The organism is Shewanella sp. N2AIL, from assembly GCF_022690845.1.
Taxonomy (GTDB): Bacteria; Pseudomonadota; Gammaproteobacteria; order Enterobacterales; family Shewanellaceae; genus Shewanella; species Shewanella baltica.
Genome location: NZ_JALBYT010000013.1, coordinates 57,672 through 114,779, shown reverse-complemented (window position 1 = coordinate 114,779; position 57,108 = coordinate 57,672). Strand labels below are relative to the sequence as shown.

The following is a 57,108-nucleotide window of genomic DNA, read 5'->3' as shown; positions in this document are numbered from 1 at the left end:
CGGATATTTTAGCCGAACTGGATAAGCCAGGACGCGATCCCCGCGGTGAGTTCAAAACCGCCAAGTTTAAAGATGGTGTTGAAGAACTTAAACATCTGAAACCTGAAATGGTACTCGAAGGCGTAGTGACCAACGTGACTAATTTTGGTGCCTTCGTCGATATTGGCGTACATCAAGATGGACTCGTGCATATCTCTTCTCTAACCGACAAGTTCATCAGCGACCCGCACACTGTGGTGAAAGCGGGAGATGTGGTGAAAGTCAAAGTAATGGAAGTTGACGTTGAGCGCCGCCGCATCGGTTTGAGCATGCGTTTGGATGAAGCTATTGACCAAAGCAAGCCGCAGCAAAGACCGCACAATCCTGCCAGAACTAATCATGGTAAAACACCGCAGTCAGCGAAACCGGCTGCCCGTCCGGCGCAAAAACAAGCACCTAAAGCGCCGGCAAATGCGGCCATGGGCAATGCCTTTGCCGATGCCTTCGCTAAGCTGAAAAAGTAAGCGTTAACCGTTAAGACTCGGACTTAAACCTTGTCCGAGTCGACTTTTTTACATGTTACTCACAAAATTGTTGCATAAATGTCGTCTTAGGGAATATAAAGTCGGCATTTAATGCAACGTTAAGCAAAATCGGTTGTCATAGCACAGCTTATTCACCGATTTTTTCAAATTGACACTCCAAAGCAGAGTGGCTCTTTTTACACGTTTTGGGGTAACACATGCAATCTGGTTTATCACCTCGCGGGCGAAACAATGCCCATGGGCCTTTTCGCGCCATCTTTATTTTCTCGCTATTAGTGCTTTTCATTGCCACCGCGAGCCGTATCGCTTTAGGGCTGTGGCAAGCGGATCGCGTTGCCGCTGTGGATGGTTGGTCGCATCTATTAATCCAAGGTTTACGCGTCGATATCGCTACCCTGTGCTGGTTATGGGGTATTGCCGCCTTAGGGACTGCATTATTTTCAGGTGATCATTTTATTGGGCGTCTATGGCAGCCGATTTTACGGGTGTGGTTAACCGTCGGCTTGTGGATCATGCTGTTTTTAGAAGCATCGACCCCCGCCTTTATTGAAGAATACGGTTTTCGTCCGAATCGTTTGTATGTGGAATATCTGATCTACCCGAAAGAAGTGCTTTCTATGCTGTGGGCGGGTCGTAAGCTTGAGCTTATTTTCTCAATATTATTAACCATAGGTACACTCTGGGGCGGTTGGGTTCTCAGCGGTAAACTGACGAGAAACCTGCGCTTTCCACGCTGGTATTGGCGTCCAGTATTAGCGTTAATCGTTATCGCAATTACGATATTAGGTGCCCGTTCAACCTTGGGTCATCGTCCGCTTAACCCCGCTCTGGTGGCCTTTGCTGACGATCCATTAGTGAACTCGTTAGTCATCAACTCAGCCTATTCATTAGTGTTTGCCATCAAGCAGATGGATAGTGAAGAAGATGCTTCTAAAGTGTATGGCAAGCTAGATAACGCGGAGGTTATTGCAACGATTAGGCTGGAAAGTGGTCGCCCTGAAAGTGCCTTTACTTCAACGGATATCCCATCACTGAGCTTTAACCAAGCCAGTTATACTGGTAAGCCAAAGAACTTAGTGATCCTACTGCAAGAGAGCTTAGGCGCACGTTTTGTCGGCAGTTTAGGTGGGTTACCCCTGACACCGAATATCGATGCCTTGTCTAAAGAAGGTTGGTACTTCGATAACTTGTACGCTACTGGTACACGATCTGTTCGCGGAATCGAAGCCGTGACAACAGGTTTTACGCCAACGCCAGCTCGTGCTGTGGTGAAGCTAGGTAAGAGCCAAGTTGGCTTTTTCAGTATTGCTGAATTACTTAAAAATCATGGTTATACAACGCAGTTTATTTATGGTGGTGAGAGCCATTTCGATAATATGCGTAGCTTCTTCTTGGGCAACGGCTTTAGTGACATCATAGATCAGAAAGATTACAAATCTCCGGCCTTCGTGGGTTCGTGGGGCGCGTCAGACGAAGATTTAATGCGCAAGGCGAACAGTGAGTTTGAGCGTCTGCATAGTGAAGGTAAGCCTTTCTTTAGTTTAGTGTTTAGTTCGAGCAACCATGATCCATTTGAATTCCCAGATGATCGTATCGAACTTTATGAACAACCTAAGCAAACTCGTAATAATGCGGCTAAATATGCCGACTATGCGGTTGGTGAGTTTTTCAAATTGGCGAAAAACGCAGACTATTGGAAAGATACGATTTTTATCGTGGTTGCCGACCATGACAGTCGAGTGGGTGGTGCGGATCTGGTGCCAGTATCGCGTTTTCGTATTCCGGGATTAATTCTTGGGGATAATGTTGCGCCAAAACGCGATCATCGTATCGTGAGTCAAATTGACTTGCCGCCGACTTTGTTATCCTTGATTGGAATATCTGACTCTTACCCTATGCTGGGCCGTGACTTAACTCAGGTCAGCGATGATTGGCCAGGGCGTGCTCTGATGCAATACGATAAAAACTTTGCGCTGATGGAAGGTAAAGATGTGGTCATTCTGCAACCAGAGAAAGAGGCACAGGGTTTCGAATATAATGAAAAAAACGAGCAGTTAACGCCTCATCCACCCGCTGCTGCCGCGCTAGAGAAGAAAGCCTTAAGTTGGGCATTGTGGGGCAGTTTGGCCTACCAGCAAGAGCTGTATCGTTTGCCTAAATAAGCGTTAAACAGAATGGAAAATGCCGCTATTTTTAGCGGCATTTTTGTTTATCACTCATGTTAATTTTGTGCGCAAACGGATTCATACGATTGGAATAGGTTAGATCCACGTCGACATGGCTGATTCTTGTTCTGGTTGAGTCTGTTGCTGATAAAACTGACCAATACGCTGTCCAAGTTGTTGATAAAATTGACTCGATTCGCCTTGAAGCGATTGCCTTGCCGTACTGCTGGTATTCGCTTTGGCGTTACTGCTGGTATTCGCTTTGGCGTTACTGCTGGCATAATTTGCCGCACCTTGACTGACCTTTAAGCGTATATCTTTACGTTGCAGTGCCGCTTGGCCTCTTGCTGCAATTTTTAGCGTTTTAGGTAAAACACGCTCGGCCACGACAAGGGGCGCTTTTTTCTCTTGCTGTTGTTGGTTCTGTTGCTGTGAGGATTGCTGTTGCTGCTGTTTTTCTTGAACTTGCTGCTGATTATGCTCGAGCGTTTTTGCCTGTTGTTGAGCTTGATCCGCAGTACGTTCATTCTGTGGATTAAAGGCGCGTTCTTCGTGACCTTTAGTTGCCGCTTGTGGTGGGATGACTACAGGTTTCAGTTGGTTGTCGACCCGAGCCGAGTCCGTCGCGACATTACTGGTCGCTAGCGGGACTTGGGGGTAGTTACTGACAACTAACATGGAAAATTCCTTGGCACATTAATGGTTAAATACTAGTCATTAATCGCTCAAAGATAAAGCGTTAACGTGTCTGTAACGTTAACCAAGGCATAAATACCTGCAAAAACTCCTGCTGATGGGAAATAAAGGGCGCGTGAGAGGCTTTGGCGAGCATCACATCCTCACTTTGAGCTGTGACGGGCATTTTAGGTGGTACGCGTTTGGGCACTAGCCCGTCGAGTCGGCCCCAGATCCTTAGCCAAGGTTGTTGCAACTCTATCAGTTGCTGCCTTAAGTCGACGTCGGTTAGCATATTTAGGCCTTGAGTTAAGGCTCTGGTATTGGGTAAAGGACGTGCGAGGACAAGATCGCGCAGTTGTTTGATATCTTCTTTGGCGGTTTCGCTACCCATGGCTTGAATCGCCAGAAATCTCTCTATAGTTTTAGGTAAATTTTGGCCGAGTTGTTCTCTAAATTGATTGAGGACTTGTGGCAGAATGCCCGGCCATGCTTCGTCCTCCCTTGCCATAAAGCAAGGGGATGAGGCAATAGTAATCAAGCCTTTGATTTTTTGTGGATAACTTAACGCTGTCTGAGTCGCAACGAGCCCACCGAGTGACCAGCCGGCCCAAATAGCGTGTTCTGGTAATGCGGTGACTAAGGCATCGACCCAAGTGGATAGGCCACCCTCCACCATTTGGCTATGGCCAAAGCCCGGCAAGTCGACATAGTGCACCCTATACTGAGACAGTGACTCATGTAATGGCGTAAACACAGCGCTATTGACTCCCCAACCGTGAAGCATCACCAGATCTGGCCCTTGGCCGCTGATTTCAATATGCAAATTTGCGTGGTTTGTGGATGTCACTTGGCTCACTTGAGTGCCTCAAAAATGGATTAGGTGAAGGTATGCCGTACTTTGTCAAAAGGATTTGGCCGCCATCCGCTTGGCGGATAATGCGTTTAGGCTATCAACTCGGCACAAGCTGGTTGGCGAGCAGTTTACCTAACCGTTGCCTGCTGTGCCACCAATCCATACCTATCCCCGAGACGGGTATTTGCGCCGTTTGTCTTCAATCTGGCTTATACCATGGACCTATTTGCTTAGGTTGCGGTAAGTCGATGCAAATAGAAGTCGATTATTGCGGGGAATGCCAAAAGCGTCAGCCACGTAAAGTCATTGCGCCTTGTAGTTATCATCAAGGTTTGGGTGCTTGGGTTGGTGCGATTAAATATCAAGGTCAACTTGCCGCTTTGCCCGTGCTGTGTCGCGCCTTAGTGGCACGACTTAAGGTATTAGAACAGCAAGGATTAATCTCGCTGCCTCAAGCGATAGTGCCAGTTCCATTGCATCCAAAACGTTTGCAACAACGGGGATTTAATCAGGCGTGGTTAATTGCCCATGAGTTATCGCAGCTCTTGCAACTGCCATTAGTGAGCGAAGGGTTAACGCGTCAACAAGACACTCGACCGCAGGCGGGGCTTTCGGGGGCGCAGCGACGACGCAACTTACATGATGCCTTTATGTTAGCGGATGATTTTGCGTTCCAGCGTATTGCATTGGTGGATGATGTGGTCACCACTGGCACTACAGTCTCTGAAATTGCTCGCTTATTCGAAGCGCGTTATGTGCATGTTCAAGTATGGTGTTTGGCAAGGGCTGAGGCGCCAGGCTTGTTGGATGATCTCGATAATGAATGAGAAGCATGTATAGAACATCTTGGAATGTCTGCTTAAGTGACTGTCTTAGGCGCATTATTCGATTTTAATACGTTAAGATCATATCGTTTGAACAGCTCAAATGGCTCAGTCAAACCGTGATCGCTTTGGCAAAAATCCATCAAGTTGCCGCCCAAGGGGCTACAAAGCTAAGGTGAGTCGGAGTATCATACGGCTAATTCTTACTAAAACACTCAGGTATACCCTGACGGAGCAGGTTTTGATGATTACCATTTCCGATGCGGCTCAAATTCATTTTGTTAAGTTGTTAGCAGATCAGCCCGAAGGCACGCATATTCGCGTATTCGTGATAAGCCCTGGCACTTCACAAGCCGAGTGTGGCGTGTCTTATTGTCCACCGGATGCAGTAGAAAGTGATGATATTGAAATCGAGTTCACTGGCTTCAATGCTATGGTCGATGAGAAGAGTGCACCTTTCCTTGAAGATGCCACTATCGATTTTGTGACTGACCAATTAGGTTCACAACTCACGCTCAAAGCGCCTAACGCAAAAATGCGTAAAGTGTCTGGTGATGCACCCCTAGTTGAGCGTATCGAGTATGTTATTCAATCTGAAATCAATCCTCAGCTTGCTAGCCACGGCGGTAATATCATGCTGGTGGAGATCACCAAAGAAGGCGTAGCCGTACTGCAGTTCGGCGGTGGTTGTAACGGTTGTTCTCAAGTAGATATCACTTTAAAGGATGGTATTGAAAAACAACTGTTAGACATGTTCCCAGGTGAGTTGACTGGCGTACGTGACGTGACAGATCACCAACACGGTGAGCATTCTTACGCTTAATCTTGTTGGTTGAGCTGAATAAAAAACGCGATCTTAGAGTCGCGTTTTTTATATTTGGCTTTAGCTTAAACTGCTGTTGTTCAGTTATAACTTTGGGTTGAGATTATCAGCTAAGAACTTATCTAAAGCTTTAAACGTCGCTAGTCTGTTGTCGTTATTGCTCAGGTAATGATCGCCATTTTCCAGCTCAATATACTCCACCGGTTTTTTCAGTGATTTGAGTTCGTCATACATTTCTCGGCTATGTTGAACCTTAACGACTCTGTCTTTATCGCCATGAAGCAGTAATACTGGGATGTTAATTTTATCTGCTTTACTGATAGGTGATCGCTCATAGAGGGCATCGAGATCATCTCCTATTTGCTCTTTAACCACTTCATAGTTGGTATGTCTGCGGCTTGATTTTACTAGGTAGGCCACATCGGTCACACCAGCTACACTGATGGCGCAACGGTAAAGATCGGGAGTCATGGCAGCCCCCATTAAGGCCGCATAACCCCCATAGCTAGCCCCGACAATACAAATACGTTTAGGATCGCTAATCCCTTGATCTATTAGGTAGCGAGTTCCATCTTCGACGTCGTTTTGCATTTCGAGTCCCCAGCTTTTCAGGCCAGCTTTCATAAACTCATAGCCGTAACCCGCCGAGCCCCTGAAGTTCATCCGAAATACCGCATAACCACGATTAGCGAAGAACTGTGCCCAGTAGTCGAAGTCGTTGCTGTCGTAACTGATGGGGCCGCCATGGGGGAAGATAATCGTCGGCAGTTGCTTGGCTTCAAGCCCTTTTGGCACTGTTAGGTAAGCATCGATTTTGAGCTTATCCCTTGCCTCATAAGTTAAATATTGGGTATCGGCGAGGAGTTCACTCTTGAGCCTGCCATATCGGTTAGCGATGGGATAAAGCGTTTTTTCGTCCCTATCGCCAAAATAGTAAGTACCGGGCTCGGTCGAGCTAGTGGAATACACTATATAGCGGCGTTCATCTGCACTGAACTGAGTAATATAGTTGTGTGCATTGGGTAACACGGCTTTTAGGCCATTTTGTAGGCCCACATATTCTTTTTCCCAAAAGGTGAATTCTTCGCCGTCACCCTCACTGATACCAATGACTTTTTTCTTCAGTTTCGAATAGAGTAAATTACCTTCAACGTCAGTATCTTCATTGGCGTAGACTAATTCTTTTGTGAGCTTAGGATCGGTCAGATTGACTTTAAATATGGCTTCGAAACCATTGTGATAGGCGCGAACGTAAAGAATGTTAGGATCAGCATCGAAACCTAAGGGCCAAACACTGTCTTCTGAAAAGGCTTTAAAGGTCCAAAGTAAGCGTGAATCACTCTTCTGTTCTGGCTGTTCATAAATACGGTACTCAGTCTCATCGTTATAGATAGAAATACGGACCTTGTGTTGTCTGTCGGTAATCCAACTGATGATCTTCTTTTTAGCATTTTGGCTGTAACTGGACTTACTCTGCGCCAAATTGACTTTCAGTACACTATCTTCGCCTACGTTTTCGCCCATTCCGTCTAATGACAGTAAAATATTGTCGGGATCATCTGGCATAAGATCGATAATTTGCCCCTGATGTTGCGGGATCCAATTGAGACGATCTAAGACACTGCGCGGAATGACACTTGAGGTCTTTTTTGTGGTCAAATCATACTTAACAAGGCGGGTTTCGGTTGTCGGTGTACCGTAACGGTTAGCCGGAAACTTAGCATTGATCAGTAAGATATTATCGTTTGCCCACTGCAGAGACAGAATGACAAATTTTTGATTATCTGTGTGCAGTGGAATACTCTTTTCGCCCGTTTCTATATCTTGGATACTAACGACAGTACCTTTGAGTTTGGCTTGATCGACGCGGACAACAGAAGCGATTTTTTTGCCATTAGGTGAGAGTTGTACAGAGCTCACATCTGGGATGCTGGCAAAGGCTTCAACGGGTAATTGTGGCGCGGTGTCGGCAACGGCATGGTTGCATAGCCACAGGAAAAACAGCGGTAAAATCCTTTTCATTATCGATTCACATCATTGTTACAATTGTAAAATCAATATCATAGTGATTTTGATATTTGTAAGCTACTGTCTTTACAGATTTAATTATTCAAAAAGTCTTTGCTGAAATAATAGTGCCCCGCAAGCGTTAGGCTTCTGGCGATCATAAAGACACTCATGGCGGCCCAAAGGGCGTGGTTACCTTGCTCAGGCAATAATAGTTGCTGCAGCAAATACCAGGTCGGGAAAAATGCACCGAAGGTGGCGAGTATCATGCTATTGCGCATCACTTTGCCTTTAGCGGCACCAATATAAACCCCGTCGAATAAATACGAGCTAAAAGACCATAAAGGCAAAAATATCAGCCAGATAAGATAGGTCTGTGCTGTGGCTCTGACCTCATTAATGCTGGTCAATAACGCGATAATATTGCTACCAAAAAGACTGAATACAGCGCAGAACCCTAACGCAGTAATGGCCGACCAGCTCCAGGCTAAGATCACTGCTTCCCGTAATTGCTCCGCCTGTTTTTGGCCATAGGCTCGGCCGACTTCTGCCTCGGCATAATAGGCAATGCCATCGAGTGCATAGGAGATTAACAGCAGTAAATTCAGTAACACGGCATTGGCGGCAACGGTATAATCACCCAGACCCGCACCATGAAAAGTCATAAAGGCAAAGGCCGCTTGCAGGCAGAGGCTGCGGATAAAAATATCTGTGTTGAGCCTCAGTAATTTGCCATAACCGGTCAGAGTGACATGGGGTAATAGCTGGGATAAGTGAAAATCGGCTTCGCGCTTGAGTTGCTGTAACACCATAGTGAGTGCGACTGAGAAAGCGGTGATATCGGCAAAGACTGAGGCGAGGGCGGCGCCTTTAACGCCCCAGCCTAAGCCGAGGACAAACACCACATCGAGAATAATATTGGCAAGGTTGGCTAATATCAGCTGCCACATGGCGGCTTTAGGTTGCTGACGTCCCAATAGCCAGCCAAGCATTACTAGGTTTAGTAGGGCGAAGGGCGTTGACCAAATTCGTACCTGAAAATACTCGCGGCAATAGCGCTCGACTTCGCTACTCGCTTCGGATAATCCTAGCGCTAAATTTAATATCGGGACTTGCAGCGCGATAACGCCAGCGCCCAATAACATCGCTAGCATAGCGCCTTGGACTAAGAGTTTATGCTGGGCGTGAAGATCATTTGCACCATAGGCCTGCGCGACTAAACCTGTGGTCGCCATACGCAAAAATCCCAATAACCAAATGATTAATGTGATAATCGTTGACCCGACAGCGACTCCCCCTAAATAATAGGCTTCACTCAGATGACCTATGACAGCCGTATCGACTAAGCCCAAAAGTGGGATAGTGATATTGGAGAGTATCATCGGCAGGGCAAGCGCCAGTAATTGACGATTTTTCGCGCCGTTAAGCATTAGGTCGAGCCAAGTTGATTTAGCAGTATTCATTAATTTCAGAGGTGTTCACATTATGGTTAAACGTGTGCTGTTGGCACTCATAGGGCTAATGACGTTTTCTGCCCATGCCGTGGTCATTCTGCAATATCACCATGTGTCAGAAACCACTCCGGCGGCCACAAGCGTGACGCCCGCGCAATTTCGTGAGCAAATGCAGTTTCTAGCCGATGATGGCTTTAAGGTGATCCCGCTTTCTCAGGTGGTTGAAGCGATAAAGCAAAAACAAGATTTACCGGCGAAAACTGTCGCAATTACCTTCGACGATGGTTATCGCAGCATAGCCACTACGGCGCATCCTATCCTAAAGGAATTTGGATTTCCCTACACCTTGTTTGTGGCAATTGAGCCGATTAAACAAAAGTTTACCGAGATGATGACTTGGGATGAGCTGATAACGCTATCCAAGGAAGGCGCCGATATTGCTAACCACAGTTGGGCGCACGAACATTTGATCCGCGCCTTAGAAAATGAATCACAGGCGCAGTGGCTAGCGCGGGTAAAGGCCAATATTTTAGACACAGAAAAAGCCATTTTGGATGCCACAGGGCACAATTTCAAAATGCTGGCTTATCCCTACGGTGAGTACAATCAAGCCTTGCAGGATATGTTAACCGAGAACGGCTTTGTCGCCTTGGGGCAACAATCGGGTGCCGCTGGGCCCTATTCGCCATTAACGGCGCTGCCGCGTTTCCCTGTTGCAGGACAATATGCTGATTTAAAAAGCCTTAAGGCCAAGCTATACAGTTTAAATATGCCTGTGATTGCGCAGAGTCCTAGTGATCCTGAGTTAAAGGGCGGCCATTGGCGCCCAGAGCTTAAAGTCACCCTAGATATGAGCGATATCTCGGCTAAGCAAGTGATGTGTTATATCCAAGGTCAAGGTTCAAAACAGCCGACTTGGTTGAGTGAGAACGAGTTTAGTGTTCAAGCGGATTTAGCCTTACCTGCGGGTCGTTCGCGTTACAACTGCACTGCGCCGAGTAAGGCGCGCAATGGCTACTATTGGTTTTCTCAGCCTTGGGTGAGGCCAAAGGACGATGGTTCTTGGGTCAAAGAGTGATCAACGACTAGGTTTGTATTGCGCCACTATTTTTCTAAAATCGCTAATCATTTCATCATTTAACACCTGCGGCGGTTTGCCTAACGCTGCCGTAGGCTTAAACACTGCGACTCGCGTTCCCTGCGGCGACACCAGCACATAACCCGCACTATGGTCGACTTGGTAGTTTTCCCCTTCACCGACCATGGCATAGGTCAGTCCTAAGCTGCGGGTGAGCGGGAAGATTTGTGTCTGCTCGCCCGTGACCGCTTTAAATTCTGGATTGAAAAAATTCACATAGGTCAGGAGTTTATCCGGTGTGTCCCGTTTGGGGTCGACGGATAAAAACACCACCTGCAATGGCGCAATTTTGTTTAGATCGGGATAAGCCGCCGCGAGTTTATTTAAGGTCGTCGGGCAAACATCGGGGCAAAAGGTAAAACCGATAAAGAATAAGCTCCATTTTCCCTGCAAACTGGCGTTGGTAAAAGCCTGCTGATGTTGATCAACCAATTCAAAGGGCGCTAATTCATAGGCCTGCGGAAACAAAAAACCACTCTCTAGCTCGATAGGTTTCGGGGGATTAAATTTCACCGCAAATAGGCCGCCAAGGCCGATCAATAATATGGCGATGACTAAAATTCTTTTCTGCATTATTGGCTCCATAACGACAGGTTAGCGCGACAAACGAGTTGCATACACTAGTTCCACAAATAGTGGTCGAGCAGTAATGCCATGAATAACAACATCAAATGATAGATAGAGAAGCGGAACACTTGCATCGCCAAGCCATCATGATCCCGATATTTAAGTTGCCATGCTTTATAGATAAATCCGCTACTGAGTAAACTAGAGCAGACGAAATACACGGGCCCACACATGCCAACCAGCACAGGTAATAGGCAAGCAATCGCCAGCAATACTGTGTAAAGCAGAATACAGGTTTTAGTAAACTCGACACCGTGGGTAACCGGCAGCATAGGAATATCCACTTTGGCATATTCGGCGCGTCTGTGAATGGCCAGAGCCCAAAAATGTGGCGGCGTCCACGTAAAAATGATGATCACTAACAGCAGCGCATGACCATGAAATTCGTTCGTCACTGCCGTCCATCCCAGCAAGGGAGGCATGGCTCCCGCAAGGCCGCCGATCACAATATTTTGTGATGTCGCGCGTTTCAAATAGGCAGTATAAACCAAGGCATAACCAATCAAGCTGGCAAAGGTCAGCCAAGCCGTGAGTGGATTCACCAAGGAATATAAGACGATAAAGCCAAGGCTACCTAAGCTGGCAGCGAAAATTAACGCGCGCGTAGCCGAAATGCGTCCCTTAGGCAGCGGGCGATTGTAGGTGCGCGCCATTAAGCCATCGATACGGCGATCGATCAGATGATTTAACGCCGCCGCTGAACCCGCCATCATGGCAATGCCCAGCATACCAGCGAGTAAAGGTTGAACGGGCACCGCATGGGGCACGGCCAGACACATGCCGACTAAGACAGTGAGCAGCATCAGTGCGACCACTTTAGGTTTGGTCATTTCAAAATAGGCGCGCCATGTCACGCTGAAAGTGGGTAGGCTACTGGTGATTGAGAGTGGTTTTGCCATCTTGGATCCCTCGCTTATGCTTTGCGCCATAAAAAATAGTTGATTGCGACTAAGGTCAGCAGCAGTAATGCCGCCCCGCCGTTGTGAGACACGGCAATACCGAGTGGTAAATGCATCACTACGTTAGAAATACCTAAGCTCACTTGCAGGATCACTAACCCTACCAATAAGAGGCTTAAGGCCCTCATCCCAGCTGCGCCAACAAATAATCGATAGGCGAGCACGAGTAATAAACTCGCGGTAACGATAGCGCCAATTCGGTGGGCGATGTGGATAGTCATACGTGCTGGGTAATCGAGCACTCCAAATTCGAAACTGTGGTGTTGGCCTTGGAATGGCGAAAAAGCTTCCGCTATTGCCAAATTATCCACCCAGTTGCCTTCGCAAATGGGTAAAGCGGTGCAGGCGAGCGCCGCATAATTAGATGATGTCCAAGCGCCCAACATAATCTGTCCTACAAGAACGAATAGGCTCACCAGTGCCAGCTGTGCCAGATTGCGGGCATAGGTTTCGTTATTAAAGATCCGCCGTGGTCGGGTTCGCAGATAGAGGAGTAACAATAGTGAAATCAGGCTGAAGCCACCAATAAGATGCGACATCACCACTATAGGCATGAGTTTCATCGTCACTGTCCACATGCCGAGTGCCGCTTGAAAGAGGATCAATAGCACTATGATGAGCGGCAATTTTTTCGGTGCTTCCGGCGTTTTCAAACACAGCACTAAGATGAATAACACCAGTAAGCCAAGTCCGCCGGCGATATATCTGTGGATCATCTCCAGCCAAGCTTTTTCTGGGTGGATATCATGATCGGGGAAGATGGTTTGTGCATGGGCGATTTCATGGTCTTGGGTGGGCACCTTGATATGGCCGTAGCAACCCGGCCAATCGGGACAGCCTAGCCCCGCATCCGATAGGCGAGTGTAAGCGCCCATTAAGATCACCAACAAGGTAAAGACTAAGGTTAAGCGTAGGACCCAAGTTAGCTGCATCAATCTACCCTCGACAGTTTTAACAACTTACGCAGATCCGCAACCAAGGCCTTGCCTTGAGCTAAATGGGCTTCTCTGCCCTGCACTTGGGGATAGCGCAGCACTAAGCTACCTAAGGGATCGACTATGATCAGCTGCTGTTCATCTAGCCAATGGCTTAAGCCAGCATTAGCGGGACGAGTGTTAAACTGAAAGGCGCTTAAAGCATTGAGATCGCTGTCGGGATGGGTGAGGATCAGCGGTTCGACTCGTGCCTGATCTGGCCCTAAAGCAGTGTGGCTTTGGCGTAAAATATACAGGCGTTCGCGGCAAGCATCGTCGCATTGGGCGGGCAGTAAATACAGCAGTTGCCATTCTTTGGGATTGGGATTTTCAACCCCAAGGCTGGTATAACTGGTCTCAGGATTGATCAGCTCGCCATGATTAGTGGCGCCGCCGTGGTATAAATTCAGGCTCAGCACTAGCTTGGCTATCACCACGGGCGCGATAAACGCCAGCAACAACAAGCCCAATGCTTTGTGTTTAGATTTATTCTGGGAGTTCATGCTTGCTCCTCTCATTCAAATTATCCCTAATTTATTGTTTTATATTTATTTAGTTTTTATTTGTGTCTTGCTAAGTATGGTACGAATTTCCCTATTCGCTCCTTGAGTTTGCGATTGTTTCGGCACTATGGCGTTTTACATACTTAATCCCTTGCCACAGCATGAGCCCAGCAAACACGGCTGCCATCGAAAACCACTGCAGCGCATAACCCCAATGTTTTTGCGCCGACAGTGGGAAGGGCTGCCAAGGATGTGGCAAGGCGAGGGCGGGTAGCTCATCCGGTTGCAGCACTGCATCGAGCAAGGGATGGCCTAACATCTGCGCCATTTCCGGTATATTCAAATTCTGAAAGCGAACACTTGTCCCTGTTTCTGCCATTAAAGCCTGACTCAAAGGATTGATTTGCTTTTGATAAAGCCGACCTTCGATATTCAATTCACCGCTAAGTGGGCTGATGTGGGGCAACTCATCACGGTGGGAACTGGCTGCGACAAAACCTAATTCGACCAGTAACCAAGGTTGACCCGCTGCCACTTGCAGGGGCTGAAAGGCTAAATAGCCCACTTGGCCCTGATAGATTTGATTATCCAGTAGCCATATTTGCGAGCTCGCGGGTATGGCGTGCACATGCAGTCGATAACCTGTCACCCCTTCCTTATCGATTTTGAGTTGGAGCTGCTCAAAACTTAATGGTAGCAAGGATTGTCTTGCCTCCATTTGGGCTAACAGCATGGTTTTTTCTTCGCCGCGGGCTAATTGCCATAGACCCAACTTGACCAACATCACGAATACAGCCACAGTCAATATCAGTAAAAAAACCGTTAATTTATTCAGCAGAACATAAGGATATTGCATGAATACCCTATTCATTTTTAAATTGGTCTTAGTTCTGCTGTTGCTGTTCATCATTTTTAATCTAGGTAGAGCCTTGTTTATTATGGTGAGAGGTGACAACCAAGTGCCTATGAGCCGTTATCTTGGTCGCCGGGTGATTTTCTCGGTACTCGTTATTCTGTTGCTGCTGGTGGCCTTAGGGACTGGGTTAATCAGCCCCAATCCCACGCCTTACTAAAGCCTTAAAGTACGTAGACGAAAATAAACAAACACAGCCAGACCACATCGACAAAGTGCCAATACCAACTCCCCGCTTGGAAAGCAAAATGCTTATCCGCGCTAAAGTGACCCTTCAACACTCTGAAAAACAACACTAATAAAAACAGAGTGCCGAGCGAGACATGCATGCCGTGAAAGCCAGTTAAGAGGAAGAAGGTATTGCCATAAACCCCTGAGGTCAGGGTGAGCCCCATTTCATGGTAGGCATGCATATATTCTTCGGCCTGCAAGGCAAGGAAACCCATACCCAAAAGTATGGTGATCCCGAGCCACAGTGTGATGGCCGAGCGCTTGCCTTTCTCTAGGCTGACATGGGCAAAATGTAAGGTGACTGAGGAGGTCAGCAGCACGATAGTGTTGATTAACGGCAGGCCATTCCACGGCATAGCTTCGGTTTTGGTGCCATCTGGCGTAGTGAGCAACGGCCAAACGGCTTCGAATTGTGGCCAGAGTACTTCGTGTGTCATGGCATTATTGGAGGCGCCACCGAGCCAAGGCACTGCGACCATACGGGCATAAAATAACGCACCAAAAAATGCGCCGAAGAACATCACTTCTGAAAAAATAAACCAGCTCATACCTTGGCGAAAGGATCTATCCATTTGGTGCGAATAAAGCCCAGTCATAGATTCGTTGATCACGGTTCTAAACCAGCCAACCAGCATAAAGAGGATCACGGCGATACCCGCTAGCAGGATATAACCGCCACCCGATGCGCCTGATTTTAGTTGATGGACAAAGTGCCCTGCACCCAAGGCGATTAGAAACAATCCTATTGCGCCAATGATGGGCCAAGCACTTTGGGCGGGTACATAGTAATTTTCATGTTTTGTGGTCATTTTGCAGCTCCTTGCTCTATGGCAGACGCTAACTGCTTGTCGGTAATGTCGTAGAGGGTGTAAGAGAGGGTCAGAGTGTGGATGGATTCAGGTAACTGAGGATCCACAAAGAAAATGAGCGGCAACTCAGCGCTGGTCGAAGCCGCTAAGTGCTGTTGATTAAAGCAAAAACATTCCGTTTTATTAAAATATGCAGCGCCTTGGCCGGGTGATATTGAAGGTATCGCCTGACCGACCGTGGCTCTGTCTGACACATTGCGTGCCAAAAATGCTGTGTGTATCAGTTCGCCGGGGTGAACTTCGAGCCGCTTGGTTTGCGGCTCAAATTTCCACGGCATACCCGTTTGCACTTGGGAGATAAATTCCACGGTGACAATACGGCTAGTATCTATGGTTATCGCTTGATAACTACTGGCAGTATTGGAGGTTTTACCGTTAATCCCTAGTTTCTCACACAGGACATCGTATAGCGGCACCAGCGCGAACCCAAAACCAAACATACCAATACAGCCCATGACGAGCATGCTGATAAGCTTTCGATTTGACTTAGGTTTTTCTGGCTGGTGATGGTTCGTCATTTCATTTCACCTCAGGTGGTGTCGTGAAGGAGTGGTAAGGCGCTGGGCTTGGCAATGTCCACTCCAAACCCTCGGAACCTTCCCAGGGTTTAGCGGGGGCTTTCTCGCCGCCACGGATGCACTTGATGACTAACACTAAGAAAATCAATTGTGATAAGCCGAAGGCGAAGCCACCAATCGAGACGATTTGATTAACATCGGCAAATTGAATCGAGTAATCGGGGATACGCCTTGGCATACCAGCTAGCCCAAGGAAATGCATCGGGAAAAACAGCACGTTGACTGAAATCACCGAACACCAAAAATGCCATTGCCCCAGTCGCTCGTTGTACATGTGCCCCGTCCACTTAGGGAGCCAGTAATAGGCTGCCGCCATGATGGAGAAAATCGCCCCTGTCACGAGCACATAATGGAAATGCGCCACCACAAAATAGGTGTCGTGGTATTGGAAGTCGGCTGGCGTAATGGCAAGCATTAACCCCGAAAACCCGCCAATGGTGAAGAGTATGATAAAGGCCACGGCGAACAACATAGGGGTTTCGAAGCTGAGTGAACCGCGCCACATAGTCGCGACCCAGTTAAACACTTTCACCCCCGTTGGCACCGCAATCAACATAGTGCAATACATGAAGAACAGCTCGGCAAACACTGGCATGCCTGTAGTGAACATATGGTGCGCCCACACGAGGAACGACAGAATTGCAATACTGGCAGTGGCATAAACCATTGATGCATAGCCGAATAATGGTTTGCGGCTGAAGGCGGGTACTATGGCGGAGATGATGCCAAAGGACGGCAAAATCATGATGTAGACCTCAGGGTGGCCGAAGAACCAGAAAATATGCTGGAACATCACAGGATCGCCGCCGCCTGCGGCTTCGAAGAAGCTAGTGCCGAAAAACTTATCGGTCAGTACCATAGTCACAGCGCCCGCGAGTACTGGCATCACAGCGATCAGCAGGAATGCTGTGATAAGCCAAGTCCACACAAACAGCGGCAGCTTCATCCATGTCATGCCGGGCGCACGTAAATTCACTATGGTTACAATCACGTTGATTGCGCCCATGATCGAACTTATCCCCATGATATGAATAGAGAACACGAAGAGTGCCGTGCTGTCAGGACTATAAGTGGTAGACAGTGGCGCGTAGAAGGTCCAACCAAAGTTAGGTCCACCACCTTCCATAAACAGCGAGCTGAGTAGGATGGTAAAGGCGAAGGGTAAGATCCAAAAACTCCAGTTATTCATCCGTGGCAGCGCCATATCGGGCGCACCAATCATCATAGGGATCAGCCAGTTTGCGAGCCCTGTAAAGGCTGGCATTACCGCGCCGAATACCATGATCAGCCCATGGACTGTGGTCATTTGGTTAAAGAAGTTGGGCTCGACCAATTGTAATCCGGGCTGAAACAGTTCAGCGCGGATCACCATGGCCATAGCGCCACCGGTTAAAAACATAATGAAGCTGAACCATAAATACAAAGTACCAATGTCTTTATGGTTGGTGGTTAGCACCCAGCGCATGATGCCCTTTGGCGCACCATGATGATGGTCATCATGGGCTGCGGTTTGATCTTGAGTCGTTGTGCTCATCATAATCCCCTACTGTCCATGGCTTGCGATATCAGCGGGTTGCACTGTATCGCCGGTATTGTTGCCCCAAGCATTACGTTCATAGGTAATGACGGCCGCGAGTTGCTGTGGGCTGAGTTGTTTGCCAAATGCCTGCATAGCCGTGCCCGTTTTGCCGTGCATCACAATATCGAGATGATTGGCGACGGGTCCTGTGGCGATAGCACTGCCAGCGAGTGCGGGGAAGGCGGGTGGTATGCCAGCTCCCGTTAACTGATGGCAGGCCGCACAAGTGGTGGCGTAAACAGTTTCACCTTCGGCCATCAAGGCGTCGTGGGTGAGAGTGGGGAGGCTCGCCGGATCGACTATGGTTGTGGAGTCGACAACGGCTGCGGGCTCAGTTGCAGGTGCGGGTGTTGGGGTCGTATTGGCTGGTGCGGTAGCTGGTGCCTGTGTGCCAGCACTGCCGTTCATGTGCTCGTTAACGTCTTTGGCCTGCACAGCATCGCCAGTATTATTGCCCCAAGCATTACGCTCATAGGTAATCACTGCGGCAATTTCTTGTGCAGTCAATTGCTTACCAAAGGCTTGCATGGCCGTACCCGTTTTACCGTTGAGCACGATTTCAAGGTGGCCGCTGAGCGGTCCCGTTGCTATCGGACTGCCTTTGAGGTGTGGGAATACGCCTTGTAACCCCTCGCCATTAGGCTGGTGGCAGGCTGCGCAGTGACCGAGGTAAACTTGCTCACCTTGGGTCATTAGCTCCTCTGTGCTAAGGGTCTGTGACAATGCAGCTTGAGCAGCTTCTGCCGCCGCGCCTGCAGCTTGTTTTTGCTCCGCTACCCAAGCTTCAAACTCGGCTTCGGGTAAGGCTTGCACTACAATCGGCATAAAACCATGGTCTTTACCGCAGAGTTCCGCGCATTGACCACGGTAAATGCCGGGTTTGTCTATGCGAGTCCAGGCCTCATTGATAAACCCAGGATTAGCATCTTTCTTCACGGCAAAAGCAGGTACCCACCATGAATGGATGACATCTTCAGAGGTCATCAAAAAGCGGATTTTGCGATTTATCGGCAGTACGAGCGGCTTATCGACTTCCAATAGGTAGTGTTCACCTTTGGTTTCGGTACCGTCGATTTGGGCTCTAGGGGTTGCGAGTATGCTGTAAAAATCAATGTCTTGATCGAAATAGCTGTAATGCCATTTCCATTGGGAACCCGTGACTTTAACGGTCAGATCGGCGTCGCTGGGATCTTCCATCGCAATTAAGGTCTTTGTCGCTGGAATCGCCATTAAGATCAAAATGATAAATGGCAGAATCGTCCAAGCGATTTCAACTTTAGTGCTTTCGTGAAAGTGCGACGCGACAGCGCCTTTGGATTTTCTGTGGTTGATCATGGCGTAAATCATCACGCCAAAGACCACAAGGCCAATGGCGCAGCAGATATACAAGATGGTCATGTGCAAGTGATAAACCTTGCCACTGATCTCGGTTACGCCAGGGGTCATGTTGAACCGCATGTCCGCGGCGGCCAACGGTGGTGCGAATAACACCACGAGTAAACAATACAACAATTGCTTCACAAGACTTCTCCTCTGCCAATTGCGAATAGCAACTACAAAGAAGAGCAACACAGTAAGTCTCAACTCTATGCAAACTCTTCAGTTCCCAAAAAAGCGTTTTTGACTTCAACGTGCGTTGGCGGCTGTTACTTTTAATTAAGTATTGTTACTGCTGGTATTAGCCACGCTGGCACATACGACTGAAATAAATCTGTTCTCTATTTTTAGTGGCATTTTGAACTCGATTACGGCTCGATTTATTTGCCACGGGCGGCGATATATCATCGCCGACTAAATCAACCATACTTGCTGTTTAAATATTGATCAAGATCACTTATTTATCTAATTGTCTGAAAAATTGCCAAAAAAAAGCCTCACATTCATAGGCGAGGCGGCTTTCAAGGTAAAAAATAAATGAATATTTAATGTACAGCGCTAAAAAAAGATTGTTGGCCGAAGAGATTGCCTTGCTCAATGCGTACGTCGCCGTGTAAGTGACTGTTTACGTCTTCAAGCACTATACCCATGGCGCGGGCACTTTTAGCCACGATTTGCAGGCGACGATTATCGCGTGCATCCAGTGATTGGGTCCAAGTAATAACTGCACTGGACGTACCACTTGTTAAGGCTTTTTCCATTGCCCACAGGGTTTCGACTTCATCTTTAGCGTGCACCAGCAAGACTCTGTCCATACGCACGCCTGCATTGGCGAGCATTTGTTTGTAGCCAATGCTCGGTGGGTTGATGAGCACTAACCAACGACCCTGTTGGCTTAACTGGGCGAGTTGCGCACTCAAATGGATTAACTCTTGGCGGCCTTGAGTCTTAGTTGGCATGCAGGCGATAGGTGCATGGTGCCAGTCATAGTCGGCATCACGGACTTCATCGAGCCACAAGCCCGGATGGCGGGGTGCATTGCCAAGTAGTTTGTTCATAGCCAATCTCCATTACGGATCACACCGACGGCGAGTCCTTCAATTGTTAAACTTTGATAGCCTAAATCCACTTTAATCGGGGAATAGTCTTCATTTTCGGCGTGTAGATAGACCACATTACCTTTTTTTTCGAAACGTTTAACAGTGACATCGTCGTCGACTCTAGCGACAACCACTTGACCATTTCTAGCTTGTTGTACTTTATGAACAGCCAGCAAATCTCCTTCGAGAATGCCAATATTCTTCATGCTGTCGCCTTTAACCCGCAGTAAAAAATCGGCGGCGGGATGGAACATGCTTGGGTCGACTTGGTAGTACTGTTCAACATGTTCTTGGGCGAGAATAGGTTCGCCAGCGGCTACTTGACCGATAAGCGGTAAACCTGTTTCAGTTACTTCTTCGACTTCCGCAGTCAGACGAATGCCCCGCGATGTGCCTGGCATGATCTCAATGCAGCCCTTTTTCGCCAACGCTTTAAGATGCTCTTCAGCCGCATTGGCGCTCTTAAAACCTAAACGGGTCGCGATTTCTGCCCGAGTGGGTGGCATGCCAGTATCGGCAATATTTCGTTTAATTAGCTCTAAAATTTCAGCTTGGCGTGGCGTCAAAGGTCTCATGGTGTTTCCTGTTTTTCTATACAGTTACTGTTAGTATATACAGTATTATTTGCAGCGCAAGTATTAACCACTTTTTAGCTATGTTGGAGAGAATTAGCGAATATTACCCATAGTCTGGTATTCTACCGGGCTAGTAAACGTACTTAATTGCATAAGAATAATGCCTAAACACGACTCTCTTTGGTTGAAATCATTACGCTGGATCCAAAAACACTTAGTGCACACTATTGTTGTGCCTCAGGATCCCTTTGCCGATCTGAATCTGGATGCCTCCAGACCCCTTGCTTATGTGATGAAAACGGAATCGCTGAGTGACATCGCTGCCCTGAGCGAAATTACGGCTAAGTTAGGACTGCCGAGCCCCTATGAGCCTTTAGTGGCAAATGGTGTAATCGCGCCTCGGGTTGTCTGCCTTCAAGGGCGTAAGCCGCTGTTTGGTGAGCGTGCGGGTAACGAGCCTTTCCTCGAATGCTTTATGCGTTTATTGGCCGTGCATAAGGAACGCCCTGAATTAGACATTCAACTGGTGCCCGTAAGCCTATATTGGGGCCGCACGCCAGGGAAAGAAGACGACACTATGAAGGCGGCTGTGTTTGAGCGGGAAAACCCGACTTGGCTGCGCAAATGCTTGATGATTTTATTCTTAGGTCGACATAACTTCGTACAGTTTTCAAATGCGGTATCTCTGCGATACATGGCCGACGAACACGGCACTGACATGGGGATTGCCCATAAATTAGCGCGGGTCGCGCGGGTGCATTTCCGCCGTCAACGTAAGGTGATGACAGGGCCTGTGCTGCCAAATCGCCAAGCATTGTTTCATTCGCTGCTCAAATCCGAGTCGCTGCGTAAAGCGATTCAAGAAGAAGCGGCCAACAAAAAGATTTCTGAGACCCAAGCGCGCGAGACGGCTATTGAGTATCTCGATGAAATCGCTGCCGATTACTCAGATAGTTTAGTGCGTATTGCCGAGCGTTTTTTAACTTGGTTGTGGAACAAGCTTTACAGCGGGATCAACATCAAAGGCGCCGAGCAAGTTCGCCAGTTGCACCATGATGGCCACGAGATTGTCTATGTGCCTTGCCATCGCAGCCACATGGATTACCTGCTGTTATCGTATATTTTGTATTATCAAGGCATGGTTCCGCCGCACATTGCAGCCGGTATTAACCTCAACTTCTGGCCCGCGGGGCCTATGTTCCGTCGCGGTGGTGCCTTCTTTATCCGCCGTAGTTTTAATGGCAACAAGCTGTATACCGCAGTATTCCGTGAGTATTTAGATCAACTGTTTGCGAAAGGTTATTCGGTGGAATATTTCTCCGAAGGCGGCCGCTCACGTACCGGTCGTCTATTGGCGCCAAAAACCGGCATGATTGCTATGACGATGAACAGCGTGCTGCGCGGTATCGAGCGTCCGGTAACATTGGTGCCTGTGTATTTAGGCTATGACCATGTGATGGAAGTGGCGACGTACCATAAAGAGTTAAGTGGTAAGAAAAAGAAAAAAGAATCTGTGTGGCAGGTGTTTGGTGCGATTCGCAAACTTGGTAATTTCGGCCAAGGTTATGTGAACTTTGGCGAGCCGATTACTCTGCAAAACTTCTTAAATGAGCGCGCGCCAAACTGGCGTACTGAGTTGGCCGATGATCCTGAGCAAAAACCAAGCTGGTTAACGCCAGCGGTAAACGTGCTGGCGAATCGAGTGATGACAAATATTAACGATGCTGCAGCGGCGAGTTCGGTGACCTTGACGAGTTTAGTGTTGCTGGCCACAGATCAAAATGCCTTAGAGCGCAGTCTGCTGGAACGTCAGCTTGATCTGTATCTGACTCTACTCAAAAAAGTGCCTTACACTACTTATACTTCGGTTGCCGAAGGTGATGGTAAGCATTTAGTGCAGCAAGGTTTAGAGCTGAATAAGTTTGTTGTTTGTGCCGATCCTTTAGGTGAAATCGTGTCTATCGAGGCGAGTCAGGCTGTGTCCATGACTTACTATCGTAACAATATCATCCACTTATTTATTGTACCGTCATTAATTGCGAGTTGTTTAACGCATAATGAGCAGATCCCGCGTCAGCAAGTGGTGTCAATCGTTGCCGATTTTTATCCACTGCTGAAAGCCGAACTCTTCATGGGCATTAAGGATGTACCTGCCTATGTCAATCAAGTGCTGGATTTCTTCATTGAACAAGGGTTAGTGGTTGAGACTGATACCTTAACCGTCGTGCCTGAGCACACTAGCCAACTATTATTGTTAGCCAGTTCAGTAAGCGAGACTCTGCAACGCTATGCCATTATTTTCAATCTGTTAGCGAACAGGCCTAAGATGGAGCGCTCAGAACTTGAGTCTGAGAGTCATCTACTCGCCCAGCGTTTAGGCGCTTTGCATGGCATTACCGCGCCTGAGTTCTACGATAAGAAACTTTACGGCACCTTGAGCGTTAAGCTCAAAGAATTGGGCTATCTAGCGGATAACCAAGATAAGTCCAATATCAATCGCATACGAGATCAAGCCAATAGCTTATTACGTCCGTCAGTGAAACAAACGATAGTGGCGAGTGTCACCGCGGAGCATACAGTTTAATGGCAAATCATATGAATGCGGGTAAGCATAAGCCCGCAGGTAAGTCCTTGCTCGGCGGCGCCATGATTATTGCCGGCACGACCGTAGGTGCAGGGATGTTTTCTCTGCCCGTGGTCGGTGCCGGTATGTGGTTTGGCTATTCGATTTTAATGTTATTGGGCATTTGGTTTTGCATGTTGATGTCGGGCTTATTGCTGCTCGAAACCAATTTGCATTTCGAACCGGGTGCTAGCTTCGATACTTTAAGCAAGCAAACCTTAGGGCAGTTTTGGCGGATAGTGAACGGCGTTTCTATCGCTTTCGTGCTGTATATTTTGACTTATGCCTATATCAGCGGTGGTGGCTCGATTGTGAATCACAGCTTGCAGGGCATGGGAATTGAGTTACCGCAAAGTGTTGCTGGGCTGGTGTTTGCCATAGTGTTGGCTAGTATCGTATTGATCAGCACTAAGGCGGTGGATCGCATTACCACGATTATGCTCGGCGGTATGATCATTACCTTCTTCCTTGCAATCGGCAATTTACTGATCGAAATCGATGTGACTAAGTTGCTCGAACCCGATGGTAATAATAGCTTTTCACCTTATCTGTGGGCGGCGCTACCCTTTGGTCTTGCCAGCTTTGGCTACCATGGTAACGTTCCCAGCTTAGTGAAGTATTACGGCAAAGATTCCACCACCATTATCAAGGCTATTTTCGTCGGCACCTTTATCGCGCTGGTGATTTATGCCTGTTGGTTAGTGGCGACTATGGGCAATATTCCCCGCAGCCAGTTTATCGACATTATTGCCCAAGGCGGCAATATGGGGGTCTTGGTGGGCGCTTTGTCCGAGGTGATGGCGAGTAGCTGGTTGAACAGTATGTTGACCCTGTTTGCTAACTTGGCCGTGGCTTCATCTTTCTTAGGGGTGACCTTAGGTCTGTTTGATTATCTCGCCGACTTGTTTGGTTTTGACGATTCGCGCTCGGGCCGGATGAAAACCGCGTTAGTGACCTTTGTGCCGCCGACGATTTTAGGATTACTGTTCCCCGACGGCTTCTTAGTGGCGATTGGCTTTGCGGCATTAGCGGCGACAGTGTGGGCGGTAATCGTCCCGGCGCTGATGGCCTATAAATCACGGCAGTTATTCCCCGAGAGCACAGGTTTTAGAGTGATAGGCGGTACGCCGCTGATTATTCTTGTGGTGTTATTTGGCATAGTCACGGGTGCTTGTCATCTGCTCGCGATGGCAAATTTACTGCCGCAATATTCCTAATTTGTTTCGATGATTTAAGCCCTCTGCGAGAGGGCTTTTTTGTATTTAGCGATTGAGTTTTAATCCTGCAGATCTTTTTTATCTCGACACTGGACAGAAGTACGAACTCAGGCTTAACTCGAATGATTGTAAAAACGAAGGAGCAAATGATGAAAATTACTCAGTACGCACAAGGACATGCATGTTGGGTTGAACTCGCAAGCCACGATTGGCAAGCTGCTAAGGCATTCTACCAAGCGTTATTTGGTTGGGACTCAGTTGACATGCCGATCCCAGAAGGTCATTTTTCGCTATTCAATTTAGCGGGGGATGATTTAGGTGCCATGTACCAAATCCCCGAGTCAGAGTCGCAGATCCCTAGCCATTGGCGAGTCTACTTTGCCGTTGATGATATGGATGCCAGCATTGCAGCGATTCAAGATGTGGGTGGCCAAGTGCACATGGGGCCGCACATTGTTGCTGACGCGGGCGTGATGGCGCAGGTGAGCGATCCACAAGGCGCACGTTTTGCGCTGTGGCAAGCGAAGAATCATATCGGTGCTCGCCGTCAGGGTGAACTCAATACCCTTTGCTGGGTTGAGCTGGCTTGCAGAGAGCCGCGCGCTGAAGAAGCCTTTTACTGCAAAATATTCCCTTGGACTAACTCGCCCAGCGACATGCCGGACATCGAATATTCTGAGTGGCAAGTTGATGGTCAATCCATCGGCGGCATGATGACCATCATGCCCGAATGGGGTGATATCTCTCCCCATTGGCTGCTTTATTTTGCAGTAGCCGATTGCGATGCATTTGCAGAAAAAGCCCAAGCGTTAGGCGCGCAAGTGTGCATTCCGCCCAGTGATATCCCCGATGTGGGCAGATTCTCTGTAATAGCCGACGCCCAAGGCGCCACCTTTGCGGTGATCAAGCTTAATCAGATGTAAGGCCATATTTAGGACGAGTCACATTTAAGATTAAAAACGGCGACACTTAGTCGCCGTTTTTATGTGTCTAACCATCTGTTTAATTAGCATTATCAATCATGATTGTCTCAGGGCAGGAGCCTCTGCCTGCCTTGTTAGCCTTGGCGAGTAGGCTAGGCAAGGAGTCTGAGGCTTTAATGACCTCGGGCAAGTTAATGCGGATTTCACTCAGTAATCCTTTGCCACATTCTAGGCTCATTTTAACGTGAGCACCTTGACCGAAACTGCTATCAAAACTTTGGTTTAACTCACTTTTACTGACACTCTTACCTATGTTGTCATGAATAAATTTTTGTACCCATGCCGAGGCATTGACCGCTTGGGTCAGCTGGGTTGCCAATAAAAAGTACTCGTTAGGGTCTTGGCTACGGCAAGTGCCGTGTTTCCACCATTCGTGGCGTTCTAAACAGGTGCCATATTGGGTGCTTGGCATGACTTTTTCTAAATTTTTGCGCACCGATGGATTCAGTTCAAACTCAGGATAAGTACAGAAATCATTTGGTTGTAGTTTGACTGTGCTGCAATAACCGTAACGCGTGCCGCATTGCTGTTTATTCGGCCACAGTCCGTGCAGGCTGAAGTGTTGCCACTGGCTCGATTCAGGCGTTTGGCTGAGGGCACGACATTCTGCTTTACGGCGGCCATAGAGTTCGCAGAAGGTACTTTGCCAGCTTAAGGCTAGCACGTTGGCGTCAAATTCATCGCCGATTTGGCATTGATCTCCTTGGCGTTTCTCTGGTGTGACATGCTCTTTAAGGCTATCTCGGCTTTTGGCTTTAATGTCTGATGCCGTGGTGGTTTGCGCTGGTTCTACCGCTGTTGCAGGTGTCGATACATTACTGCCTGCAACATTGGAAAGATACTGACCACAAGCGCCACTGATCCACCGCATGGGAGACTTCACTGCGTTGGTGCGCACTCGCAGCCAATCAGGTTTGGCGCTGTTGCCGAGGATTTCGAGTACCGGATAGCGCTCACCAATATTGCTCTGCCATTGATCTGGATTCGTCTGCTTATTTTTCGATTGAAATAGCTCACAGCGTTTATCGGCAACGAACTCACCGGTTGCGGGCGCGGCAAAGGCAGGTGCTGCTGAAATGATTAACGCAGCGCATAAACCGAACGCCGCAAGTAACATACGCGATAGGCTTTTAAGGGAAAGTGCTTGCGGCCATATCCGGCGGATGGTCAAACAAAATGGCTTAATCATGTGATGGAATCCTTTCTGCTGCAGTAAGTCGGGTCAATCCTGTGGTGCGCTAAGTTAATGGTACACATAAGCGTTATAAACTAAGAGGCTTATTTTACTCAGAGTGGTGTGTAGCACTGTTGCTACATTAGTTTTTTAGCCTTATTGAATGAAAAATCCCCTCAAACCTTAATAGCTTGAGGGGATTTTTATGGGTGCTCTCTTGCCGTTAACTTACGTGCGCAGGATCTTTCTTTAATTTACGCGAGTAAATCAGTAAATAAAGCGCGGGTAGTACAAACAGTGACAGTAATGGGGCAGTAACCATACCACCGACCATAGGTGCGGCGATTTTTTGCATCACATCGTTACCCGAACCCGCACCCCACATTATGGGCAGTAGGCCGAAGAAGATGGTCGCCACTGTCATCGCTTTGGGGCGGATCCGCATGACGGCGCCTTCAATCAAGGCTTCTTTCAAGTCATTGACGCTGTGGTAATTATCTTTTTCTTGCCTGTGTTTGATGGCGTTATTGAGATACACCAACATCACCACCCCAAACTCGGCTGCGACACCCGCTAAGGCAATCATACCGACAGCAACGGCCACTGAGATGTTGTAATCCAGTAGATATAACAACCAAGTACTGCCGACCAATGCGAAGGGGAGGCTGAGCATAATAATGCTGGCCTGAATGGTGGAGCCGAAGGTCATCATCAGCAGGATGAAGATGACGGCTAATGCCATAGGGATCACTTGTTTAAGCTTAGCATCGACTCTTTGCATATATTCGTACTGACCCGCAAAGCTATAGCTGTAACGGGGCGGGACGACGAGTTCGGCGTCTAAGGCAGTTTTCGCGGTGGCGATATACTCACCGATAGAGGTGCCCTCGATATCGATAAACACCCAAGAGATTAAGCGGCCATTCTCACTCTTTAACATAGGCGCGCCATCGTTGATTTCGATGTCGGCCAAGTTACGTAGCGGCAGATAATGCCCCGACTTAGTGATCACGGGTAGCTCGCGCAGTTTCTCAATGTTGTCGCGCAGCTCACGGGGGTAACGCAGGTTGATAGGATAACGTTCGGCGCCTTGTACTGATTCGCCAATATCCATACCGCCGATGGCATAACGCACCACATCTTGAATATCCTGCAACGTCATACCGTAACGAGCGGCCACATCCAGTTTCGGGCTGATATCGATATAACGGCCGCCGCCACTGCGTTCGGCGTAGGCCGATTTGGTGTGCGGCACTTTGCTTAAGATAGCTTCAATCTTAGTGCCAATGCTTTGCAACTCGTTGACATCGGCACCAGTGATCTTAATGCCGACAGGGGTCTTTATTCCCGTCGAGAGCATGTCGATACGGGTCTTGATGGGTTGCACCCAAGCATTGGTGAGCCCCGGTACTTTTACGGTTTGCTGCAGCTGGGCAATGATGCCATCTAAGGTCATGCCTTCACGCCATTCGTCATGAGGTTTGAGCATGATAGTGGTTTCAAGCATGGTCAGCGGCGCCGGATCGGTCGCGGTTTCGGCGCGGCCTACCTTGCCAAACACGCGGGCTACTTCGGGCACGGTTTTGATCAAGCGGTCGGTTTGCTGCAACACTTCGGCAGCCTTACTGGCGCTGATGCCGGGCAACGCTGTTGGCATGTAGAGCAAATCGCCTTCTTCGAGGGCGGGCATAAATTCACTACCCATACGTGTCATGGGATACCAAGCACTGGCCAGCGCGATTAGCGCTAACATCAGGGTGACTTTAGGGAATTTCAGTACCAGTTTTAGTGACGGTTGGTAAAGTGCAATTAAGCCGCGACTAATGGGATTGCTGCGTTCGCTGGGGATTTTGCCGCGAATAAAGTAACCCATTAAAATCGGCACTAAGGTGATCGATAAAAAGGCCGCCGCCGCCATGGCGAAGGTTTTAGTGTAGGCCAGTGGCGCGAATAATCGACCTTCCTGCGCTTCAAGTGCAAATACAGGCACAAAGCTTAAAGTAATAATAATCAATGAGAAAAATAGTGCTGGGCCGACTTCAATCGACGCTTCGGTGACGATGCGCCAATGCTCTTTCGTATCGGGTTCGCGATCATGATCCGCTTTAAAATGCTCTAAATGTTTGTGCAGGTTTTCGATCATCACAATCGCGCCATCCACCACGGCGCCGATGGCAATGGCGATACCGCCAAGGCTCATGATATTGGCGTTAACGCCCATCTTATTCATCACGATAAAGGCGATAAGAATCGACAGCGGTAGGGTAATGACTGCCACGAGTGTGGAGCGTGCATGCAGTAAAAATAGTAAACAGACTAAGCCGACCACTAACATTTCTTCGACGACTTTACTAAACAGGTTGTCGACGGACTTAAGAATCAAGTGAGATCTGTCGTAGGTTGGGATAATCTCAACGCCATCGGGCAGGCCTGCTTTGAGTTCTTCGAGTTTTACTTTCACCGCATCAATCGTCGCTAAGGCGTTTTCGCCGTAACGCATCACTACAATTCCGCCAACGACTTCACCAGTGCCGTCAAGTTCAGCAATGCCGCGGCGAGAGGCGGGGCCTTTACGCACAGTGGCGACATCTTTGAGCAATAAACCTGTGCCAGAAGGACTGGTGATGCCAAGGGGGATTTCCCGAAAATCCTCTAGGGTTTGGCGATAGCCTTTAGCGCGCACCATGTATTCGGCTTCGGCCATTTCGATCACCGAGCCGCCGGCTTCACTGTTGGCTTTATCGATCGCTTGTTTAATGGTGGCGATATCGAGCTTATAGATCGCCATTTTATCGGGCTCAAGCACTATCTGATAGGTTTGCTCCATGCCGCCGACGGTGGCAACTTCAGACACACCCGCCACGCTTTGCAGCTCTAGCTTGAGATACCAATCCTGCAGACTTTTAAGTTGCGATAAATCTAAATTGCCAGAGCGATCGACCAGCGCATATTCATACACCCAACCGACGCCAGACGCATCTGGGCCGAGGGAAGGTTGCACATTTTGTGGCAAACGGCTGCTGATCTGACTCAGGTACTCGAGCACCCGTGAGCGTGCCCAGTAGATGTCGGTGCCATCTTCAAAAATCACATATACGTAGGAGTCGCCGAACATAGAATAACCACGCACGGTTTTAGCACCGGGGACGGCTAACATGGCGGTCGACAAGGGATAAGTCACTTGTTCTTCAACCAATTTTGGCGCTTGCCCCGGATAAGGGGTTTTAATGATTACTTGCACATCTGATAAATCCGGCAGCGCATCGAGTGGCGTTTTTCGCAGCTCCTGTACGCCCCACACAGTGATCATGATGGCGATAATCAACACCATAAATCGCTGCCTGATGGACGCCTCGATAATATATTTCAACATAACGCGCTCCTAGTGCTGATGACCGCTGCTTAAACGCATTAAACTACCCTTGAGGCTGGCTTCGGAGTCGAGTAAAAATTGCCCCGAAATCACCACACGTTCACCTTCATTTAGGCCTGAAACAATCTCGGCCTTGCCTTGGCTCATCATGCCGACTGTTACGGCCTTGGCGGTAAAGCTGTCATCGGCTTGCTTGACGATCACGCGGTTTTCTTTACCCGTTTGGATTAAGGCTTCCTGTGGTATGACTAATATGTCTTTATTCGGGCCTCCAAATAGCGAGACTTTCGCGAGGGTTTTAGGTCTCAGGTGCACTTCGGTATTGTTGAGCACCACCCGCACTCGTAGACTGCGGGTGATGGGATCAAGCTCAGGGTAGATGTAATCGATTGTGCCTTCGATGCCGCTGATATTCATGGCGGGAACGGCAATTTCGGCCTTCTGACCTTTGGCAATCCAGCTTTGTTCGTTCTCAAAGACGTCGGCAATCACCCAAACTTTGGAGAGATCCACCACAGACATGACTTCGGTCGACGGCTGAATATACATGCCATCGCGAATGTCGAGGGCTTTCACTATGCCGTCTTCTTTGGCGTAGAAAGGTACCCTATATTGGGTTTGATGTGACTCGGCTAATTGTTTGATTTGCCTGTCGTTAAAACCAAGGAATGATAAGCGTAAGCCCGCATTGCGCACCAAATCTTTGTAGCGGCCTTGGCCGTTTGCTTTGGCGGTGTCCATAGCGAGCAGATAGTCATCCTGGGCGTTGATTAAATCGGGGGAGTAGATCTCATAGATTAGCTGGTCTTTCTTAACGGTATCGCCCACGGATTTGATCATCAGCTTTTCAATCCAGCCAGTAACGCGGGCATGGATATGGGTGATTTGGCTTTCGTCATAGTCGATTTGACCGACGGTTTCGACAAATTTCCACAGTGTGTCGCGTTCAACCTTGGCCACCTTTAACGCCAACGCTTGCTGCATGCTGCCGGATACATTGATGTTGATTTCTTGGGTATTACCGCCCGTTTCGACCTTTTCTAAGTTCATACCGCAGATAGGGCAAGTGCCGGGTACGTCACTGATAATGTGGGCATGCATAGGGCAAACGTACTTGATTGTTGTCACATGATTTTGGGCTTTAACTAAACTGTCGGCCTTAGGTGTTGGGGCATCGAATACCTGACTCGAAGCTTTGGCGGCAGAGGGCTGCCCATGCTCAGAGGCTTGGTGATCGGCGGCTTGATGCTGTGCATGCTCGGCCGCAGGGTTCGCGGCATCGAGTTTCTCAACTAAAAACATATTGCACTTAGGGCAGCGACCCGGCTCATGGCTGATCACTTCGGGATGCATAGGACAAGTGTAGGTTTTGACTTGATTTAACGGATTATTCTTTGTCGCAGCGGCTTCGGTCGCCGTGGGCTCTTGTGTGTTCGCCAGTTGGGCATGGCTCAGCCAAGGCGTACTGATGAGTAAGCTACTCAAGATCAGTACGGCCTTAGGGGCCTGCTTTTTCGCGGTATTAAATTGGTTCATATGCCTCATCTCCAGCCTAGCTTAGTGGTGTTCGTGCGCGTTGTGCATCGCACCTTCAGCTGTTTTTGCTTCCGTCGCTTTTGGCTCTAAATCCATACCACATTTAGGGCAAGTATCGCCTTTAGTGCCTGTTACTTCGGGGTGCATAGGGCAAACATAGGTTTGTGCTTGTTGCTGCGGATTTGCATTGTCGTGTTGATGTTCGTGCGGCGTAGCCGTGGCAAACACGCTAGTGCTGGTCAGCAAGAATGCAATTAAGGCGAGATTAGTTAGGGTTTTCATATTATTCACTCCATCGGATTAACGGCCGAATATGAGCGCATAAACGTCTTTGAGCACGGCAGATCAAAGCGGTTCGCTTCGATAGACGGATTAATGCCACAACTTGGCATTCGGCTCAGTTATCAACGTTTTGCGAGACTCTGGTGCACGATTTAACGATAAGGCACCACAATAAACGGCTAATTTGGGTGTTAGCTTAGGGCTAACTGGATTGTCGTTTTAGCTTGGCTTCTTTAAGGGCGATTTGCCCATTAAGCGCAAAGTAGGCTTAGGCTATCGGTGGTTTAAAGGCCGAAGACAAAGAGATCGAGTGGAAATGAGGCATAGGAGTGGCCATTGCAGTATCGCTCATGCTCACACTTGGCCAGAGGTGTGGGCTGAATAGAGTGCCAGCGACTGAAATCGTCAAACAATGACCACAATCATTTGAACATGATGTGGTGCCATCACAGCAATGCTGTTTCGCGCCGGGAAGCATTTTATCGTTGCAGCAATCCGCGTTGGCCATTGAATGTGAGTCAGAAGGGGTCTCAGTGTTCATCTGCATCATGGCAGCATGGTGCATTTGGGAGGAAGCTTCATGATTCATCGCACTCATATCCATAGTGTGTGGCACCATGGCGTGACCATTAGACACAACACTTTGCCCGACGAGTGCGAGTAAAGTGAACATGACTAAAAAGTAACGACCGAGTGTGTGATGCATAAGTATTCCAAATGATGAACGGCTCGAGTCTAGCATAGAGGCATTATGCTGTAATGATTTAACTCACATTTCAGCACATGCCTCAAATTAAATATTTTGCTTTTCTAAATTAGAAAGCGGGATTGCTGACTAACATTTTCGCCATCAGCTGGCTGTGGCTTTGCAGTGGATATTCGCCCGCTTTGTCACCATTAATACTGAGTTGAATCGTTGGATATTTAATAAATTGGCGCGCTTCAGCTTCAGTCATTATTTTGGGCTGGGTGATTTGGTAGCTATCACTCGCCTTCACATCCAGCACTAAGTAAAGCGGCGCTGATTTAACCCAGTTGCCACTATCATCGGCGCGATAATTAAAAATATCCTGATATTTTAGCTCGAGCAGTACTTTCCCGGCGGAGAGTTGGATAGGCTTAAATGGCGTCGCTGGCACACCATTGATACTGATAACACTGAGCGCATCTGTGCTTTTTAAGCTGGCGGCTGTAACTGTGGTGCTACTTAATAAGGCGCCGATAACGAAAGTTAGGCCTAGTAAGCTTTTGTTCAATAAAGTGGTTTTCATAATAAACTCCAAAAATTCTCTGTACCTCGTTGCGGTGCGGATATGCAGCGGCGCAATCAGAGGTGTTTAGTCGGTTTTACGTTGTAAAAAACGATAGACGTTACAGTGAATTGGAGGTGGGAGGCGGTGTGATGAGTCCAAGATCGGCAGTTTGCATCGCCCAGCCTTGGATGGCAATACGCTTGCTTGCTGGGTTGGCGAAGGCCAGTTTTAGCGCTGCAGGCTCAATGAAAAGTGATGATAGACAATGGATTTGGCAATGATTTGTCATGCTATCTTGGCAGTGTTGCAAGCAATCGGATGCAGAACAATCTGGCATGGTGCAGTTCATTTCTGCATCCATCATCAGCATGGTTTGACTGCTGTGGCCATTGGTATTGGCTGAAGTTGGCATAGCACTCACCATCGCCGATTGGGCGATTAGCGAAAATAGCACTGCTATGGTGATCCAAAATTTAGCCATGATAACTCGGAAAATTGATTGCTTACCCTTAGAGACCTTAGTTAACCCGATAAAGTTTCATATCGCGTTCAATTTTTAATTTCTAATGATTTATTTCCTGGCCACTTCTAATAATTAAACAAAACGTCGATTAGATCACATTTCTATTTTCTAGAAATGATTTGATAGTTATTGATTCTCAAAGGGGAAATTCCATCGCGATAATCGCTAACTTGCGATTATGGGGTGATTGCATTAGCTTTAGTTAAAGTGCATTGCAGCTCAGCTAGCGGTTTTTACCAAATGTCGTCCTAATAGTTAGAGCTAAGTCTCATTTTGCGCTTTTAAGGTTAATTTAATCGGCAAATTTCGGCTTAAAATCAAATTTCTAATAAATGAAAGAACATAAACTAGTCTTATAAAAACTAATTTTGACAATTTTTGGAGATAGAGTGATGAACTGGCGTGCACTATTTAAACCTAGCGCAAAATATTCAATCCTGGCGCTACTGGTCGTCGGTATTGTTATCGGTGTTGTGGGCTATTTCGCAACCCAAACAACCTTACATGCAACCAGCCAAGACGCATTCTGTATGAGCTGCCACAGCCAGCATTCATTGAAAGATGAAGTGATGGCGTCCGCCCACGGTAACAACCGTGTGGGTATCGTGGTTCAGTGTCAGCAATGTCACATCGCACAGGAACCATTCCAATACCTGAAGAAAAAGATCATCGTTTCTAAGGACGTTATTGGTTTCTTAACTATCGATGGCTTTAACACGCAAGCATGGTTAGATGAAAACCGTAAAGAACAAGCTGAGTTAGCGCGTGATTACCTTCGTGCAATCGATTCTTCAACCTGTCAAAACTGTCACAACCGTATTTATGAAAACCAATCAGAAAATATGAGCAAAATGGCAGTGAGAATGCACAGCAATAACTTCAAGAAAGCCCCAGAAGACAGAAAAACCTGTATCGACTGTCACAAAGGCGTCGCTCACCCTTACCCTAAAGGATAAGGTTTAACGATTAACTTGCGTTATCGTTAGTCATTAAAAAGCCCTCTGTTGAGGGCTTTTTGCTGTCTGAGTGCCTGACGGTGTCTAAATGTTAGGTTAACTCGCTGGAGTCATCACTTTTTGTCGATAAGCTAACAGGCTAAAAATACCGAAGATAAATACGTGCAGATAATCAAGCTTTGTTAATGGCAGTAAGGTCTTAAATAGCATGTGGAAAATGGCCACTTGGAAGCAGTGCATCATGCAGGTTATGCCAAACAGGATATTCAAAATAATCGCCACATTACCTTCAAATGGCATAACCAAGTTGTAGGCCATCATCAACCAAGCGCTGAGGGTAATGGCTTTACCTAGGTTAATCAGCAAGGGCATGGCTTTCATCTTCGATAGGCTCGGCAGTGTTTTCGGCTTGATATTGATATAAGCGGTAACTCACTTGCCCCGCATTCTTTTCTTTCAAGGCGTGCCAGCAAGGTGGAATGGCCAGTTGGGTTAATTCAGATTCGATCTCGACATAAATCAGCGCGCCATCATTGAGCCAAGCTTGAGTATCGAGCAGTTGAATGGTCTTTTCTGCCAATCCTTTGCGAAAGGGCGGATCGATAAACACCACATCGAAACCTTGCTCGCAGCCCCTTTGCAACACCACTAAAGTATCGGCGTTGAGCACTTCGGCCTTGTCGCATTTTAGGGTTTGCAGATTTTCTTTTAATTGCATGGCTGCGCCGCGTTGCAACTCGATAATCTTGGCGAAACTGGCATAGCGAGATAGGGCTTCGAGAGCTAAAGCGCCGCTGCCGCCGAAACAGTCGAGCACTCGCGCATTAACTAAGTCATTGGCAAGCCAGTTAAACAGGGTTTCGCGCACTCTGTCTGTTGTCGGGCGTAAACCTTCGAGATCTTGAATAGGTAAACGACGGGAACGCCATTGGCCCGCGATGATCCGCACTTGACCGCTTCCGGGTTTATTTTTGGCTGTTGGACTTTTGGTCACATTATTTTTGACCGTTCGATTCTTAACCAAAGTGCCCCCGTGATTTTGCCTGAAGAAAGAAAGTGGTAGACTATGCCACCTTAATAAAGGCCACTATTTTATATCAAAGTCTCACTAAAAGGTGAGAAGGCTGAGTGAGCTTAGCTAATTGCCGACTTTTTGGGCGTAATTGCCGAGGCAATCTGGTATAACATCAGGGTCTTATTCAAAATTCAACACTGAAGTAGAGCGCTGGAATCACACATGGCAAAGAAAGGTTTTTTCTCCTGGTTTCGTAAAGATAAGTCACAAGATGAGGTCGTCGCTGAAACTCCAGTTGTTACTCCAACACAAGACACTGAAGCAGCAGAGCGTTTAGAACAGGAACGCGCAGAGGCGCAACGTTTAGCTGCTGAGGCAGAGGCTCAAGCGGCCGCAGAAAAGCTGGCAGCAGAACAGTTAGCTGCCGAGCAGGCGCAAGCCGAGCGTATTGTCCAAGAACAAGCCGTAATCGAAGCTCAGCGTTTAGCCGAACAGCAAGCCGAAGCGGCACGTCTGGCGGCTGCTCAGTTAGAAGCGGAACAACTTGCGAAAGTGCAAGCCGAGCGTATTGCTCAAGAGCAAGCGCAAATTGAAGCCCAGCGTTTAGCCGAACAACAGGCCGAAACGGCACGTCTGGCGGCTGCTCAGCTAGAAGCTGAACAACTTGCAGCAGATAAGTTAGCCGCTGAAAAAGCCGCTGCAGAGCAATTAGCCCAAGCGCAAGCTAAGGCTGAAGCCGAGCGTATTGCACATGAGCAAGCACAAATCGAAGCTCAACGTTTAGCCGAGCAACAAGCTGAAGCGGCACGACTGGCGGCAGCTCAGTTAGAAGCTGAACAACTTGCAGCAGATAAGTTAGCCGCTGAACAAGCTGCTGCAGAGCAACTTGCTCAAGCGCAAGCCAAGGCTAAAGCCGAGCGAATTGCTCAAGAGCAAGCACAAGTCGAAGCCCAACGTTTAGCTGAACAACAGGCCGAAGCGGCACGTCTGGCGGCTGCTCAGTTAGAAGCGGAACAACTTGCGAAAGTGCAAGCCGAGCGTATTGCTCAAGAGCAAGCGCAAATTGAAGCCCAACGTTTAGCCGAACAGCAGGCCGAAGCTCTGCAATCCGCTGGGTCCGTGACTGAATTGCAGCCAGAGCCGCAGGCGAGACCCGTTAAAGAAGGGCTATTTGCTCGTCTGAAACGCGGCTTGATGCGTACCAGCGAGAATATTGGCAGTGGTTTTATTGGTCTATTTCGCGGCAAGAAAATCGATGATGATCTGTTTGAAGAACTCGAAGAACAGTTATTAATCGCCGATGTTGGCGTCGAAACAACCACGCGTTTGATCAAGAATTTGACCGAGCAAGCGTCGCGTAAGCAGCTTAAAGATGCTGAAGCTTTATATGACTTGTTACGGGAAGAGATGCAGAAGACGCTCGACCCAGTCGCAATTCCGTTAGTGCCAGACAATGCAAATGGCCCATTTGTGATCTTAATGGTCGGCGTTAATGGTGTGGGTAAAACCACTACTATCGGCAAATTAGCCAAACAATATCAGAGCCAAGGTAAGTCGGTGATGTTAGCCGCGGGCGATACCTTCCGCGCAGCTGCGGTAGAACAGTTACAGGTTTGGGGTCAACGTAATGATATTACTGTGATTGCCCAACATACGGGTGCCGATAGTGCCTCTGTACTGTTTGATGCTTTGCAAGCGGCTAAAGCCCGTAAAGTGGATGTGTTGATCGCCGACACTGCGGGTCGTCTGCAAAACAAAGCGCACTTGATGGAAGAATTGAAGAAAGTGGTGCGAGTGATGAAAAAACTCGACCCAGATACGCCGCATGAGGTCATGCTGACATTAGATGCGAGCACAGGACAAAATGCGATTAGCCAAGCGCAATTATTCCAAGAAGCCGTAGGTGTAACGGGTATTACGATCAGCAAGTTAGACGGAACGGCTAAGGGCGGCGTGGTGTTTGCGATTGCCGACAAGTTTAATATTCCGATCCGTTACATAGGCGTGGGTGAGCAAATTGATGATTTGCGTACTTTTAATTCGAAAGAATTTATCGATGCCTTGTTCACTCAAGAAAAAGCGGATAGCTAATTTATGATTGATTTTCAGCAGGTCAGTAAGATTTATCCTGGCGGCCAAATGGCGCTGGAAGATGTGAATTTTCATCTTCAACAAGGTGAAATGGCATTTTTAACCGGCCACTCAGGTGCGGGTAAAAGTACGCTGTTGAAATTAATCACGGTTATCGAGCGGGCGACGACCGGTCGTGTCGCCATCAATGGCCACGACATCGCCAAAGTCAGCCCTAAGCATGTGCCTTATTTGCGTCGCAATATCGGCATGATTTTCCAAAACCATCACCTATTGATGGACCGAAGCGTGTTCGACAATGTGGCCTTGCCGCTGGTGATTGAAGGTTTCTCCCACGGTGAAATCCGTAAGCGAGTGGCCGGCGCCCTCGACATGGTGGGTTTATATGGTAAAGAACGCCATAACCCGATTATGTTGTCTGGCGGTGAACAGCAACGCGTCGGCATTGCCCGCGCAATTGTCAACAAGCCGCCCTTACTGCTCGCCGATGAACCAACGGGTAACTTAGATCCTAAATTATCGATGGATATTTTGCGTCTGTTTGAAACCTTCAACGATGCAGGAACCAGCGTGTTAATCGCGACCCATGATTTAGGCTTAATCGCGCGGATGAAATATCGCACTTTCACCCTCAAACAGGGTCGTATGTTGGGCGCACAGGAGCTGCATCCTAGTGTGCATACGCGCGTACCGACCAATAGAGGTGAAGGGCAATGAGCGACAGCGCTAAATTAACCCGCAGTAAGTTACCTCTGTCTGGGCGGATTGTGATGTTCTTTATTCGTCACGCACAGCAAGCGATGGCGAGTATGGGAGAACTCTGGCGCAACCCAGTGTCTTCCGTGATGACGATGGCGGTATTGGGTGTGAGCCTGAGTTTGCCTGCGGCATTGCAAGTGTTAGTGAAAAACGCTGAGACCATTACCAGCTCGTGGAACAGCGCAGCGGAGATCTCTTTGTTTATCGAAGACAATCGTAGCGATCAAACCATTCAGAGCCTGCTGACACGGATTCGGACTTATTCCGAAGTGGATAAAGTGCAGTACATAGATAAAAACCAAGCCCTAGAAGAGTTTCAACGCTTATCTGGTTTTGGTGAGGCCTTGGCCTATTTAGATAAAAACCCTTTGCCAGCGGTCATTACGGTCACGCCGACACCGCGTTACTCAACGCCAGTGGGCGCCCGTGAACTGTTAACTAAGCTAGAGCGCGAGCCTGAGATTAGCTTTGGCCGTTTAGATATCGAATGGCTAGAGCGGTTACAGGCAGTAGTGCGCCTACTCGAACGCACTGTGATGGCGATTGCCGCATTACTCGTGCTGGCTGTGGTCTTAGTGATAGGCAATACGATTCGCTTAGCGATTATGAATCGACGCAGCGAAATCGAAGTGATGAAGCTTGTTGGGGCAACCGAAGCCTTTATTCAGCGTCCATTCCTCTACACTGGGATTTGGTATGGTGTGATTGGCGGCATATTGGCTTGGCTGATCATTAACTTATTAGTGTGGTATCTCGATTCGGCTCTTGCCGAGCTGTTGGGCTTATATGGCAGTCAGCTCGAGATGAAATCGCTCACTTTTACTGAACTGCTGCAATTGGTTGGACTGGCGTCATTTTTAGGTTGGTTAGGTTCGTATTTGTCTGTACGCCAGCATTTACGGTCGATTGAACCTTCATAATAATCAGTCGATTAAACTAAAAAAAGTGATGAAAAAAATGCTGAGGAATGAACTTTTGTTCACTTGCAATGTCTACTTCAGCGAGGTAAAAAGGGTATCCGCAAACGAGCTGAGGTTGACATACTCTGTCAATTAGCCGATAGTTCGTGAGCTTATTCTTAGGGTATTTTGTTATTGAACCTTAGAATGCACTCGTAAGTAGTCTGATAAATGTAGGAGAGCGAATGACCTTTCAAACGCAATCAATGGCACTGACAGTCCCACAGGGCGCCAGTAGTCTAGAAGCTTATATCCATTCAGTGACTAGCATCAGCATGCTGGACGCTGAGGCTGAGTATGAGTTGGCCAAGCGTTTACAGGAAACTGGTGATCTACAAGCTGCGAAGCAACTGATTATGTCGCACTTACGTTTTGTAGTGCACGTTGCTAAAGGCTATTCAGGCTATGGTTTGCCACAGGCAGACCTGATCCAAGAAGGCAACATAGGCTTGATGAAAGCGGTTAAACGCTTCGATCCCGATGTTGGCGTGCGTCTAGTGTCTTTTGCTGTGCACTGGATCAAAGCTGAAATTCATGAATATGTGCTTAAAAACTGGCGCATAGTTAAAGTCGCGACCACTAAAGCACAACGTAAGTTGTTCTTTAACATCCGTAAAGCGAAAAAACGCTTAGGTTGGTTCAGCGATGCAGAAGTCACTATGGTGGCTGAAAATTTAGGTGTGTCTAAGGCCGATGTGACCGAAATGGAATCACGTATGGCTGCGCAAGATCCGGCATTTGATTTAACCAATGATCAAGACGAGGAGCATGATTTTGCCCCAGTCCATTATTTGGAAGATCATTCATCGGATTTAGCGGAAAACATTGAAAACGACAACTGGGAATCGAATGCCCAAGGTCGTTTATTATCGGCCATCAAAACCTTAGACGAACGCAGCCAGCATATTCTGCGCGCCCGTTGGTTAGATGACGATAAAACCACACTGCAAGAACTTGCAGAGACTTATCAAGTGTCGGCTGAACGTATTCGCCAACTTGAGAAAAATGCCATGAACAAGCTGAAAGCTTGCATGGAAGCCTAAGTCGCATCACGTTTAAGGTGACAGTGATTTAGCCATAAAAAAACCTGCTACGGCAGGTTTTTTTATGGGTGAAATTTGGCTTGATGACGTTGATGATAAATCAGTGTTTAACAAGATTAGCTATCAAGGCTTTTCTATTTACTTTCAGCCCTGCCTGCTCATGATTTTCTGGCCATACATAATATTGTCTTGGGCGTTTGAAGCGGGCGATTTTTTCGGCGAGGAACAATTCGAGTTCATTGGCAATCGACTCTGTGTGATGAGTTAAACTGCCGCGAAGGATAGCGGCGGGGAGATTGCCAAATTGTGCATCGGGGATGGCGAAAACGATAGCATCATCTATTTGTGGGTGCTGTTTAAGCGCGGCTTCGATTTCTTCTGGTTGGATATTTTCGCCGCCACAAATGAACATGTTATCGACGCGACCAAGGATGTGTAGATTGCCATTTTCGTCCCATTCGCCCCTGTCTTTAGTATAAAACCAGCCGTCTTGTTCAACGCACTTTTGTATTCCATCCGCGGTGAGATAGCCCATAAACAGGCATTCACCGCGCACCCAAATTACACCGTCTTCGATTTTGAGCTCACGTTTGGGGAGTAGTTTGCCACTGCTGCCGTCGCTTAAAGCGTGACCTGTGGTGATCTGCGAGCCCATTTCTGTCATGCCGTAACTCGTATAGCTGGCGATATTGCGTTGCTTAAGCTCGGCGAGTAAGTCTAGCGAGACTGCGCCGCCGCCCAGCAATAGGGCTTTGATACTTTTAAGCTTACTACTTGTATCGGCCAGTAATTTACTTAGTTGTGCAGGCACCAGAGAGAGGTGGGTTAGCTTATCTTGGTCAATTTGCTGACTCAGACTTAGCGCTTGGTCTGGCATAACAACAGTGGCACCGACTAAGGCACAGCGGTTCAATATCGCTAGACCGCCAATATGGAATAATGGCAAGGAGAGCAGCCAAGCATCACCTTGTTCGAGCGCGATTAAGCTGCGGGCGCCTTCGGCATTAGCAATATGGTTGGCTAAGCAATGGACCGCCGCTTTTGGAAAACCGCTAGAACCCGACGTTAAAATCACATTGGCGGGTCGGGTAACATCGACAGGCTGAGCAAGCTCGTTGCTGCGGCGATTAAAATCTAAGGCTAATTGGCTGCAATTCTGCAGATCAGAAATCTCAGCACGCCAAACATAGCGGATCTGATGTTCATCGATTAAACCTTGGATCTGCGCGAGAGGAAAACGGGGTGAGATAGGAAAAAAGATCGCCCCGATATCGATGCAGGCCCAATAGAGGCAAATCATCTGGAGATTATTCACTGCAATACAGGCGAGTGGCTCACCCTCTGCGATGCCTGCTGCTCTTAGCTGCTGACCCAGTGCGATAACGCGTTGACTAAGCTCAGAGTAACGAATGTCTTGTCCCGCCAACTTGATGGCCGTCTGCTGTGGAAACGCCAGTGCAGCTCGGTGCACGGGTGACAGTGTTAGCGACTTCGATAGGCGGGTGTCAGACAAACTAGTTTCCCTCACGCTTGGCTACGCCAACATCACTTTGCGGCGTTGAATCAATGGCGTGTTGTGCAATGGGTTCAAGTTGGGCGAGTGTGAGGCAGTGTTTTTTACCCGATGACACGACTAAATCTTGGCTAAAGGCGCTGAGGGTATCGAGTCCTGGGATTTCATCGGGCGTGAGAATCGCGGCTAAATGGGCCAGATCGCTAATGCCTAAACTGCTTTCAAGACTCGAACTGATAATGCAACGCACGCCATAGCTTTGCGCCGTATCGATTAAATTAGCTAGCTTTTCAATACTGCCGAGCAGCATAGGTTTGATGACGAGCGCAGTCAGGCCATTTTGCATCGCAAACTGATAATCGGGATCGTTAAGTGATTCATCGAGGGCGTAGGGCATACCAATCGCTTGATAAAATTCCAGATTATCCTGTGGATTCTGGCAAGGTTCCTCTATGTATTCGATGGTGTCTAGGGGCAAACAAGCGGCAAATTCGATGGCTTGTTCCAGTGTAAACCCTCGGTTTGCGTCTAAACGTAGCTTGAGATGGGGGCGGGTGCGTAAAATGCCATAAATCAGGCTCAGTTCGTCTTCGATTGAGGTCTGCGCGACTTTAACTTTCACCGAATGAACATGCATGCCGAGCGCCGCAATCTTGTTATCGAGCAAGTCCTTGCCCGCATCCGTTGGATGATAAATCAAAGGGACTGTGGCAGTTTGTGGGCGGATAGCGTCGAGCTTACCCATTAACTTGGCATGCAACAGACTTAAACCAAAGGCCAAGGAAGGGTAAGTACTTTGCTCGGCGTAATCCAGCAGGGTATCGATATGCTGACCGCCGAGTTGGGGTAATAACTCAGTTAACGCCGTTTGCACTTGAGCCAGTGTTTCGCGGCTAAATCCCACTAAGACTTGTTCATCGACATCTATGCCAGATAGTGGGGCGATTTCAACTTCGACTTGTCTGTATTCGCCACCAACATTAGCGCTGGCGCAGGCTTGCAATACTAATCCAGCCCTGTGGTCGATGCGTTGCTTGCCTACGGGCAATAATACATCGAGCGGTAGTCGATATTGATACAGGTTAAGCGAAGTTAAGATCATATATTTCCTACATTTTAATTCTGTTATTTACCCAAGCAGCTTAACTATTGTTGCGATTAATGCCTCGGGAGCTGCTTGGTGTATGTTGTGTCCGGCGCCGCTAATACTGTGGACGAGAATAGGCGCGTGTAATTGCCACTCTTGGGCGAGGGCGTGAAACTTGGCATCTTGGCTACCCGCAAAGAAATGGCATTCACAGGCAAGTTGTGAAGGCACATCCCACATCGATGCTTGGCGTGCAAGTGAAGTGGCTAAGAATACCTCTTTAAGCAGCTGTTTGGGATGCTGATCTAAGACGGCAGATCTCTGCTCGATTAAGGCTTTACGTTTGGCCGCAGTCATGTCGGCAAACACGGGCTGCTGATACCACAAGTTTAAAAAATCTTTGCTAGCCAGATGCAATAAACGCTCGGCCCACTGGGCATCATTCTTGGTTCTGGCCGTTTTTTCTTGCGGGTCTACCAGCCCTGGGTGGCAGGATTCGAGGTTCAGACTTAACAAGCGCTGCGGATAGGCTTTTGCAAGGTGCAAGGCAATACGCCCGCCTAAGGAATAACCGTAGAGATGAAACGGTTCGGGACTTGGATTAAGGCTATCGAGCCGCGTCACTATGTTTTCGACGCAAAAATCAAAATCGAGCTTAGCCTCAGTCGACCCTTCAGCTTGATTATCTCCATGGCCCGGCAGATCCAAACAAATACAATGAAAGTGCTGGCTTAGCGCAGGCATTAACGGCAACCAGTCGGCCTTAGTGCCTAAAAAGCCATGTAGTAGCACTAAGGTCGGTAGTGAAGGATCGCCGTAACGGGCCATGGTTGGCATTAGCTTTGTTTCACCCAAAGGTTGAGCGCGGCGATTTGGTCGCTGGTTTGGTTTTGGCTCACATTGACTTCAATGATCGAAGCCCCCTGAAAATCCAGCGCTTCATTATAACTATCTTGAAAATCGGCTAAATTATCCACTTGATTATAGGGCAGATTAAACATGGCTGCGGCGTAGCCAAATTCTAAGCCATGGCTGAGTCGATAATAATCACTGCGGACTTGTTCATTGGGAACCGGCAATAAGTTAAAGATATTGCCGCCATCGTTATTGAGGATCACGATCACCAGCGGGCTCGTTAAGCCTTTGGCGATGGCCAGCGAGTTAAGATCGTGCAGTTGCGATAAATCACCGATGATCAAACTGGTGGCTTTGCCTTTGTGGGCCGCAATGCCGCAGGCGGTGGCGAGCAAGCCGTCAATACCCGAGGCGCCACGGTTGGTATAAGTGGTCGCTGTGCAGCAACTGACAGGGGCATACATGTCGTACAAACGTACAGGCAGGCTGTTGCCGATAAAAAGCTGCTGTTCTAAGGGACGAGTGTTGGCGATAGCGCGTATCACCTGCGCTTCACCAAATTCCCCTTGATCGATATTACGCACAAATAAGTTATGCAATTCATCGTTATAGGTGATTAAGGTATTCGCCCAGTTCGCTGAGGATGAACGATACCAGTTCAAGGCCGCAAACTGCTCTGCATTAGCATGCCAAATGTGCTTCGCATTGTGACTCGGATCTAGCCTGTCTTGCTCGGGTAACACTTGCCAGTAGCTGTGCCAATTCTGCTCGGCGAGATAACTGATGACGCGTTTTGACAATAAACGCCCGCCGAACACGAGTACGCGATCCGCTTCTTGTAATAGATTGCGTGCCCTTGGATGTTGCAGCAGTTGGTCGATGTTACCTATTGCCGCGGGATGTTGGCGCAGTTGCGACTGGGCATCAGTAAGCAAAGGCCAGCCAATTTTTTGCGATAACGCGATAAGCTGCTGTGGATCTTGCTCGGGTGTGAGTGTACCGACAACGATCACGCCTTTACCGTGGACGAACCGCATGATGGCATCGTCACTGGGGCTGCTCAGCTGCTTGCTCTTGCCATATTGGGTATACGGGCGGGCGAGCTGCAGCCAGGTTTGCAGTGGTTTGAGGTAAGGCGATTCGGCATCGAGAATCGCGCCACCGAGTTCACTCGGATACAGGGGCTCACGGTACATGCAGTTGATGTGCACTGGACGAGTTTGATTCGCCACCGCTTCATCCACTGTGGTGAGCAACGCCTGCGGTGCGATATGCGCATCTGGCGTTGGCAAATTAACTTGGGTGGCGTAATTCGCAAAAATCCCCGGTTGGACTATGGCTTGATTGGCGCCGCAGCCGAGTAATTCGGGTGGACGATCGCCGCTTAAGACGATCAAAGGCACGTGGGTTAGCCAAGCTTCAACAATCGCAGGATACAAGTTAGCGACTGCGGTGCCCGAGGTGGTAATGATAGCGACCGGTGCGCGGCTGGCTTTTGCCAGACCTAAGGCCATAAAGCCGAGTCCACGTTCGTCGAAATGCAGGTGACGCTGGAGTTTAGTTTGCTGGGCGGCGGCGAGGGTTAACGGCGTCGAGCGCGAGCCCGGTGCCATACACACATGTTGCACGCCAAGACGTGCTAACTCCTCAAGAATAAGGGCGCCCCAAATAAGATTAAGAGTGGCTGTATTTTCGGTCCGCATAGCTGAATCTATTAGGATAAAGATGGGCTTAGTGTAACGTGTTTATGCCCCAAGATGTATGCTTGGCTTAACAATTCTCGGCGGGTTTGTATGGGGGCTGAGGTGGAGCCTAAGCTAAGGCAAGGGATGCCTATCACCTCTGTACAGTGGCTAGTCTATGGGTTGTGCAAGCTGCTTTGGGCTAAATAATATGGTCAACAATCTTTTTAATCTGTCCACTTAGCCACACTAAATCATCATTCACTTTGTTTGGCTGATTTTTTTGCACTAAGAAAATGGTTGGCGCTTCGGCGTGAGCATATAAACGTTCGGCTTCGAGTTGCGACAGCTGGCATGTGTGCAGTTCAGCCACATCACTTACCATCTCGTAAACCACGCGATAGGGTAATAACGACAGTGCCTGACTTTCACCTAGGTATTCAAACAAACTTGAAATACTAGTAATGGTAATTTCAGTATTGAGTTTAATGTTGCTCTTCAGACAAAACTCTTGGTAAGGACTGAGCTTAGAACTGGGATTACCGAGGTCGGTATTCACATAGGGATATTCTGCAATCGTCTCTAAAGTGATTTCCCGTTTGAAAATCGGATGATTACGGCTCGCAAGAAGGTAAACCTTATCCATGCTTTGCAGAGTGGTCGTCAGGAGTTTATCGCCAAAGGCGGCCACATCAGCCGTGCTTTTATTGCAGCAAATGCCCAGAGTAGTATCACCGTTAATAATGTCTTGGGTCGTATGCATAGACCAAGGGGTGATATTAATGTGCATCAGCTTCTGTTCATCTTTAATGGCCTGCATTAAGGCTTTCGGAAAAGCGTAAGCAATCAAGCCGGGAGCAGCAATCTCGATATGCGTTTTCACTAAGTTAGCATTTGCGGCTCTGGCCTTACGAAACTTATCAGTACATTCAATGGCTTCTTTCGCGATTGGATATAAATGGGTCGCAAACTCATTGGGGAATAGTCCGTATTTACGACGAATGAAAAGTTCATCACCAAAAATTTCCCGTAGATTTTTAAGGCTACGACTTATTTTAGGAGCCGGAATATCAAGAGCCTTAGAGACATAAGTTGCAGACTTGTTCTCATATAATGAAACGAGTATTTTCAAACTCAGAATATCCAGGCCATCCATGTTACTAATGTGCATTTTTTATATCCCTTTTATCGAGCAAATACTTTAAAGAACGATTAATTATGGCGTCATTAAATAAATTTAATGTGAAACATATCTCAACTTCAAAACTATAATATCGCAGTCTGCTAGTGTCGTTTTTAGATTTAATGTTTTTTATATTTCAAAATGTGATAAAGATAAATTTGGAATTTTAAAAGGTGAAATTCATTTAATTGAATTTCACATTGGCGATTATCAATTATCTATTTTTACATTCAAGATTTGCGCTAAATGGTAATGAGATCGAATTCTTAACTTGTTGTTTATTATTAAATTGCCATTGTTAAATGTGATCGTGTTCAAAAAAAATAAAACGCTTCACGTTAATACTAAAGTTGCGTTAAAAGAGATAACAAAAAATAAATAGGTTATTGGAGGCGTTATGAATACTTCAGTCATTCTCAGCTATGCGTTTATGTATTTCGTGCTGTTTGTAGCAGTGCCATTTGTTTTTGTCATGTTCGTCATGACCTGCATTAAGTTTTTTAAAGCAGGCCCCGATGAGGCAGAGCATCATGAAATGAAACTTAAACCAGTACTGTTCGATAAACAAAGTTTTAACTTTTTTAAATCGTTAAAAACCGTAGTGGAAGGCAAATACGATGTTTGCTGTAATGTCCCGCTAGACACCGTATTTGAAATGGACCAGCATGACGCTGATTTAAATCACGAGTGCCGACTAGACTATGTGTTAATAGATCATGACTCATCTGAAGTGAAAATGGTGATCAGTGATTTTGGCAAAGAACACAACTCGCCAATGAAAAAGCTGTTTAGTAAGTTCAATATCAACTTTATTGAAATGAACCAACATAAACAGTGGGATACACAGAGCCTAAAGCAAGCGTTAGCCGTCTGATCCGACCGTCGGGTTCGGGTAACTCCGAACCCTGACACTCCTCTTCTCCCTTCCCAAAATAAATGTGAGGACTCCCTATGTCCAAAAGACAATGGCTGTGGTCGATTCGCTTGGGTGCAATTGCATTGCTTTTAAGCTTTGGTGCGACAAGTGCCGAGTCGGCCCTTCAAATTAACAGTGACACGACTTGTATGAAGTGCCACAAACGTAACGGTCAAATGTTAGGGCATCACGGCCAAGATGCGATGAAAATGACCTGTTCAACCTGTCATGGCGAAAAAGGCGACCACCCTAAAAAGCCGAATGATATCGTGGTGTTTGGTATGAAAGATGGCTCGGAGCTTGATACTCAGCTCGCCGTTTGTCACAAGTGCCATACCCAGCGAAAACTGGGCGAAACCGAATGGACGCATAATGTGCACGCACAAAAAGTGCCCTGTGCCGCCTGTCATAAATTACATAGCCCAACCGAACCTATGGCGGATATGACGCCAAAAGTTCGCAGTGAGCTGTGCCGCAATTGCCATAGTGGCCAGTAGGGGTAGGTTATGGAAAATTCAAAAAGAAGATTTCTAAAAGGCACATGTGCCTTATTTGCTGGCGCTTCGGGCGCATCACTGCTCGCCACAGTGAATGCCGCTGAAGGTGCTAAAGCAGAGTCAGATATTAAATATGCGATGATTCATGATGAAACTAAGTGTATTGGTTGCCGCGCATGTGAAGTGGCATGTCGTGAGACCAATCAAGTGCCAGAAGGGGTTTCTCGGGTCAGGATTGAACAAACTGGACCGTTCGGTGAGTATCCGAATGAGTATTATCACTTTAGCCGTATCTCTTGTCAGCATTGTGAAGACGCACCTTGTGTCAACGTCTGCCCAACGGGCGCTGCCTTTATTGATAAAGAAACCGGCATAGTGTCAGTCAATGCGTGGAAATGTGTCGGCTGCCAATATTGTATTGCGGCTTGCCCTTATAAAATTCGCTTTATTAACCCAGTCACCCACGCGGCGGATAAATGTGATTTCTGCCGTGAGACGAATCTCGCTCAAGGAAAACAGCCTGCCTGCGTTGAGGCGTGTCCAACTAAGGCGTTAGTGTTCGGTAATTTAAAAGATCCGACGTCTGAATTAGTACAAGTGCTGCGCGCTAATCCAACTCAACGTGCGAAAGTCGCCCTCGGAACGCGACCTAAGTTGTTCCGTATCCTGGCTAAATCCGGGGAGGTGATACTATGAGTGCCCTACATTTTGATACCTTAGTCTGGCATTGGCCGATTGCGATCTACTTGTTTTTGGCGGGTGTATCAGCAGGGGCTATGTTCTTCGCCGTACTGTTGAAACATTTTGTTTTGAAGCAAAACGCCTATCAGTCTGGCTTTGTGCGAGCCGCCTGTATTGTCGCCCCAGTCGCCGTGATGGCGGGCTTAGGCATATTGGTCGCAGACTTAACTAAACCCCTCGATTTCTGGAAGATTTTGGTGTTTTACAATCCTAAATCTGTGATGTCGATGGGCGTACTGATTCTGCTGATTTACCAAGTGTTTATGTTTATGTGGATTGGGTTAACCTTCCGCAAACCTGTCGATGCTTGGTGTGAATCGCGTTTCCCTATCGTCCTTAAGCTGACGGCTTTGCTAGCTCGGTTTGAGGCGACGATCACGGGATTACTGGTGATTCTATCCTTAGCATTGGGCGCTTATACCGGCTTCTTGTTATCGGCGTTACCTGGTTATCCCATGCTGAAAAATCCTGTGCTGCCTTTACTGTTCTTGGCATCTGGGCTGTCTTCCGGCGCGGCATCTTCTTTACTCGGTGGCGTGTTGATGAATGGCAAACCGAATGACAAAGAGGTGCACTTTATCCACAAAGTGGAAATCCCGCTGATCTTAGTTGAGATTGTGCTGCTGTTTACCTTCTTCGTTGGCTTATTGCTCACCGGAGGACAGAGTAAGATCGCCGCCTTTAATGCTTTAGGTTATGGCTTCTGGGGCTGGATTTTCTGGGTAGGGATTATCGGACTTGGTTTATCAGGCCCGTTAGCGATGAACCTGTTTATGACCACGACGTCGAAACGCAAATGGGCTTATGTGGCAGGGACGGCTTGCCTGAGCTTAATCGGGGTGTTATTGCTACGTAACTTCATACTGTACACAGGACAAATGACGATCGCTTAAGGTGCGAACGCTTCATTTAAGACGAACAAGATGATAAGAATCAAGGAAATCGACGGATCGCGGAAACAATGTCAAAGGAAAACATTGTAGATGAGGCCCTTGCGGCGCTGGCTGAGCTCTCAAGGGGTAAGTCTGGTCGCGGTTGGTTGTGTAACAGGGAGGTCGCTGGGCAAGGATGCCATATTTTACACTTCAATATTTTGCCCTGCCTCCAAATGGGCCTCGCCACCTCTATTCCTTAGGGTGGCGTTTCTTGTTTTAGGGGCCACTCGATTTTCCTTTACTCGCCTAAATTATTAATCCACTCACTCATCACCACATGGGTTTTGATCTTGATGATATCAGTGTGCGTGTCGATATATTCACGGATCTCATGCAGGCGGCGCATCGAGGGCGCATGCACGTACACGAGCAAATCCATGTCACCGGAAATACCACGGCAAGTGATCACTTCGGGGATCGCTTGGAATACGTGTACTACGTCGGCGCAACGTGGACATTGATGCTGGATTTCGAAGTAAGCCGACACCCCTTCTTTTTGCGACTCACTCAAGAGCACTTGATAGCCACGGATCACCCCAGTCTGTTCGAGTTTTTTAATCCGCTCGGCTACCGCGCTGCGGGAAAGGTTCACTTGTTCGGCAATATTCGACACGCTCTGGCGTGCATCCTGACGCAAACTATGAATGATGGCCGTATCGAATTTATCCAAGGGTGACTCCAGTGAAAATGGCTATATTGGATCTGTGTGCAATTTTGCCATTGGTTTGAATGGCAACAGAATTTACTGAGTATTTGAGCTTATAATTTCACCACTCCTTAAGCTGGCCGTCATTTTGATGGAAATAACGCTATTTGCCGTGATTTTGCCGGTATTGGACGTGGAGAACACTGAAATTAACGGCAGATTGTGGGGCAAAATCTCACTATACTGACAGCTCAAATACCACAGAATATTAACAGATGAATTCAAATAGCGGAACTATAGGTCGTTGGCAAGGTGCGGGTCTAATGGCGACCACTTTGCTCGGTACTGGGGTGTTTATTTTGCCTCAGATGACAATTGAGAAAGCGCAATCTGGCGCGCTAGTCGCATGGATATTACTTACCTTAGCCATTATTCCTGTGGCGCTGGTTTTTGGTCGTTTAGCGAGTGTATTTCCCCATGCTGCTGGCCCCGCTTACTTTGTCGAAAAAGCCTTTGGTCGCACCGCTGGTCGAACAATTGGATTGATCTTTTTACTGGTTGTGCCCATGGGCGCCCCCGCCGCGATTTTGATGACCTTTCAGTTTGTGAATGCCTTAATGCCGATATCGGGTTGGTCCAAGGTCAGTGTTGAAGTATTAGTGATTTTTGGCCTGTTCCTGATTAATTTAAGAGGCATTCAAGTGTCGGCCAAGCTGCAATTTGGCTTAACGCTGTGCATAGTGGCCGTTGTTGTCCTCTTATTTGGTGCAAGCAGTTTTCAGCCTGGTCATCTGACAACACTCGCCAGCCATGGTATGCCTGAAATGCCAACCGTGATGATTGCCGCAGGCATCGCCTTTTGGAGTTTCTTGGGCATAGAAGCGATGACCCATCTGGCCGATGATTTTCGCCGTCCACAGCAGGATATGATCCCCGCTATGATGATGGGTACTGTGTTGGTGGGCGTAATTTATGTGGCTTGTACACTATTACTACTGTTAGTGCCGACGGATAAAAGCGTCGCTATGATCGGCGTGTTTGATCAGTTGCTCGGTGGTTACGGCGCGCAAGTGATTGGCGTGTTGGGGATTGCGAGTGGATTAGCTACCGTGAACGTGTATTCGGCCAGTGCGGCACGTTTAGTGTGGAGCTTTAGTTGTGAAGGCATTTTGCCGCGCTTCTTTGCGGTGAAGAACGCCCACGGCGTACCAATTCGCGCGCTGGCTGCACTGTTATCTGTGATGGCGAGCGTGATAGTGCTGACTTATCTTACTGGACAAGAGTTAGAACACCTTATTGCATGGAGCAACGGCGTATTTGTGGTGATCTATTTGATGGCTATGTTAGCGGCCGCTAAGTTATTACCGCGCCATAATTGGCCACTAGTAGCGCTGGGTTGTGCGTTTTGCTTGGCATTAGGTTTTGCCCTAGGTGCGAGCATGTCCTATGTATTGGTGTTGATATTAGTGGTGGCGCCATTTCTGTGGTGGCAAAAGACCCATATCAGCCGCAAACAAGGTTTAGCGATTCCTGAGTAATATTCGGCTCCTCTGGGGCGAAATCAAAATGATGGGTTAATTAAGAAGGCCCCGAACTCTTTATGGTTATTAGAGTTCGGGGCTTTTTTGTGTGGCTGAGTGGATTTCGTAACTGAATATGATTGAGTGCGATTAAATTGAATGAAATAAAGGGGTAAACCTTAAGTTTGATGGCCGGTAATAGGTGTCGCAGAAGGATTGCACATTACTGATATTTAATTATATCTCGCGAGCGAGGCGCTAGTTTGTGTTCTATATTTTGATCATTCATACAGAAGGAGCATAAAAATGGATTCAGCTGCGTTACTCAATCGAGTGGATGAATTACCCAGGTTACCCAAGGCGATCAGTGAACTATTAGACGCAGTCAATGATGATAATGCGACAGTAAAAAGTATTGCCACTAAGGTTGCGCACGATCCCTTAATCAGCGCGAGGGTATTACGCCTTGCCAACTGTGCCCACTATGGACGCAGTCGAGAGGTGGGTACGATCGACGAAGCCGTGGTGCGTCTTGGGATGCAAACCCTGCGTACTTTAGTGCTTGCATCGGCCGTAATTGGCGCAGTTCCTAAGTGTGAAGGAATCGACTTAGCCCAGTTTTGGGGGCAAACCTTTGAGATTGCCCTCTATAGCCAAGAAATGGCGAAACGTTGTGGTGCTATGCCTGAAGAAGCATTTACCTGCGGTATCTTGCACCGTATTGGCGACTTGCTCATTGCGGCTGTGTCACCTAAAGATGCGGCAAAAATTGCTGAAGCTGTGGCGCAGGGTAAAGATAAGCATGAGTTTGAACGTGAGTTGCTTGGATATGATTCACCCGATATCGGCGCATTGCTGGCCAAAAATTGGAAATTCACCACAGCCTTGGTGGAAGGTATTTTATATCAAGATCATCCTAAGGATTCGGACCCATTCTCAAAACTTGCCGCATTATTATGCCTATCTTACAAAGTGTTGGATGAGTGGGATACCATTGAGGATGATGAGAAAACCAGTTGGTTATCCCAGTTAGCCACCAAGAAAGGATTAAGAATGGAGATGGGTGGATTGCGGACTAAGTTGACAGAGTTACGCGGTTCAGGATTCGAAATCGGTAAAGCCTTAGCTTAGGATTTAAGTGAGTTGGGTTTAAGTAAATCGCGCGGCAGGACAAATCATTTTTAGTCAAAGACGATATCAATAAGGTCTTAAGACTATAGCGTGAATGTGAAACGAGATAGCGTTTCGCATTCACGCTTTTTTATGCGGCGGATTAATCGATTAGTACTTTGATTCAAGCGTTGAATCACTGAGGCGCCTGATCTATATGTCGATTGGCGGCGATGGCAAGATTGCGCATTTGAATTAACTCGCTGTGTTTGAGGTACAGCAAATCAGCGGTGCGACGAATGATTTGGTCTTCATATTGGGATAACTGTCCATCGGCATAGGCCAGTTGCCACATCGCGAGCAATAATTGCTGCTTTTGCGCTAGGCTAAATTCAGCGTTAATGGCTGAGGTAAATTCAAACAGTGAGGTCGCGCTACCTTGCACGCTTTTGGCTTCATCAATCAGTATCTTAGCGTCAGCTTCTGACATTGATAGCGTATCTGTCAGCAACTTAGGCAATAAGGCTTCTTCCTCTGCCGTTAAGGTATCATCGGCAAACACCACTTCAAGTAACATACTCGCCGCGGCGAGTTTAAGTTGATGCGCCTTGTCTTCAGGGGAGACTGCTTGCGTATGTGCTTCAAAGAATCGTCTTAACTTCGCAATCATATTTGGCGGTTCTCATGTTGGAGGGAATATTAAGGTAGAGTCGATTGAGGGGCGAAAGTTCACCCTAAGCAGTGTATTGCTTAGGGTGAGATAAAACGGGATTACAGTAGCGAGTTCAGACCTTTCATCAGTAAGTCTGAGGTGCCTTCAGTGCCATTGGTATCCAAGTAAGACTTAGCTATGTTGATCATCGGCATCGCAAGATCTTTAGAAATGCCCAATTTTTCAAAGGCGTCTAACACCATCGCACTGCCTTGCAGTGATGAACCTAAATCCCCCGCTTTGGATAACAAGCCAGAAACGCCTGATTTTGAGTCCAATTTAGGCGCTGCTGCTAACAAGCTATCGGCATTAGGAATGCTGGCAGCCAGTTTTGAATAGTCGGTTGTCCCTAGGCTAGATTGCGCTAAGCCTAATAAACTGCCTAAACCACCTTCGGCTTGAGTTTGGTTTAAACCTAATTGTGACATGACGCTGCCAACCAAATCATTTGACTGAGTTGCTGTCACCGTTGTGGCCGCTTTTTCAGTTTTGGCTTGAGTTCCGGCCAAGTTATCTAACCATCCTGCACTGGCTGGCGCTGCTAAAATACAAGTGCCGAGGAAGATAGAGAGGGTAAGAGTGTGTTTCATATGGAAGCGTCCTTTGATGGTTTGCGCATGTGTTCGCAGGACAGTTTAGCGGGTTTGCAACTTTTGTTGCAGTAGTTTTCTGTGATTTACGATTCACACTGGTGATTTCTGCTGTGCATTGCTACGGGATTTTCGGTATCCTTAGCGCAATTCTAAGTGTTAATTCATTTCAATTATTTGGAAAGTCGCATGTCACTGTCCGCAATTTTGTCAGAAGCCTATAACTTCTTCCGTAATCATCTGGCGCAACTCGCTATGCTGACGATTCCATTACTTTTGATCCAAGTAGGGATCCAGTTGTGGCTTGGCGTAGAGATGAGTAAAGTCGATCTTGAAAATCCACAGTTTGGCGCACCACACATGGTCGCCATGATGCTGTTACTGCTCACCTTTTCGGTATTAATCGCCGCCCTGACACTGTTTTTAGAACTGCGCTCTCAAGGGCATAGTCCTTCTGCGGGCATGGTGCTGAAGGCAAGTCTACCTTTTGTTCCACCACTATTATTAGCTGGGGTGTTTTCTGGTTTAGCGATTTTAGCGCCAGTGATGCTGTTTGCCGCCTTCGGTCCTTTGTGGCTGGTGGGTTTGGTTATTAGCTTCTATCTCTTCGCCCGTTTGGCCTATGTGAACTTTATGGTCGTGGTTGAGCGTTTAACACCGCTGGAAGCCATCAAGGGCAGTTTTAGCTTTAGTGGTCCTATCGTGCTGAGAACTATTGCACTATTAATGCTCTATCTGCCACTTTCAGTGGTGGGTAATCTGCTGTCAGGTGCTGCCTCTATGGGCGGATTACCGCTGCAAATGCTGTCGGATACCTTTATGTCTTTCATTGGCTTATTCGTTAACGTGGCTTTGTTCCGCTTATATATGGTGTCGAAAAAACCAAGCGTCGAATAGCGCAAACTCAATTCAGCCTGCAGGGAATCACTCATGGGGACGAAAACGGTCATTAAGGATAGTGAGTTTATCCAAGATTTTTCGGCCTCCTTGAGTGATGACTACCTCAAGGCAAAAAGCTATGTGCAGGATGTGCCGACTCAGTCGCTACTGCACATTCGCAGTTTTACCCATAAGCTCACCGAGTTACTGGGGCAAGATAAGCAAATCGCGTTTTCGAGTCCGAATCTGTACGATAGGATCGAGCAACTAAATCAGCAGCGCGTTATCGATGTTAAGACGACTCGCGCGCTGCATCGATTGCGGGCCGACGGTAACCGCGGCGCTCATCCTGAAAAATATCACCTGACTCAAGCGCAATTGCTCGCGCTGGCGCAAAAATCTATTAAAGATGTTTTGGCGCTAGTCGAACACTTGTATCCCAAGGTTAAAGGCCAAGCCGCACCTGATTATCGTTATGAAGCGTCTGATGCCATGACCGCGAAGGATTTATGCTACCGCGCTGTGATGGAAGATGACGCCGAAGCTCAGTATCTGGTGGGTATATCCTTTAAGACCAAGGCCTTGATGCTGAAAGAGCAAGAGCTGCAACAAGATCAAGAGTTTGCCAATTCAGCTGAAGCTACTTCTAATTCAGAATCTTCTGGCGTTTCACCTCTTACTTCCCACATTAGCGCCGCTGACAGTTTTGCCCGTGCCGCCTATTGGTTTGCCCTTGCGGCGCCTCGGCATATGGAAGCGTTACATGAGCACGGTGTGGCCTTGATCCACGGTTATCAAGGTGTGCCAGAGGTGGCGAAAGGTGAGCAGCTTATTGCGACGGCTGCCGAGGCGGGTGTCGTTAATGCGATGGCGTTATTGGGATATTTTTATCTTGTCGGCAGTGAGTCGTTTCAACCCGATAGCAAGTTAGCGCAGCAATACTTACAGCGCGCAGCGGAGGGTGAGCAAACCGAAGCGATGGCGAACTTAGGTGTGCTGCATTATCAGCAAAAAAATATAACCCAAGCCTATCATTTTATAAGTAAAGCCGCACAAGCGGGTTATCCCCACGCCCAGTATCATTTGGCATTAATGCTCGCCAATGGTGAGGGTTGTACTCGAGATATGATTGCCAGCGAGTATTGGATGGCTGAAGCTGCCGAGCAAGGGCAACTCGATGCCATGCTGACGCGGGCACAGCATATGCTCAATGACGATAATGCCTTTGGGAGTGATTTGACTCAGGCAGAGGATTATCTGCGCCAAGTGATTAAATACGGTCACAGTGTGCCTGCGATGATCGAGCTGAGTATGGCACTGGCCGACGGTATGTTAGGGCGAATTGATGTTGTGGGAGCTGCTGCTTTGCTGAAGTTGGCGCGACAACATGCCAATAAAAAAGAGGCCGAAATTATCGAGCCTCTTTGGCGTTCTCTTGCATTACAAATTAAAAATGTACTTAAAGTAACTCAAGATCCCGCAGAAATTCATAGCCTTAATCGCGCACAGACATTACTCGTCATTTGAGTCGAATAACGACACTTCACTCCTCGTTTCGCGATCACTAGCTTGCCAGAGCGAACAAAATTTAGTCTCGAAACGTCAACACGCCCTAGTGTTCATCCTCTTTATGCTCAAAAGTCCGCCCTTGATGGCGCGTCGCATTGGATTCCCTAACAATCGTTTCTGAACCATAAACCTGGC

At 47.8% G+C, this 57,108-nt stretch carries 55 protein-coding genes (2 of these 55 running past the window's edge); 22 read left to right on the top strand and 33 right to left on the bottom strand.

Going from position 1 to position 57,108, the window contains the following annotated elements; translation table 11 throughout:
- Both MO387_RS10040 and MO387_RS10035 read left to right on the top strand, forming a co-directional pair.
- Positions 1 to 503: the 3' end of a Tex family protein gene (locus MO387_RS10040; protein ID WP_107949889.1), read on the top strand. It extends 1,861 nt beyond the left edge of the window; 503 of the gene's 2,364 nt are visible here — the last part of the coding sequence; the start codon falls outside the window, past its left edge; the stop codon is at positions 501 to 503.
- 218 nt (positions 504 to 721) lie between these two features.
- Positions 722 to 2,686 (top strand): LTA synthase family protein, encoded by a 1,965-nt coding sequence (locus MO387_RS10035; RefSeq protein WP_107949887.1) that lies wholly within the window; start codon positions 722 to 724, stop codon positions 2,684 to 2,686.
- A gap of 99 nt (positions 2,687 to 2,785) precedes the next feature.
- On the opposite strand, the gene MO387_RS10030 is transcribed toward MO387_RS10035, so the two are convergent.
- Positions 2,786 to 3,367: a hypothetical protein gene (locus MO387_RS10030; protein ID WP_107949884.1), complete on the bottom strand. Its 582-nt coding sequence runs from the start codon at positions 3,365 to 3,367 to the stop codon at positions 2,786 to 2,788.
- Between the two features lie 61 nt (positions 3,368 to 3,428).
- Complete coding sequence (bioH, locus tag MO387_RS10025; protein ID WP_107949882.1) at positions 3,429 to 4,223, bottom strand: pimeloyl-ACP methyl ester esterase BioH; 795 nt, start codon at positions 4,221 to 4,223, stop codon at positions 3,429 to 3,431.
- Between the two features lie 32 nt (positions 4,224 to 4,255).
- On the opposite strand from bioH, the gene MO387_RS10020 reads away from it, so the two are divergent.
- Together MO387_RS10020 and nfuA are read left to right on the top strand one after the other, a co-directional pair.
- Positions 4,256 to 5,047, top strand: coding sequence for a ComF family protein (locus MO387_RS10020; RefSeq protein ID WP_199908773.1), 792 nt, complete (start codon positions 4,256 to 4,258; stop codon positions 5,045 to 5,047).
- Positions 5,048 to 5,288: 241 nt separating this feature from the next.
- Positions 5,289 to 5,867: a Fe-S biogenesis protein NfuA gene (nfuA, locus tag MO387_RS10015; RefSeq protein ID WP_107949880.1), complete on the top strand. Its 579-nt coding sequence runs from the start codon at positions 5,289 to 5,291 to the stop codon at positions 5,865 to 5,867.
- A gap of 84 nt (positions 5,868 to 5,951) precedes the next feature.
- On the opposite strand, the gene MO387_RS10010 is transcribed toward nfuA, so the two are convergent.
- Together MO387_RS10010 and MO387_RS10005 are read right to left on the bottom strand one after the other, a co-directional pair.
- Entirely contained in the window at positions 5,952 to 7,889 is a 1,938-nt protein-coding gene (locus MO387_RS10010; RefSeq protein ID WP_107949878.1) for a S9 family peptidase, read from the bottom strand.
- Between the two features lie 80 nt (positions 7,890 to 7,969).
- Entirely contained in the window at positions 7,970 to 9,337 is a 1,368-nt protein-coding gene (locus MO387_RS10005) for an MATE family efflux transporter (RefSeq protein ID WP_107949876.1), read from the bottom strand.
- Between the two features lie 22 nt (positions 9,338 to 9,359).
- Here MO387_RS10005 and MO387_RS10000 point away from each other — a divergent pair, with 22 nt between their 5' ends.
- The gene (locus tag MO387_RS10000) at positions 9,360 to 10,406 is read left to right on the top strand and encodes a polysaccharide deacetylase family protein (protein ID WP_071940319.1); all 1,047 of its coding nucleotides are present in this window, start codon (positions 9,360 to 9,362) and stop codon (positions 10,404 to 10,406) included.
- On the opposite strand, the gene MO387_RS09995 is transcribed toward MO387_RS10000, so the two are convergent.
- The 5 genes from MO387_RS09995 to MO387_RS09975 all read right to left on the bottom strand — a co-directional run bounded on the left by MO387_RS09995 (position 10,407) and on the right by MO387_RS09975 (position 14,385).
- Positions 10,407 to 11,039 (bottom strand): SCO family protein, encoded by a 633-nt coding sequence (locus MO387_RS09995; protein WP_006084621.1) that lies wholly within the window; start codon positions 11,037 to 11,039, stop codon positions 10,407 to 10,409.
- 47 nt (positions 11,040 to 11,086) lie between these two features.
- The gene (gene cyoE, locus MO387_RS09990; protein WP_063882479.1) at positions 11,087 to 11,992 is read right to left on the bottom strand and encodes a heme o synthase; all 906 of its coding nucleotides are present in this window, start codon (positions 11,990 to 11,992) and stop codon (positions 11,087 to 11,089) included.
- Between the two features lie 14 nt (positions 11,993 to 12,006).
- Positions 12,007 to 12,984, bottom strand: coding sequence for a COX15/CtaA family protein (locus MO387_RS09985; protein ID WP_242326238.1), 978 nt, complete (start codon positions 12,982 to 12,984; stop codon positions 12,007 to 12,009).
- Complete coding sequence (locus MO387_RS09980) at positions 12,984 to 13,529, bottom strand: hypothetical protein (protein ID WP_107949874.1); 546 nt, start codon at positions 13,527 to 13,529, stop codon at positions 12,984 to 12,986. Before MO387_RS09980 ends, MO387_RS09985 begins: the two co-directional genes overlap by 1 nt.
- A gap of 91 nt (positions 13,530 to 13,620) precedes the next feature.
- A complete protein-coding gene (locus MO387_RS09975) occupies positions 13,621 to 14,385 on the bottom strand; it encodes an SURF1 family protein (RefSeq protein WP_107949872.1) in 765 nt (254 codons plus the stop codon).
- Between MO387_RS09975 and MO387_RS09970 the strand changes: the two genes are divergently transcribed.
- Complete coding sequence (locus MO387_RS09970) at positions 14,384 to 14,602, top strand: DUF2909 family protein (protein WP_014620547.1); 219 nt, start codon at positions 14,384 to 14,386, stop codon at positions 14,600 to 14,602. The genes MO387_RS09975 and MO387_RS09970 overlap by 2 nt on opposite strands.
- A gap of 4 nt (positions 14,603 to 14,606) precedes the next feature.
- Here the strand turns inward: MO387_RS09970 and MO387_RS09965 are convergent, their stop codons facing one another.
- The 6 genes from MO387_RS09965 to lexA form a co-directional block, all read right to left on the bottom strand.
- Positions 14,607 to 15,482 carry a cytochrome c oxidase subunit 3 gene (locus MO387_RS09965; RefSeq protein ID WP_006079601.1) on the bottom strand — a complete coding sequence of 292 codons (876 nt, stop codon included), beginning with the start codon at positions 15,480 to 15,482 and terminating at the stop codon, positions 14,607 to 14,609.
- Positions 15,479 to 16,060 (bottom strand): cytochrome c oxidase assembly protein, encoded by a 582-nt coding sequence (locus MO387_RS09960; protein ID WP_006079604.1) that lies wholly within the window; start codon positions 16,058 to 16,060, stop codon positions 15,479 to 15,481. Before MO387_RS09960 ends, MO387_RS09965 begins: the two co-directional genes overlap by 4 nt.
- Position 16,061: 1 nt before the next feature.
- Positions 16,062 to 17,654 carry a cytochrome c oxidase subunit I gene (gene ctaD, locus MO387_RS09955; RefSeq protein ID WP_006084616.1) on the bottom strand — a complete coding sequence of 531 codons (1,593 nt, stop codon included), beginning with the start codon at positions 17,652 to 17,654 and terminating at the stop codon, positions 16,062 to 16,064.
- Between the two features lie 9 nt (positions 17,655 to 17,663).
- Positions 17,664 to 19,220, bottom strand: coding sequence for a cytochrome c oxidase subunit II (gene coxB / locus MO387_RS09950; protein WP_242326236.1), 1,557 nt, complete (start codon positions 19,218 to 19,220; stop codon positions 17,664 to 17,666).
- A gap of 401 nt (positions 19,221 to 19,621) precedes the next feature.
- Positions 19,622 to 20,134 (bottom strand): SulA-like leucine-rich domain-containing protein, encoded by a 513-nt coding sequence (locus MO387_RS09945; RefSeq protein ID WP_006084614.1) that lies wholly within the window; start codon positions 20,132 to 20,134, stop codon positions 19,622 to 19,624.
- Entirely contained in the window at positions 20,131 to 20,751 is a 621-nt protein-coding gene (gene lexA, locus MO387_RS09940) for a transcriptional repressor LexA (RefSeq protein WP_006084613.1), read from the bottom strand. The genes MO387_RS09945 and lexA overlap by 4 nt, the downstream gene beginning before the upstream one ends.
- Positions 20,752 to 20,911: 160 nt before the next feature.
- On the opposite strand from lexA, the gene plsB reads away from it, so the two are divergent.
- From plsB to MO387_RS09925, 3 genes are all read left to right on the top strand, one after another.
- Positions 20,912 to 23,335: a glycerol-3-phosphate 1-O-acyltransferase PlsB gene (gene plsB / locus MO387_RS09935; RefSeq protein WP_006079610.1), complete on the top strand. Its 2,424-nt coding sequence runs from the start codon at positions 20,912 to 20,914 to the stop codon at positions 23,333 to 23,335.
- Positions 23,335 to 24,591, top strand: coding sequence for a tryptophan permease (gene mtr / locus MO387_RS09930; RefSeq protein ID WP_242326234.1), 1,257 nt, complete (start codon positions 23,335 to 23,337; stop codon positions 24,589 to 24,591). Before plsB ends, mtr begins: the two co-directional genes overlap by 1 nt.
- Before the next feature lie 149 nt (positions 24,592 to 24,740).
- On the top strand, positions 24,741 to 25,514 hold the full coding sequence (locus MO387_RS09925) for a VOC family protein (RefSeq protein ID WP_242326233.1): 774 nt from the start codon (positions 24,741 to 24,743) through the stop codon (positions 25,512 to 25,514).
- Positions 25,515 to 25,593: 79 nt separating this feature from the next.
- Here MO387_RS09925 and MO387_RS09920 read toward each other — a convergent pair whose 3' ends face one another.
- From MO387_RS09920 to MO387_RS09890, 7 genes are all read right to left on the bottom strand, one after another.
- Positions 25,594 to 26,763, bottom strand: a complete 1,170-nt coding sequence (locus MO387_RS09920; protein WP_107949865.1) for a ribonuclease T2 — start codon at positions 26,761 to 26,763, stop codon at positions 25,594 to 25,596.
- 208 nt (positions 26,764 to 26,971) lie between these two features.
- Positions 26,972 to 30,121, bottom strand: a complete 3,150-nt coding sequence (locus MO387_RS09915) for an efflux RND transporter permease subunit (RefSeq protein ID WP_107949863.1) — start codon at positions 30,119 to 30,121, stop codon at positions 26,972 to 26,974.
- 9 nt (positions 30,122 to 30,130) lie between these two features.
- Entirely contained in the window at positions 30,131 to 31,657 is a 1,527-nt protein-coding gene (locus tag MO387_RS09910; RefSeq protein ID WP_107949860.1) for an efflux RND transporter periplasmic adaptor subunit, read from the bottom strand.
- A 21-nt stretch (positions 31,658 to 31,678) separates the two neighbouring features.
- Positions 31,679 to 31,939 carry a heavy metal-binding domain-containing protein gene (locus MO387_RS09905; protein WP_107949858.1) on the bottom strand — a complete coding sequence of 87 codons (261 nt, stop codon included), beginning with the start codon at positions 31,937 to 31,939 and terminating at the stop codon, positions 31,679 to 31,681.
- A gap of 268 nt (positions 31,940 to 32,207) precedes the next feature.
- A complete protein-coding gene (locus MO387_RS09900; RefSeq protein ID WP_234420975.1) occupies positions 32,208 to 32,645 on the bottom strand; it encodes a hypothetical protein in 438 nt (145 codons plus the stop codon).
- A gap of 109 nt (positions 32,646 to 32,754) precedes the next feature.
- The gene (locus tag MO387_RS09895; RefSeq protein ID WP_107949854.1) at positions 32,755 to 33,210 is read right to left on the bottom strand and encodes a DUF2057 family protein; all 456 of its coding nucleotides are present in this window, start codon (positions 33,208 to 33,210) and stop codon (positions 32,755 to 32,757) included.
- Between the two features lie 100 nt (positions 33,211 to 33,310).
- Positions 33,311 to 33,673 carry a hypothetical protein gene (locus MO387_RS09890; RefSeq protein ID WP_107949852.1) on the bottom strand — a complete coding sequence of 121 codons (363 nt, stop codon included), beginning with the start codon at positions 33,671 to 33,673 and terminating at the stop codon, positions 33,311 to 33,313.
- Positions 33,674 to 34,107: 434 nt separating this feature from the next.
- On the opposite strand from MO387_RS09890, the gene MO387_RS09885 reads away from it, so the two are divergent.
- Positions 34,108 to 34,671, top strand: coding sequence for a NapC/NirT family cytochrome c (locus tag MO387_RS09885; protein WP_006079625.1), 564 nt, complete (start codon positions 34,108 to 34,110; stop codon positions 34,669 to 34,671).
- 96 nt (positions 34,672 to 34,767) lie between these two features.
- On the opposite strand, the gene MO387_RS09880 is transcribed toward MO387_RS09885, so the two are convergent.
- Both MO387_RS09880 and rsmD read right to left on the bottom strand, forming a co-directional pair.
- Positions 34,768 to 35,052 (bottom strand): DUF1145 domain-containing protein, encoded by a 285-nt coding sequence (locus MO387_RS09880; RefSeq protein ID WP_006079627.1) that lies wholly within the window; start codon positions 35,050 to 35,052, stop codon positions 34,768 to 34,770.
- Complete coding sequence (rsmD, locus tag MO387_RS09875) at positions 35,027 to 35,695, bottom strand: 16S rRNA (guanine(966)-N(2))-methyltransferase RsmD (RefSeq protein WP_006079628.1); 669 nt, start codon at positions 35,693 to 35,695, stop codon at positions 35,027 to 35,029. The genes MO387_RS09880 and rsmD overlap by 26 nt, the downstream gene beginning before the upstream one ends.
- A gap of 213 nt (positions 35,696 to 35,908) precedes the next feature.
- On the opposite strand from rsmD, the gene ftsY reads away from it, so the two are divergent.
- From ftsY to rpoH, 4 genes are all read left to right on the top strand, one after another.
- Positions 35,909 to 37,777, top strand: a complete 1,869-nt coding sequence (gene ftsY / locus MO387_RS09870) for a signal recognition particle-docking protein FtsY (RefSeq protein WP_107949850.1) — start codon at positions 35,909 to 35,911, stop codon at positions 37,775 to 37,777.
- Between the two features lie 3 nt (positions 37,778 to 37,780).
- On the top strand, positions 37,781 to 38,494 hold the full coding sequence (gene ftsE / locus MO387_RS09865; RefSeq protein ID WP_106649042.1) for a cell division ATP-binding protein FtsE: 714 nt from the start codon (positions 37,781 to 37,783) through the stop codon (positions 38,492 to 38,494).
- Entirely contained in the window at positions 38,491 to 39,456 is a 966-nt protein-coding gene (gene ftsX / locus MO387_RS09860; RefSeq protein ID WP_107949848.1) for a permease-like cell division protein FtsX, read from the top strand. The genes ftsE and ftsX overlap by 4 nt, the downstream gene beginning before the upstream one ends.
- Positions 39,457 to 39,680: 224 nt before the next feature.
- On the top strand, positions 39,681 to 40,538 hold the full coding sequence (gene rpoH, locus MO387_RS09855) for an RNA polymerase sigma factor RpoH (RefSeq protein ID WP_006079635.1): 858 nt from the start codon (positions 39,681 to 39,683) through the stop codon (positions 40,536 to 40,538).
- Between the two features lie 100 nt (positions 40,539 to 40,638).
- Here the strand turns inward: rpoH and menE are convergent, their stop codons facing one another.
- From menE to MO387_RS09830, 5 genes are all read right to left on the bottom strand, one after another.
- Positions 40,639 to 42,051: an o-succinylbenzoate--CoA ligase gene (gene menE / locus MO387_RS09850; protein WP_242326232.1), complete on the bottom strand. Its 1,413-nt coding sequence runs from the start codon at positions 42,049 to 42,051 to the stop codon at positions 40,639 to 40,641.
- A gap of 1 nt (position 42,052) precedes the next feature.
- Complete coding sequence (menC, locus tag MO387_RS09845) at positions 42,053 to 43,153, bottom strand: o-succinylbenzoate synthase (protein ID WP_242326231.1); 1,101 nt, start codon at positions 43,151 to 43,153, stop codon at positions 42,053 to 42,055.
- Between the two features lie 27 nt (positions 43,154 to 43,180).
- Positions 43,181 to 43,975, bottom strand: a complete 795-nt coding sequence (gene menH, locus MO387_RS09840) for a 2-succinyl-6-hydroxy-2,4-cyclohexadiene-1-carboxylate synthase (protein WP_242326230.1) — start codon at positions 43,973 to 43,975, stop codon at positions 43,181 to 43,183.
- Positions 43,975 to 45,696: a 2-succinyl-5-enolpyruvyl-6-hydroxy-3-cyclohexene-1-carboxylic-acid synthase gene (menD, locus tag MO387_RS09835; RefSeq protein WP_242326229.1), complete on the bottom strand. Its 1,722-nt coding sequence runs from the start codon at positions 45,694 to 45,696 to the stop codon at positions 43,975 to 43,977. Before menD ends, menH begins: the two co-directional genes overlap by 1 nt.
- Before the next feature lie 181 nt (positions 45,697 to 45,877).
- Entirely contained in the window at positions 45,878 to 46,846 is a 969-nt protein-coding gene (locus tag MO387_RS09830; RefSeq protein ID WP_242326228.1) for a LysR family transcriptional regulator, read from the bottom strand.
- Positions 46,847 to 47,255: 409 nt separating this feature from the next.
- Here MO387_RS09830 and MO387_RS09825 point away from each other — a divergent pair, with 409 nt between their 5' ends.
- From MO387_RS09825 to nrfD, 4 genes are all read left to right on the top strand, one after another.
- A complete protein-coding gene (locus tag MO387_RS09825) occupies positions 47,256 to 47,732 on the top strand; it encodes a DUF2726 domain-containing protein (RefSeq protein WP_006079641.1) in 477 nt (158 codons plus the stop codon).
- Between the two features lie 77 nt (positions 47,733 to 47,809).
- The gene (locus MO387_RS09820; RefSeq protein ID WP_011845461.1) at positions 47,810 to 48,271 is read left to right on the top strand and encodes a nitrite reductase; all 462 of its coding nucleotides are present in this window, start codon (positions 47,810 to 47,812) and stop codon (positions 48,269 to 48,271) included.
- Positions 48,272 to 48,280: 9 nt separating this feature from the next.
- Entirely contained in the window at positions 48,281 to 48,967 is a 687-nt protein-coding gene (locus MO387_RS09815) for a 4Fe-4S dicluster domain-containing protein (protein WP_242326227.1), read from the top strand.
- Positions 48,964 to 49,905 carry a cytochrome c nitrite reductase subunit NrfD gene (gene nrfD, locus MO387_RS09810; protein ID WP_006079644.1) on the top strand — a complete coding sequence of 314 codons (942 nt, stop codon included), beginning with the start codon at positions 48,964 to 48,966 and terminating at the stop codon, positions 49,903 to 49,905. The genes MO387_RS09815 and nrfD overlap by 4 nt, the downstream gene beginning before the upstream one ends.
- A 280-nt stretch (positions 49,906 to 50,185) precedes the next feature.
- Here the strand turns inward: nrfD and MO387_RS09805 are convergent, their stop codons facing one another.
- The gene (locus tag MO387_RS09805) at positions 50,186 to 50,617 is read right to left on the bottom strand and encodes an Lrp/AsnC family transcriptional regulator (protein ID WP_006079646.1); all 432 of its coding nucleotides are present in this window, start codon (positions 50,615 to 50,617) and stop codon (positions 50,186 to 50,188) included.
- Positions 50,618 to 50,868: 251 nt separating this feature from the next.
- On the opposite strand from MO387_RS09805, the gene yjeH reads away from it, so the two are divergent.
- Both yjeH and MO387_RS09795 read left to right on the top strand, forming a co-directional pair.
- On the top strand, positions 50,869 to 52,131 hold the full coding sequence (yjeH, locus tag MO387_RS09800; protein ID WP_107949838.1) for an L-methionine/branched-chain amino acid transporter: 1,263 nt from the start codon (positions 50,869 to 50,871) through the stop codon (positions 52,129 to 52,131).
- A 288-nt stretch (positions 52,132 to 52,419) separates the two neighbouring features.
- Entirely contained in the window at positions 52,420 to 53,244 is an 825-nt protein-coding gene (locus MO387_RS09795; RefSeq protein ID WP_012586447.1) for an HDOD domain-containing protein, read from the top strand.
- 175 nt (positions 53,245 to 53,419) lie between these two features.
- On the opposite strand, the gene MO387_RS09790 is transcribed toward MO387_RS09795, so the two are convergent.
- Together MO387_RS09790 and MO387_RS09785 are read right to left on the bottom strand one after the other, a co-directional pair.
- Positions 53,420 to 53,893 carry a TerB family tellurite resistance protein gene (locus MO387_RS09790; protein WP_011845463.1) on the bottom strand — a complete coding sequence of 158 codons (474 nt, stop codon included), beginning with the start codon at positions 53,891 to 53,893 and terminating at the stop codon, positions 53,420 to 53,422.
- 101 nt (positions 53,894 to 53,994) lie between these two features.
- Positions 53,995 to 54,525: a DUF2780 domain-containing protein gene (locus tag MO387_RS09785; protein WP_107949836.1), complete on the bottom strand. Its 531-nt coding sequence runs from the start codon at positions 54,523 to 54,525 to the stop codon at positions 53,995 to 53,997.
- Positions 54,526 to 54,714: 189 nt separating this feature from the next.
- Between MO387_RS09785 and MO387_RS09780 the strand changes: the two genes are divergently transcribed.
- On the top strand, positions 54,715 to 55,422 hold the full coding sequence (locus MO387_RS09780) for a hypothetical protein (RefSeq protein WP_006084586.1): 708 nt from the start codon (positions 54,715 to 54,717) through the stop codon (positions 55,420 to 55,422).
- A 33-nt stretch (positions 55,423 to 55,455) separates the two neighbouring features.
- Positions 55,456 to 56,931 carry a DUF4145 domain-containing protein gene (locus tag MO387_RS09775; RefSeq protein WP_107949834.1) on the top strand — a complete coding sequence of 492 codons (1,476 nt, stop codon included), beginning with the start codon at positions 55,456 to 55,458 and terminating at the stop codon, positions 56,929 to 56,931.
- Between the two features lie 85 nt (positions 56,932 to 57,016).
- On the opposite strand, the gene MO387_RS09770 is transcribed toward MO387_RS09775, so the two are convergent.
- On the bottom strand, positions 57,017 to 57,108 hold the 3' portion of the coding sequence (locus tag MO387_RS09770) for a hypothetical protein (RefSeq protein ID WP_006079655.1). The gene runs 256 nt beyond the window's last position; only the last 92 of its 348 coding nucleotides appear in the window; its start codon lies off the right edge, out of view; its stop codon occupies positions 57,017 to 57,019.

What these genes read in the sequence shown, in the direction of transcription:
- MO387_RS09905 (WP_107949858.1), bottom strand. Translation starts at nt 31,939, where the DNA reads ATGAAAACCCTAACTAATCTCGCCTTAATTGCATTCTTGCTGACCAGC.
- menC (WP_242326231.1), bottom strand. Translation starts at nt 43,153, where the DNA reads ATGATCTTAACTTCGCTTAACCTGTATCAATATCGACTACCGCTCGAT.
- MO387_RS09980 (WP_107949874.1), bottom strand. Translation starts at nt 13,529, where the DNA reads ATGAACTCCCAGAATAAATCTAAACACAAAGCATTGGGCTTGTTGTTG.
- ftsE (WP_106649042.1), top strand. Translation starts at nt 37,781, where the DNA reads ATGATTGATTTTCAGCAGGTCAGTAAGATTTATCCTGGCGGCCAAATG.
- cyoE (WP_063882479.1), bottom strand. Translation starts at nt 11,992, where the DNA reads ATGGCAAAACCACTCTCAATCACCAGTAGCCTACCCACTTTCAGCGTG.
- MO387_RS09900 (WP_234420975.1), bottom strand. Translation starts at nt 32,645, where the DNA reads ATGCATCACACACTCGGTCGTTACTTTTTAGTCATGTTCACTTTACTC.
- MO387_RS09830 (WP_242326228.1), bottom strand. Translation starts at nt 46,846, where the DNA reads ATGCACATTAGTAACATGGATGGCCTGGATATTCTGAGTTTGAAAATA.
- MO387_RS10010 (WP_107949878.1), bottom strand. Translation starts at nt 7,889, where the DNA reads ATGAAAAGGATTTTACCGCTGTTTTTCCTGTGGCTATGCAACCATGCC.
- MO387_RS09985 (WP_242326238.1), bottom strand. Translation starts at nt 12,984, where the DNA reads ATGCAGCTAACTTGGGTCCTACGCTTAACCTTAGTCTTTACCTTGTTG.
- MO387_RS09895 (WP_107949854.1), bottom strand. Translation starts at nt 33,210, where the DNA reads ATGAAAACCACTTTATTGAACAAAAGCTTACTAGGCCTAACTTTCGTT.
- MO387_RS10035 (WP_107949887.1), top strand. Translation starts at nt 722, where the DNA reads ATGCAATCTGGTTTATCACCTCGCGGGCGAAACAATGCCCATGGGCCT.
- MO387_RS09785 (WP_107949836.1), bottom strand. Translation starts at nt 54,525, where the DNA reads ATGAAACACACTCTTACCCTCTCTATCTTCCTCGGCACTTGTATTTTA.
- nfuA (WP_107949880.1), top strand. Translation starts at nt 5,289, where the DNA reads ATGATTACCATTTCCGATGCGGCTCAAATTCATTTTGTTAAGTTGTTA.
- MO387_RS09965 (WP_006079601.1), bottom strand. Translation starts at nt 15,482, where the DNA reads ATGACCACAAAACATGAAAATTACTATGTACCCGCCCAAAGTGCTTGG.
- menH (WP_242326230.1), bottom strand. Translation starts at nt 43,975, where the DNA reads ATGCCAACCATGGCCCGTTACGGCGATCCTTCACTACCGACCTTAGTG.
- ctaD (WP_006084616.1), bottom strand. Translation starts at nt 17,654, where the DNA reads ATGAGCACAACGACTCAAGATCAAACCGCAGCCCATGATGACCATCAT.
- MO387_RS09815 (WP_242326227.1), top strand. Translation starts at nt 48,281, where the DNA reads ATGGAAAATTCAAAAAGAAGATTTCTAAAAGGCACATGTGCCTTATTT.
- MO387_RS09945 (WP_006084614.1), bottom strand. Translation starts at nt 20,134, where the DNA reads ATGAACAAACTACTTGGCAATGCACCCCGCCATCCGGGCTTGTGGCTC.
- MO387_RS09925 (WP_242326233.1), top strand. Translation starts at nt 24,741, where the DNA reads ATGAAAATTACTCAGTACGCACAAGGACATGCATGTTGGGTTGAACTC.
- lexA (WP_006084613.1), bottom strand. Translation starts at nt 20,751, where the DNA reads ATGAGACCTTTGACGCCACGCCAAGCTGAAATTTTAGAGCTAATTAAA.
- mtr (WP_242326234.1), top strand. Translation starts at nt 23,335, where the DNA reads ATGGCAAATCATATGAATGCGGGTAAGCATAAGCCCGCAGGTAAGTCC.
- MO387_RS10020 (WP_199908773.1), top strand. Translation starts at nt 4,256, where the DNA reads ATGCCGTACTTTGTCAAAAGGATTTGGCCGCCATCCGCTTGGCGGATA.
- MO387_RS09960 (WP_006079604.1), bottom strand. Translation starts at nt 16,060, where the DNA reads ATGACGAACCATCACCAGCCAGAAAAACCTAAGTCAAATCGAAAGCTT.
- yjeH (WP_107949838.1), top strand. Translation starts at nt 50,869, where the DNA reads ATGAATTCAAATAGCGGAACTATAGGTCGTTGGCAAGGTGCGGGTCTA.
- MO387_RS09780 (WP_006084586.1), top strand. Translation starts at nt 54,715, where the DNA reads ATGTCACTGTCCGCAATTTTGTCAGAAGCCTATAACTTCTTCCGTAAT.
- MO387_RS09910 (WP_107949860.1), bottom strand. Translation starts at nt 31,657, where the DNA reads ATGAACCAATTTAATACCGCGAAAAAGCAGGCCCCTAAGGCCGTACTG.
- MO387_RS09970 (WP_014620547.1), top strand. Translation starts at nt 14,384, where the DNA reads ATGAATACCCTATTCATTTTTAAATTGGTCTTAGTTCTGCTGTTGCTG.
- menD (WP_242326229.1), bottom strand. Translation starts at nt 45,696, where the DNA reads ATGCGGACCGAAAATACAGCCACTCTTAATCTTATTTGGGGCGCCCTT.
- MO387_RS09825 (WP_006079641.1), top strand. Translation starts at nt 47,256, where the DNA reads ATGAATACTTCAGTCATTCTCAGCTATGCGTTTATGTATTTCGTGCTG.
- MO387_RS10030 (WP_107949884.1), bottom strand. Translation starts at nt 3,367, where the DNA reads ATGTTAGTTGTCAGTAACTACCCCCAAGTCCCGCTAGCGACCAGTAAT.
- MO387_RS09920 (WP_107949865.1), bottom strand. Translation starts at nt 26,763, where the DNA reads ATGATTAAGCCATTTTGTTTGACCATCCGCCGGATATGGCCGCAAGCA.
- MO387_RS10005 (WP_107949876.1), bottom strand. Translation starts at nt 9,337, where the DNA reads ATGAATACTGCTAAATCAACTTGGCTCGACCTAATGCTTAACGGCGCG.
- MO387_RS09915 (WP_107949863.1), bottom strand. Translation starts at nt 30,121, where the DNA reads ATGTTGAAATATATTATCGAGGCGTCCATCAGGCAGCGATTTATGGTG.
- plsB (WP_006079610.1), top strand. Translation starts at nt 20,912, where the DNA reads ATGCCTAAACACGACTCTCTTTGGTTGAAATCATTACGCTGGATCCAA.
- MO387_RS09790 (WP_011845463.1), bottom strand. Translation starts at nt 53,893, where the DNA reads ATGATTGCGAAGTTAAGACGATTCTTTGAAGCACATACGCAAGCAGTC.
- MO387_RS09890 (WP_107949852.1), bottom strand. Translation starts at nt 33,673, where the DNA reads ATGGCTAAATTTTGGATCACCATAGCAGTGCTATTTTCGCTAATCGCC.
- MO387_RS09975 (WP_107949872.1), bottom strand. Translation starts at nt 14,385, where the DNA reads ATGCAATATCCTTATGTTCTGCTGAATAAATTAACGGTTTTTTTACTG.
- MO387_RS10000 (WP_071940319.1), top strand. Translation starts at nt 9,360, where the DNA reads ATGGTTAAACGTGTGCTGTTGGCACTCATAGGGCTAATGACGTTTTCT.
- ftsX (WP_107949848.1), top strand. Translation starts at nt 38,491, where the DNA reads ATGAGCGACAGCGCTAAATTAACCCGCAGTAAGTTACCTCTGTCTGGG.
- ftsY (WP_107949850.1), top strand. Translation starts at nt 35,909, where the DNA reads ATGGCAAAGAAAGGTTTTTTCTCCTGGTTTCGTAAAGATAAGTCACAA.
- MO387_RS09820 (WP_011845461.1), top strand. Translation starts at nt 47,810, where the DNA reads ATGTCCAAAAGACAATGGCTGTGGTCGATTCGCTTGGGTGCAATTGCA.
- MO387_RS09885 (WP_006079625.1), top strand. Translation starts at nt 34,108, where the DNA reads ATGAACTGGCGTGCACTATTTAAACCTAGCGCAAAATATTCAATCCTG.
- nrfD (WP_006079644.1), top strand. Translation starts at nt 48,964, where the DNA reads ATGAGTGCCCTACATTTTGATACCTTAGTCTGGCATTGGCCGATTGCG.
- rpoH (WP_006079635.1), top strand. Translation starts at nt 39,681, where the DNA reads ATGACCTTTCAAACGCAATCAATGGCACTGACAGTCCCACAGGGCGCC.
- MO387_RS09880 (WP_006079627.1), bottom strand. Translation starts at nt 35,052, where the DNA reads ATGAAAGCCATGCCCTTGCTGATTAACCTAGGTAAAGCCATTACCCTC.
- MO387_RS09795 (WP_012586447.1), top strand. Translation starts at nt 52,420, where the DNA reads ATGGATTCAGCTGCGTTACTCAATCGAGTGGATGAATTACCCAGGTTA.
- MO387_RS09995 (WP_006084621.1), bottom strand. Translation starts at nt 11,039, where the DNA reads ATGCAGAAAAGAATTTTAGTCATCGCCATATTATTGATCGGCCTTGGC.
- MO387_RS09775 (WP_107949834.1), top strand. Translation starts at nt 55,456, where the DNA reads ATGGGGACGAAAACGGTCATTAAGGATAGTGAGTTTATCCAAGATTTT.